A 56665-nucleotide genomic window follows, 5' to 3' on the forward strand; every position below is an offset into this window, starting at 1 on the left:
CCCGTCGCCCGGCCCGGGTCCCGCTGGGTCGTCGCTCCCGACACGTCGCGGCCATGGCTTCCGGGGCCCGAGGTTCTGCTCTGGGCGGCCGTGCGGGCGGCCCGCGCGAGGGCCTCCGCGACCGTGCGGATATCGATTTTTCCTCCCGCCGATCAGGGTGCTAAGGTCTACGACGTCAGCAGGCGCCGCTAGCTCAGTTGGTTAGAGCAGCTGACTCTTAATCAGCGGGTCCGGGGTTCGAGTCCCTGGCGGCGCACGACACGAAGAAGCCCCTCGCGAAAGCGAGGGGCTTCTCTCGTTGCCGCCCGGCCCACCCGGCTCACCCCCATCCGCCGGGCCTTCCCCCTCCCCCCGCCTACCTACCGGTCGTCGTGATCTTCACCGTCCACTCCCCCGACGGCGTACGACCCTCCACCTCGACGCGCACGTCCTCCCCCGGCACCGTGAAGCTCTCCCCCACCCGCATCGGCGCGTCCGCGAGGGGCGGGTAGACCGACTCGTCCCAGCACGCCCCGGTGAGCGGATGGGCGTCGAGCACCTCGATGGGGCCGCTGCCGGACTCGGCGCTGCTGCGGACGCGGTAGACGAGGACACCCTCCGCGCAGACGGAGGAGTCGTTGCCGACCGCTCCCCGCACCTCGATGCCGAGGGCACTGTCCGGGCCCGTGGGGACGACCGCCAGCTTCGTCCCCCGGCCGGCCCCGAACGCCGCCTGAGCACCGGCCGACACGACATCCCCGGAGCCCCCGCCGCCCCCGGTGACTCCACCGTCGCCGGTGGTCCCGTCACCGCCGGAGACCTCCCGCCCTCCCGCGTTCCCGGCCTGCACCGTCCCCTCCGCCGTCCGCGCCGGTCCCGCTCCCACCGCCTCCAGCGTCAGTCGGGTGACACCGGCACCGCGCACGCACGCCACCTGGTGCTGTTCGAGCCAGCCCAGCTTCCACTTGTGCCAGGCGAAGAAGTCGGGCGCGAGGGCGAACTGGCTCCCCATGAGGTCCCAGTCGCCGACATGGGTGTCCCAGTCACCCTTGCCGTCGACGGGCCGGTGGTAGAGGTCGGGCAGGTCGAAGACATGACCGGTCTCATGGGCGAGGACGAGACGGTCCGGCGGATGCTTCTCGAACACGGTGACGACGCGGCGCAGACCCGTCCCGTCGATCTTCAGGGGCGACTGCAGGTTCACCACCTTCGTCGCGTCCGAGTCGACGCCGGGCGCGTGCGGGTCGGCGATGAAGTACACGATGTCGTAGCGGGAGAAGTCGATGTGCGGGTCGGCGGTCGCGAGGGCGTCCTTCAGATAGGCGGCCCGGTGCGGCGCGTTCCAGTCCCGCCGTATGGCGTACGACGTCGAACGGCGCGGCATCTGCAGCCATTGGCGGTGCGGATGCGGACGGAGGGCGAACTTGCCGTAGGAGGCGCGTTCGAAGAACTGGCTGGTGTCCGGAAAGTGATCGGCGGTCAGCTGTTCCGGGGAGGTGACGGGGGTGGAGTCCGGGAATGAGAGGAACACCAGTACGGCGTCGAGGTCGCGTGTGGGGCGCGGGTAGGCGGCGTTCCATGTGTCGAGACCCTCCGAGTGGTGCGCCTCGGTCCTGCGCAGCGCGCACGCCTCGGACAGGGGGACGGCGACCGACGGGGCCGCGATCAGGGAGGTCGCGGCGAGGGCGGTCAGCGAGGTCAGCATGGCCGCCGTACTGCGCAACGTGGGCACACGGTCGTCGAGGAGTCCCTGCCGGAGAGGCCCCCTCCAGGGGTGCGGACGCTGCACGGAAACCTCCGAACGCGAGTCTTGGGACGCCGCGTCCAGATTTTCCGAATTAGTAGTACTTTGCCCTGTTTGTCTGCACCAGACGGGTGAGGGACGGTCGCACAGTCCCCCCGGGGCGACACCCCGTGCACTCACGGAACGTCACAAGCGGTCCATGATTCCGGGAAGCCGTTCAGCTCGGGGCAGAAACGATCTGTCAGATCTGGTCGTTGTTCAGGGAGACTGGAGAGTGGCTAGAAGGCCCCGGGGGCAACCTCTATGATCGGCACACTTTCCTGCACGGACACGGCCAGAGCGCCCTTCGTACTTAGTTCGGCCGCTCCGACGACACAATCGAGATCCGTACGAAAAACGAGTGCACTGCGGGAGCGAACGGTGAGCGGAACGTCCCAAGGGCCGGCGCCCGCGGCAGACCTCGTCCGGTCAGCGACTACAGAGCGTCACGCCGAAGCGTCAGATGTGTCAGCGGCGCCGGACGCGTCGGCCCGGGCGGTGGTCGAGAGCACTCCCTCCGCCTTCTCCGCGGCGCCGCTGGCCATGGCCGTCGTCGACCGTGAAGGGCGGGTCGTCACCGCGAACGCGGCGATGGAGACACTGCTGGGGAACGGGGTGGCCGGACCGCTCGCGGGGCGCGTCGCGGCCGAGTTGGTCGACCTCGCCGCGGACACCCGCACCTGGCACGCCTATCGCGAGGTGCTGCGCGGCCGGCAGGCCCGGCTGCGCTGCACACGCCGACTCAAACGGCCCGACGGGACCTCCCTGTGGGTCCAGGTGTCCGTGGCGCCGCTGCCCGAGGAGGAGGGCGCGGTCCTGCTCTCGGTGACCGACATCAGCGCCAACCGTCAACTTCAGGCCAGACTCCAGCACTTGCAGCTGCACGACCCGGTGACCCGGCTGCCCAACCGCACCCTCTTCTTCGAACGCCTGGCCGCCGCCCTGGAGCGGGACGCCTACGAGGAGGCCGGCACCGGCCGGATCGGCCTGGTGTATCTGGACCTCGACGGGTTCAAGGCGGTCAACGACACCCTCGGCCACCGGGTCGGCGACCGGCTGCTCTCGGCCGTCGCCGAGCGGCTCACCCGGTGCGCGGAGGCGGCGGCGTACGGCCGTTCGGCGGGCGCGCCGGCCACGGCCCCACTGGTGGCCCGGCTCGGCGGCGACGAGTTCGCCGTCCTCGTCGAGGACTCCACCGGCACCGAACAACTCGCCGACCTGGCCGAGTCCGTGCTCAGGACCCTCCAGGCGCCCTTCGACCTCGCCGGACAGCGGCTGTCCGTGTCGGCGTCGATCGGCGTGGTGGAACGGCAGTCGGCGAGCACCACGGCCACCGGGCTGATGCAGGCCGCCGACACGACGCTGTACTGGGCGAAGGCCGACGGCAAGTCCCGCTGGACACTGTTCGATCCGGAGCGCAACGCCCACCGGATGACCCGTCAGGCACTGTCGTCCACGCTGCGGGCGGCCATCGGGCGGGGCGAGTTCGTCCTGGAGTACCAGCCGCTGGTGGGCATGGCGCAGGGCGAGGTGCGCGGGGTGGAGGCCCTGGTGCGCTGGCACCACCCGCAGTTCGGCCTGTTGACGCCGAATCGGTTCATCTCACTGGCGGAGGAGGACGGTTCGATCGTCCAGCTCGGCCGCTGGATCCTCGCGACCGCCTGCCGGCAGGCCCGCCGCTGGCAGCTCGACCACCCCGGCCGGGCTCCGATCTTCGTCAGCGTCAACGTCGCCGTGCGCCAGGTCTGGGACTCCGACCTCGTCGCCGATGTCGCCGAGATCCTCTCCGAGACGGGCCTCGCCCCGCATCTGCTCCAGCTGGAACTCACCGAGTCCGCGCTGATGGGCTCCGCCGGCCGCCCGTTGCAGGCGCTCAAGGCCCTCAGCGACATGGGGGTCCGCATCGCCATCGACGACTTCGGCACGGGCTACTCCAACCTCGCGTACCTGAGCCGGCTGCCGGTGTCGGTGCTGAAGCTGGACGGGGCGTTCGTCCGGGGCTTCCAGTACGAGACGCCGCAGGAGGGCGGGACCGGGGACGACGGGGTGCCCAACCCCGCCGACGAGATCATCGTCGAGGCCCTCGTCCAGCTGGCCCACCGGCTCGGGCTGACCGTCACCGCGGAGGGCGTGGAGACCGACGCCCAGGCCTCCCGGCTGCGCAGACTCGGCTGCGACACCGGACAGGGATGGCTGTACTCCCGCGCGGTGTCGCCCGAACGGATCGGCGAACTGCTGGGCGCCGCGGCCTGCCGCCGGTCCTGAGGCCGCCTACCGAGTGCCCTCGGTACGGGCCCCAGGTCCGAGGCCGCTCACCGATCGCCGTCGTTACGGAGGACGCGCGGCAGCTCGTAGGCGTCCGCGATCAGTTCGTAGGAGCGCAGGCGCAGGTCGGGGCTGTGGGCGTGGGTGGTGAGCATCAGTTCGTCGGCGCCGGTGCGCTTGTGGAGGTCGTCGAGACGGGTGCGGACCTCGTCGACGGTGCCGTGGATGACATCGGCGTTCCAGGAGTCGATGAAGTCCTGTTCGACCGCGCTGAACCGGTACGCCTCCGCCTCCTCCGGGGTCGGGACGAGACCGGGGCGGCCGGTGCGCAGGCGGACCATGTTCAGGGCGGCCGCCCTGACCTGGCGGCGGGCCTCCTTCTCCTCGTCGGCGGCGAGGGCCGAGACACCGATCAGCGCGTACGGGGCGTCGAGGACCGCGGAGGGGCGGAACGTCTCGCGGTACAGGTCGAGGGCCGGGATCGTGTTCCGCGCGGAGAAGTGGTGCGCGAAGGCGAACGGCAGGCCGAGTTCACCGGCCAGACGGGCGCTGAAACCGGAGGAGCCCAGCAGCCAGATCGGGGGGCGGTGCGGGGACTGCACACCGCCGGGCGACGTGCCCTGGATCGGGCCCGGTACCGCGTGAATACGGCGGTAGGGGTGGCCGTCGGGGAAGTCGTCGTCCAGGAACCGGGTCAGCTCCGCGAGCTGCTCGGGGAAGTCGTCGGCGCCCTCGTGCAGCCGGGCGGAGCGGCGCAGGGCGGCGGCGGTGGCACCGTCCGTGCCGGGGGCGCGACCGAGGCCGAGGTCGACACGGCCGGGGGCCATGGCCTCCAGCGTGCCGAACTGCTCCGCGATGACCAGGGGGGCGTGGTTGGGGAGCATCACGCCGCCGGAGCCGAGGCGGACGCGGGTGGTGTGGGCCGCGAGGTGGGCGAGGATCACGGCCGGGGAGGAGGAGGCCACGCCCGGCATGGAGTGGTGCTCCGCGACCCAGTAGCGGTGGTAGCCGCGGTCCTCCGCCCGGCGGGCGAGGGCGACGCTCGTGCGCAGGGCGTCGGTGGCGGTGCGGCCGGCGCCGACGGTGACGAGGTCGAGGACGGAGAGCGGGGCCGGGGCGGTGCCGTGTGTCTTGCCTCGGATCTCGTCTGCGGTCACGGCGGGGCCTCCTGCTGTTCACGGCGGTTCTGGGGTACGCCGGGGGTTAACAGGAGGGGGTCTCCGGTTATTCCGGGGTCCGGGTGAGGGGCCTGCGCGGGAGAGCTCGGGGGTGCGCGGGAGAAGGGGAGGGCGGGCCGCAGGCCCGTCCCTCCAGGGGCGCGGGGAACTGCGCGAGAAACCACGAACCACCCCCCACCCGCCCACGAACACGCGCCCCCGAGCTCCTAGGCGCCCGGCACATACCCCCTCCCCTTGTCCACCACATGCGGCAGCCTCCGCCCCGCAGCCCACAGGTCGTACGACTCCACGAACTGCTCGGACAGGGCGTCCCGCCAGCCCACCGTGTCGCCGCTCATGTGGGGGGAGACGATCAGACCGGGTACGTCCCACAGCGGGTCGTCGCCATCCAGTGGCTCCCGGTCGAAGACGTCCAGCGCCGCCCCCGCGATCCACCGTCGGCGCAGGGCGTCCACCAGCGCGTCCTCGACCACGAGCGGCCCGCGGCCCACGTTCACGAAGCGCGCGGAGGGCTGCATGACGCCGAAGCGGCGGGCGTCGAACATGCCGCGGGTCTCGTCCGTCAGCGGGGCCGCCGCGATCACCCAGTCGGCGCGGGCGAGCAGCCGGTCGAGGTCCTCGGGCCCGTGGACGCCGACGCGCGCCACCCGCCCGACGAGGGCGCTGTGCACGCCGATCGCCTTCAGCGACCGTACGATCGCCCTCCCGATGGGCCCCGACCCCACCACGCAGGCGCGGCTTCCGGCGACGCGCTGCGTCTCGCGGTGCCGCCACTCCCGGCGCCCCTGGAGCTCCCAGCTGCGCGGCAGGTCCTTCGCCATGCTCAGGACGAGCGCGGCGACGTACTCGGCGATGGGCTCGTCGAAGATGCCGCGGGCGTTCGTCACCACCGTGTCGGAGGCGACGAGTTCGGGGCACAGGAGGTGGTCGACGCCGGCGCTCGCCGTGTGCACCCAGCGGGGGCGGGGGCCGTCGCCGGGCCAGGCGTCCCGTACCGCGTGGGAGGTGAAGTCCCACACGAGCAGCACATCGGCGTGCGGCAGCCGCTCGGGCAGCGTCGACGCGTCGGTGTACTCGATCGTCGCCCGTCCGGTGAGGCGTCCGAGACGGGGGCGGGGCTCGGCGTCGAGGACGAGGAGCGTCGGTCTGCGCGTCGCGGTCATATCGCTGGGAAACCGTCCGTAGTGCGGTCTGGACCGAGCCCGGATCGTGGCGGGATGCGACTCGATCGGCCCCGTGGGATGCGTGCGACATGCACTGATGGACCACGCTCGCACCCGAACCACCCGCCGTCAACATGGACTTGCGCACGTTCCGTCGCCGATGTCTCTCTCTGCGTGAGGCCGGTGAGGTCGTCCCCGGCCCGGCGCGGGGCGTGGATCCGCGTTCTCTCGGCCAACCAGGTGACGATGAGGGGCGGCGGTGCGTCACCTGGGTACCCGGGTGGTGGGTCCGTACCAGGCTCTGCTCGACGAGTCGGCACGAGTCGGCCAGGCAGGCGTCCGGTGCGGGGCCGTCACACCGCCGCCGGCGTCGCCGGAAGAACAGGAAGGTTGGGCATGACCGCTCTCGGACTCCTCCACCCGGGCCACTCCGCCGAGGACGACTATCCACGCATAGAGCAGCTCCTGGGCAGCGACGTCCGCGTCGACCTCGCGCGGATCGACGTCGGTGAGGACCCGCACCGGGTGGACGCGCTGCGGGAGATGGGCGCGCCCGAGCGGCTGGCCGCGGGCTGCGAGGCCCTGCGGCTGTCCGGCGCCGAGGCGGTCGTCTGGGCGTGCGCGGGCGGCAGCTTCGTCCTCGGCTACGAGGGCGCCCACGCACAGATCCGCGCCCTGGCCCGTACGGCGGGCCTGCCCGCTTCCTCCACCGCCTTCGCGTTCGTCCACGCGGCGCGGGAGGTGAAGGCGGCCCGTGTGGCCGTCGCCTCGACGTACCCGGACGACGTGACCCGCCTCTTCGTCGACTTCCTGACGGCGGGCGGGCTGGAGGTCGTCTCCGCGCGCGGGGCCGGCGTCGCCACGGCGGCGGAGGTGGGCGCCTGGACCGTCGACGACATCCTCGCCCTCGCCCGGGACGCCGACCGTCCCGACGCCGAGGCGCTCCTGCTGCCCGACACGGCCCTGCGCACCGCCTCCCACATCCCCGCCCTGGAGAAGGAGCTGGGCAAGCCGGTCCTCACCGCCACCCAGGTCAGCGTCTGGGAGGCCCTGCGCCTGGCCGACCGCAGGGTGAACGCCCCGGAGCTGGGCGCCCTGTTCACCAGGGAACCGATCGTGCAGGCGTGAACCGGCGGAACGATCCGGGGGTGCCGGTGCCGTCCCGGACAGGTCCCGCGCCCGGCTGGTTCAGGGGCGCGGGGAGCCGCGCGGGCGGCCGCCGCGTCCCGCGGTCGAGGGCGGCCGGGCCCGCGCCGGGGTCTGTGCGGGGGTCGTGAAGGGGCCACGGATGGCCCGAATACATCGCATGGGGTCGGGTAGCCGCGCGGCCATGGCTCCAGCAACGAAGACTTCCGGAAGAACCGGCACCCCACGTGACCCCAGCCGCCGGGCGCTGCTCGCCGGCGCGTCCGCGCTCGCGACCGCGGGCGCGCTGGGCGCAGCCGGGTGCAGCCGGGTCGCCTCCGCCTCCGGTGTGAAGGGGGGTGACCTGCTGGACCGGCTGCGCGCGCAGGGTGTGGCGCGGCTCGGTATCGCCGGGGAGATCCCGTTCGGCTACATCGACACGAACGGCGAACTGACCGGCGAGGGACCGGAAGTGGCCAGGATCATCTTCCGGCGGCTGGGCGTGGAGCGCGTCCAGCCCGTGCCGACCGAGTTCGGCTCGCTGATACCCGGCCTGAACTCCCAGCAGTTCGACGTGGTGTCCGCCGGGATGTACATCAACCCCGAGCGCTGCGGGCAGGTCATCTTCTCCGAGCCGGACCACCAGATGCTCGACGCGTTCGTGGTCCGCAAGGGCAACCCCAAGGGCCTGAACGACTACGCGGACGTGATTCGCGCCAAGGCCAGGTTCGCCACCGGCTCCGGGTACGCACAGATCGAGCACGCGGTCGAGGCGGGTTACCCGGAGAGCGACATCGTGATCGTCCCCGACCAGGTCGCGGGCATGAACGCCGTCGAGGCGGGCCGTGTCGACGTGTTCGCGGGGACGTCCCTGACCACCCGTGAGGTCGTCAAGAAGTCCCGCAGGACGGAGGCCACCAGGCCGTTCGCCGCGCGCGTCGACGGCAAGCCGCGGGTGGACGGCGCGGGCTTCGCGTTCCGGCGCACCGAGACGAGGCTGCGGGACGCCTTCAACGCCGAGCTGCGGAAGATGAAGGAGAGCGGCGAGCTGCTCAGGGTCCTGCGGCCGTTCGGGTTCACGAAGGTCGAGATGACCGACCTCACGATGCGGGAGCTCTGTCGCGCATGACGCCGGGCCTGTGGGAACTCGTCCTGCGCGGTGTCTGGGTCACCGTCCAACTGCTGGTGTTCGGCGGGCTGCTGGCCACGGCCGTCTCCTTCGCCGTGGGGATCGCGCGTGTCAACCGCCGGTGGATCGTCCGCTTCCTCGCGGGTGTCTACACCGAGGTGTTCCGCGGTACCTCCGCGCTGATCATGATCTTCTGGGTGTACTTCGTGCTGCCGCTGGCCTTCGGCTGGCAGCTCGTGCCGATGTGGGCGGCCGTCCTCGCCCTCGGGCTGACCTACGGGGCGTACGGGGCCGAGATCGTGCGCGGCGCCCTGAACTCCGTGGACCCGGCGCAGCGCGAGGGCGGCATCGCGCTGAGCTTCTCCCCGTGGCAGCGGATGCGGCTGATCCTGCTGCCCCAGGCGGTCCCGGAGATGATCCCGCCCTTCGCCAACCTGCTGGTCGAACTACTCAAGGGCACGGCACTGGTGTCGATCATGGGCATGGGCGACCTCGCCTTCAGCGGCAGCCTGGTGCGGCTGGCGCTCCAGGAGAGCGTGGAGATCTACACGTACATCCTGCTCATCTACTTCGTCATCGCCTTCCTGCTCACCCGGGCCATGCGGGCCCTGGAGCGGCGGCTGAAGGCCGGGGTCGGCAGGGCCCCGGCGAAGGCGGGCGGGGCGCGGGCGCGCGTACCCGAGACGGCGGGCGCCGGAGGTGGTGCGTGATGAACTGGGACTGGAACGCGGTCGTCGACTTCCTCCCGCATTTCCGGGACGGCCTGATCGTCACTCTTCAGGCGCTGGCGCTGGGCTCGGTGGTCTCGTTCGCGCTCGGGCTGGTGTGGGCGCTGCTGGTGCGGACGCCGACCCGCTGGGTGAGCTGGCCGGTGGGGGTCTTCACGGAGTTCGTCCGGAACACCCCGCTGCTGGTGCAGCTGTTCTTCCTCTTCTACGTGCTGCCCGAGTGGGGCCTGACGTTCTCGGCGCTGACCACGGGTGTCGTCGCGATCGGGCTGCACTACTCGACGTACACGATGCAGGTCTACCGCGCCGGTATCGAGGCGGTGCCCGCGGGCCAGTGGGAGGCGGCCACCGCGCTGAACCTGCCGCCGGGGCGCACCTGGACGGTGGTGATCCTGCCGCAGGCGGTCCGCCGGGTGGTGCCCGCGCTGGGCAACTACGTGATCTCGATGCTCAAGGACACCCCGATCCTCATGGTGATCACCGTCCCGGAGATGCTCGGCGAGGCACGGCTCTACGCCCAGGAGACCTTCCGCTTCACCGAGCCCCTGACCGTCATCGGAGTGGCGTTCATCGTCATCTCCTATCTCGCCTCCGTCCTCCTGCGAACCCTGGAGCGTCGTCTTGTCCGCTGACACCCCGCTGTTGAAGGAAGCCGGCTCCCGCGCCGACCGTGCCGCGGACCACACCGAGCTGATCCGCTTCGAGAACGTGACCAAACGATTCGGCAGCAATACGGTGCTGGACCGGCTCGACTTCTCCGTCGACGCCGGCAAGCACGTGACGCTGATCGGCCCGTCAGGCTCCGGCAAGACGACGATCCTGCGGCTGCTGATGACCCTGACCAAGCCCGACGAGGGCACGATCACCGTCGGCGGGCAGCGGCTGTTCCCGGCGAGCGACAAGCAGTGCCGCGAGGTCCGCAAGAACATCGGGATGGTGTTCCAGCAGTTCAACCTGTTCCCCAACATGAAGGTGCTGCGCAACATCACCGAGGCGCCGGTCACCGTCCTCGGCCTGTCCAAGGACGAGGCCGAGGCGCGCGCCCTGGAGCTGCTGGACATGGTCGGGCTCGCCGACAAGTGCGACTCCTACCCGACGCAGCTCTCCGGCGGGCAGCAGCAGCGGGTGGCCATCGCGCGCGCCCTGGCGATGCGACCGCAGGTGCTGCTGCTCGACGAGGTGACGTCCGCGCTCGACCCCGAACTGGTCGCGGGCGTGCTCGATCTCCTCCGGGACATCGCCCGCACCACCGACATCACGATGCTCTGCGTGACCCACGAGATGAACTTCGCCCGTGACATCTCGGATCAGGTTCTGATGTTCGATTCCGGCCAGGTCATCGAGTCGGGCAGCCCCGAGAAGATCTTCGGCGAACCCGAGCACGCACGCACGCGGGAGTTCCTCGGCGCGGTCCTCTGATTACGTGCCGTGAGTGATCGAACACGGCGGAACGTCCGAGGTGGGACCGCCGGGCCATGACTCAGGCATATGCCAGAGTGCTGATCCACCAGTTGAGAGGCCCGGAGACGCCCGGATTTTCTGCCGAACAACCCCTGCGCGTAAGCCCCTTGGGCCGTATCGTGGGACACGGCAAGCTGTCCGAAAAACGGCCCGAGAAGCGCAGGGGGAAACCGTGGCGCTCAAGCACGAGCCGACCGCGCCGAACCACTCGGCCCAGGACGCGCTGCGCGTCCTGGAGACAGTGTCGCGGCACGCAGGTGGCGTCACCGACGCCGAGATCGCCCGCCGGACCGGCGTCGGCAGCGAGCGGTTGACCGCGCTCCTGCTGATGCTGCGCCGAGAGGGATACGTGGAGCAGACCACCGACGGCGCCTATGTCACCGGAGTCGCACTCGCCAGGCTGGGCTCCGCCCAGGGCCATGACCAGGCCCTGAGCGAGCAGCTTCAGCGCACCCTGGACCGACTGCGCGACTCGGTGGGCGCCGCCGTCTACATCAGCCGCTACGAGGACGGGGAGATCAAGGTCACCGGCTGCGCCGAGGGGCCGGGCACACCCGCCGTGCACCAGTGGGTCGACTTCCGCTCCGCGGCCCACGCCACCGCCATAGGCAAGAGCCTGCTGGGCCAGCTCGACCTCAACGCCCGGCGGGACCACCTGTCCCGGCACCGGCCGGCCCGGCTCACATCCCGCACGATCACCAACGAGAGGGTGCTGCTGAGCAAACTCGACGCCCAGTCGCCGACGGTCCCGGTCCTCGACCTCCAGGAGTACGCGCCGGGCACGGTCTGCGCGGCCGTTCCCATCACCGCGGGCTCCTCCGTCGGCTGCCTGGCCCTGTCACTGCCCCTGGAACACGCGCACCGGCTCCGCCGGGCGGCGCACACCCTGAACCGGGGGGCGGCACCGGTCCTGCTGTCGCTGGTGATCTAGCGGCCGGCCCGCGCTGCTGGAGATCCACGTCACGTTTACGTGGTCGAAGGCACCCCCAAGGACCAGGTAGTATTTTCTCTGTCGCCGGCCGCGAAAGCGAAAAGCGACAGAGTCTGCGCCGCTAGCTCAGTTGGTTAGAGCAGCTGACTCTTAATCAGCGGGTCCGGGGTTCGAGTCCCTGGCGGCGCACCATGACGATGGCGAGGCACGTTCGCAGAAAGCGCGAACGTGCCTCGCCATCGTCGTTCTTGCGCGGCTTCGCCGCGCGCAGTGGGCGGGCTTCGCCACCCACACCCCCGTGCCGCCCTGCGGGACTCAGCCCCGTAGGTAAGCCAGCACGGCCAGCACCCGGCGGTGGGTGTCCTCGGCCGGGGGGAGGGCGAGCTTGGCGAGGATGTTGCCGATGTGTTTGCCGACAGCGGCCTCCGTGACGACCAGGTCGCGGGCGACGGCGGCGTTGGACTTGCCCTCCGCGACCAGGGCGAGGACCTCCCGCTCGCGCGGGGTCAGCGCGGCCAGCGGATCACTCCGCCGGCGCAGCAGCAGGCGTACGACCTCGGGGTCGACGACCGTGCCGCCGGCCGCGACCCGGTCGACCGCCTCCGCGAACTGCTCGACCTGCCCGATGCGGTCCTTCAGGAGATAGCCGACGCCGGTGCCGTCCCCCGTGTCCAGCAGGTCGGCGGCGTAGGCGCGCTGCACGTACTGGCTGAGGACGAGGACGGGCAGGGACGGGTTCGCGGCGCGCAGGTCGAGGGCGGCGCGCAGGCCCTCGTCGCTCTGCCCGGGCGGCATCCGGACGTCGGTGACGACGAGATCGGGGCCGTGCGACACCACCGCCCGCTTGAGGGCCTCCGCGTCGCCGACCGCCGCGACGACCTCGTGGCCGAAGCGGGCCAGCACCCCGACGAGCCCCTCACGGAGCAGGACGCTGTCCTCCGCGAGCACGATCTTCAGCGCGTCGGGCACGGGATCTCCAGGGACAGGACGGTCGGGCCGCCGGCCGGGCTGTGGACGGTCAGTGTCCCATCGAGGACGGCGAGCCGGTCGACGAGCCCCGTGAGGCCGGTGCCGCCGGCCGGGTCGGCGCCGCCGTGCCCGTCGTCCCGCACCTCCACGCACAGCCGCCCGCCCGCGTACCGGCCGGTGACCCAGGCGTGTCCGGCGCCGCTGTGCCTGCCGACGTTGGCGAGCGCCTCGCGGACCGCGAAGTACGCGGCGGACTCCACCGACTCGGCGAACCTCGGCAGGTCGGCGTCGACCGTGACGGGCACGGCGGACCGGTCGGCCGCGTCGGCGAGGGCGTCCGGCAGACCGTAGTCGGCGAGGACCTGGGGATGGATGCCGTGGATCAACTCCCGTAGCTCCCCGAGGACCCGGTCGGCCTCCCGGTGCGCGGCGGCGAGCCGGTCGGCCAGCTCCGGAGGGGCGTCCAGCCGGACCAGGCCCAGTGTCATGCTCAGGGACACCAGTCGCTGCTGGGCGCCGTCGTGCAGATCGCGTTCGATGCGGCGCCGCTCCGCCTCGAAGGCGGCGACCAGCCGGGCCCGCGAGCGGGTCACCTCCGCCAGCCGCCGCTCCCCCTCGGCCTCACTGGGCGCGAGCAGCATCCGCGCCACCCCGGCACGGGCCCGTGCGTACAGGGTGAGCGGCCACAGCAGGGCGACGACGAGGGCGAGTCCGGCGGCCGCGCACAGCAGGGCCTGGCCCTGGGTGTCGATCAACCAGAGCTTGACGATGCGGGTGTCGCCGCCCGAGAGGGCCAGCTGGACGGGCGCCCCGATCAGCGCGCCGGGCACGGCCACCGCCGCGCACAGCGCCAGCGCGTCCAGCGGCCACAGGACGAACCCGAGGAGCAGGGTGTACGCCAGCTCCCGCCAGGTCGCCCGCTCGGTGAACCGCAGCCGCGCCCAGGCGGCGAGCCCGGGTTCGGCGGGGGTGGCGTGCGGGCCGGGCGGCGGGGGTGTGCGGATGACGAGCAGCCGTCGGCGCTCCAGGGCCCCGACGGGGACACCGGACAGGGCGAGCAGGGCCAGCAGCGGCAGGCCCACGAGGAGGGGGGCCAGGGCGAGGCCGAGGGTGCCCAGGACGAGGAGCAACAGGAGCAGGGGCACGCTCACCAGGACCCCGCTCAGCAGGTACGCCACCGCGCCCGGTGTGTCCCGTACGACCGTTCGGATCATGGGCTCACGGTAGGCGGCGACGCCGGGCAACGGCCATACGGGCAGGGGGAGTTCCGGGGTGGGCCCAGCCCTACCTCCGGGTGGGCCGGCCGGTGGCCGGCGGGTGGCGGTCCGCGTCTTCGTCCACCCGCCCGGCTATCGGGTCAGCAACTCCTCCCGGCCCCGTGCCCGGTACTCGGTGACCAGGGCCGCGAGGTCCACCGCGGTGAGCCTGCGGTACGCCCACTTGCCCGGGGGCCGCCACCAGACGGGGTCGGGGCAGCGGAAGCCCTCACGGCGCAGGGCGGCCCGCTGGATCTTGTTGGTGGCGGTGACGGGCATGCGGGGGACGACGCGGACGAAGCGGGGGGTCATCTTGGTGCCGAGGTCGGGCTGGGCGAAGAGGAACTCGGTGAAGCCGTACGGATCGAAGGTACCCGCGATGGTGGCCATGACCTGGTCCCCGGCGACCGGGTCGGGGACGGCGTAGACGGCGACGGCGTCGGCGCCCTCGTACCGGGCGAGGATGTTCTCGATGGTGGCGGCGGCGAGGTTCTCGCTGTCGACGCGGAGGCGGTCGTCGGTGCGGCCGGCGAAGTAGAGGAAGCCGTCCGTGTCGCGGTAGAAGAGGTCGCCGGTCCAGTACCAGCCGTCGCGGCGGCGGGCCGCGTCCGCCTCGGGGTTGCGCCAGTAGCCCTCGAACGGGTTGGGGCCCCGGTTCACCAACTCCCCTATCGCGTCGGTGCCGTTGAGGAGGCGGCCGTCCTCGGCGAAGACGGCCGGCGGGCACTCCTTCCGGGTCTCGGGGTCGACCACGGCGAGGTCGTCGCCGGGTGCCGCCCGCCCGATCGCGCCCGGCGGGGTCCCCGGTGTCCGCTGGATCGCGGCCCCGCCCTCGGAGGAGCCGTACCCCTCGACGAGCCGCACCCCGAAGCGCCGCTCGAAGGCCGCCGCGTCCACGGCCCCCGCCTCCGTGCCGAAGCCGGTGCGCAGCGGGTTGTCGTGGTCGTCGGGCCGGGGCTCGGTGGCGAGGACGTAGCTCACGGCCCGGCCGACGTAGGTGAAGTACGTGGCGCCGTACGCCCGTACGTCCTCCAGGAAGCCGGATGCGGAGAACCGGCGGCGCAGGGCGACGCCCGCCCCGGCGACGAGGGCGGGTGCCCAGTCGGCGATGACGGCGTTGCCGTGGAACATCGGCATGCAGACGTAGTGCACGTCGTCCCGCGCCACGCCGAAGCGGTCGACGAGGGCCCGGCCTGCCGCCGCGAGCCGGCCCTGCGAGCAGATCGCGGCCTTGGGGGCGCCGGTGGAGCCGGAGGTGAAGTAGAGCAGGAGCCGGTGGGACGGGGTGGCCCGGCGGGGGTCGGGTTCGGCGCCCGCGTAGGGGGCGACGAGGGCGGTGTACTCCTCGGTGTCCGTGACGAGGATCCGCACACCGGGCAGGTGCAGGCCGTCGAGGAGCGGCAGGTGGGCGCGTTCCGTGACGAGGATCCGGCACTCGGTGTGGAGGATGTCGCGGGCCAGTTCGGGGCCCCGGCGGGTGGGGTTGATCCCGGCGACGGCGGCGCCCGCGAGGGCGGCGGCGCTCAGCCACAGGGCGTACTCGGGGGTGTTGTCGAGGAGGACGCCGAGGTGTGGCTCGGCGCCGGGTGGCAGCAGGTCGGCGAGGAGTGCCGCGCGGGCGGCGGCACCGGCGGCGACCTCGTGATGGGTGAGCACCTCGCCTTCGAACCACAGCCCCGGCCGGTGGTCTCCCCACCGGTCGGCGACGAGCTGCGCGACCGTACGCCTCGTGGACTCCATACGCGCGCACGCTAGTTGACGTACCGTCAGTTGGGGAGGCGCATGTCGGTCACGGGCTCGGGAAGGTGGTGTCGGCGGACATCCGGTGGAAGATGACCATGAAGCCGACACAGAAGACGAAGATCACACCGAGGAAGGCGAGGATGCCGAAGCTGGCCGCCGCCCGCTTCACCCGGCCCGGCTGGTGGGCCGTGGCCACCACGGACGGGCCCTCGGTGTAGTAGACCGTGACGAAGTCGCCCTCGACCGTGGTCAACGGGCCGTCCTCCTCCTCGAAGCGGATGGGGCGGCCGTCCCGGGTGGTGAACTCGTACACATGGTGGATCGTCGTGTGCACGGCACTGCTCTGCCCCATGGCCTTGCTGACCGTGGTGAACGCCTTCAGGCAGCGACCCTCCGCCGTCAGCCCGCTGTTCCAGGCCCGCTGGATCAGTACCCAGCGGCGCAGTACGCGGTAGCCCGCGAAGGCGACGACGGCCATGATCAGACCGGGAACGATGTACAGAAACACATCCATGGTGATCCCCCGCGTTCGGTGACCGCCCTGGTCGGCGGTGCGTGGGGAAACTACCCGTGCGGGGGCCCCGCGCAGCTCAAGCGATGCTCAGAACTCGCGGGGCCGGTGCGCTGTCGGTCAGAACGTGACGTCCGAGCAGGCGTAGAACGCGTTGCCGGTGTCGGCGATCGTCCACACCGCGAGGATCACGTGGTGGCCGCTCAGACCGGACGGCAGGCGTCCGGTGTGGGAGAGCGTGGACGGGGGTCGCTGACCGTTGTAGGGGACGGTGAAGAACGGGGTGAGGTTGAGGTCGGAGCGGGCCAGCGCGTGGTTCTGGTTCCAGCCCGGCTTGGTGACGTAGTACTTGAAGTCGGTGGTGGCGTGCATGGCGGTGAACTGCCAGCGGAACGTGTAGTTCTGGCCGCCCGTCACCCTGGTCGTGGGCCAGGCGCCGCCGCCCGGCCTGGTGGGCGAGTTGAGCTGCCCGAACCGGCTGTGCCCGGCGGAACAGATCTGGCCGTCAGCCGGCCCTGAGCCCGGGAAGCCCTTCGGGCCCTCCACGCTCTGCGGCTCCCACTGGATGTCGCCGCAGTTCGTGACGGTGCCGTTCTGACAGAGCTTCTGCCGGCTGACGGGGAGATCGGTGTAGCCGTGGCCGGAGGCGCCGCCGCTGGAGAGGACGAGGGCTCCCATGGTGGCGAGACCGACGCCGGCGGCGTACCACTTGGCGCGTTTTCGGGTGAAGGTCCTTGGACGCATGCTGCCGCTCCCTGGAGTACGTGGGGATGTTCCAGGTCTAGACCAAGCATCAGAGTAGGAGCGGCGGTTGGCTGTGTCCATATCAACGACGGGGCCCCGCCGGGGGCGTGTTCACGGGGACACTTCGCGCCGCCCCGTGTAGAACGCCACCGTCAGGTCCTTCACCAGCGCCTTGCGCTCGTAGTCGTCGAGTTCCACCAGGCCGCGCATCGTCAGCCGGGTCACCGTGTCCTCGACGGAGTCGACGACCGAGGTGAGCACGGTGTCGCGGTGCTGGGCGTCGAGCGCCGCGATCCGCCGGCGCTGCATCACCGCGGCGACCTCGGGCGCGTACTCGATCCGGATGGGCTGCACGGAGAACACCTCAAGGCCGACCGGTGCCGTGTCCGCGACGAGCAGCCGGGTCAGCGCCTCGCCGACCGCCTCCGTGTTGCGCAGGGTGGAGTCCCGGACGAGGGCGTTCGGCGGTACCTCGGCGGGGAGTTGGGAGAGCACCCGGGAGAGCGCCGCCTCGACGCACTCGCGCAGGTAGCGCTCGTGGTCCTCGATCCCCAGCACGGCCCGCGCGGTGTCCTTCATCCGCCAGGCGACCAGGACGACGGCCCGCAGCGCGACCCCGTTCGCGTCGACGGCCGGCATCGGCTCGCTGCGCCAGTGCCGCAGCCGTACGTCGACCCGGCGGCGCAGCACGAGCGGGTTCACCCACAGCAGCCCGGCGCGGCGGACGGTCCCCCGGTACCGGCCGAACAGGTTCAGCACCCAGGCCCGCCCGGTCCGCCCCCGCGCGAGCCCGCCGAACCCGAACAGCGTCAAGGCACCGGCACCGGCGTACGCGGCCCACTGCGCCGGGCCGAGTCCCCCCGCGTACCCGGTCGGCAGCCCCAACCCCCTGACGACCAGCTCCGGCAGCACACCGGCCCACCACGACGTCAGGACGCATCCGGCCACGCCGCAGGTCCCGCCCAGCACGCCCACCACCCCGGGCAGCACCCGCGCGGGGCGTTCGACCAGGTCGGGGTCGACCTCGACGGCGGGCCGCGGCTTCACCGAGGCGGGGCCCCGCCGCACCCTCGGCTGCTCCCCGGTCCCGCGCCGGCGGCCCACGACGGCGGGGGTGACCGGCACGGACACGGGGGCCGGGTCGTCCCGGAACAGCAGATGGACGGGGATCTCGGTGGTCGTCTCGTTCTGGATGAGCCGCGCGGGCCGCGCGACCCCTTCCGGCTCCGGTGTGGGTGAGGTGGTCGTACTCATACGTGCCTCCATGCCTCCGCGCAGGAAGAACCGTGGTGCGAGCTGGTGAGGGTGAAGAGGGGCGAGCGGGGGTCTCCGGGGCCGGGGTCAGAAGAAGAGGCGGCGCCAGGTCTCCGGGCCCGGGTAGCCGTCGGCGGCGCCGCCGCGCCAGCCCTGGGACCGCTGGAACGCCTCCACGTTCCGCCGGTCCTCCTCGCCCCAGCGGGGTCCCGGGCCGGAGGTGTAGTACTTGCCGAACCCCAGCTCGACCAGCCGCTTGCCCAGCAGCGTGACGTGCGCGTTGTACGCGCCGGGCCGGAACGCGCCCCGTCCCGGATACCCGGGCACGCCGTGCGAGGCGGGCGTCCCGAAGCGGCCCGGCGGCCCTGGCGTGAGCGGCGGCTTGGTCGTGACCGGCGACCGGGACGTGACCGGCGGCCTGCCGCGCGGGCTCGGGCCGTCCGCCGGCGGAATGTCCCGGCCCTTCCCGGTCACCAGGTACGACCAGGTCGACGGGCCCGGCAGCCCGTCCGCGTCCGACCCGGTCCAGCCCTGCGCCCGCTGGAACGCCTGGGTGGCCCTGCGGTCCGCGTCCGACCAGCGCGGCCCCGGCCCGGCGGTGTAGAAGCGGGCCCCGCCGCGCTCCACCAGCATCTGCCCCAGCCGGGTGACGTACCGGTTGTCGGCGCCCGGCCCGAAGTAGGCGGCACCCGGGTACCGGCTGCCGCCCGACGGACTCGCCGACCCCTTCGTACCGCCGCTCCCGGAGGAGTCGGGGTCGTCGGTGGAGCCGTCCGTCTCCTCGTCCGGCGCCGCCGTGCCGTCGTCGACCACGCCCTTGTACCGGTACGGCACATAGCGCCTCGGGTTGGACCAGTAGCCGTACGGGGTGACCTCGCGGCGGGCGTGGGGGCGGGTCGACTCGTAGGCGATGTACGAGCTGTGCGTGGAGTCCGTCCACCCACCGAAGATCACCACGTGCGAGCCCTTCTGCGGGTCGCTCGGATTGTGGAAGAGAAGCATGTCGCCGGGTTGCAGCAGTTCCTTGGAAATACGCTCGGCGAACTTGTGCAGGCTGCCCGTCCACTCGTTTCCGGGCAGATGCCAGGCCATGGAGACGAATCCGGAACAGTCCTGCCGATAACCGTCCGACCAGTACTCCGTCATGCTGTACGGCACCTCGGCGGTGATCCAGGTCCTGGCCCGCCGGATGATCTCCGCCCGGCTGATCGGCGGCGTCCTCACCTCCTCGGGCGGCTTCTCCTCGTCGGCCGGCCGCCCCGCCGGGCCGTGCAGCGGGGTCTTCTTCCCCTGCGGGGTGTCGGGCCCGTCACCTGCGGGAACGCCTCCGGGGAGGGTGGGAGCGTGGGCCGCCGCGACCGCCGGCGCGCCATGCCCCGCACCGAGGGCGGCGCCGGCCGCCGTGGCCACGACGAGAGCGCGCCTGGCCGTTCTGGCGGCGGGGTGACCCGGGTGGTCGTACAGGGTCGAGTACGGCATCACGCGCCGCCAGTGAACACAGCCGGGGCATTCACAGGCGGCCCCCGGATCGATTTCCTCGAATGCCGGAGCGTCCATGCGATTCCCCTCGCGGGCGGGGCGGAGAATTCCACGATTCTGCACGACGTCAAGTTTTCCAAGTGTCGCGTGCTGTCGCATGCTGACGGTCCAAATGATGTACGCGCGGCGCGGAGCGCACCGGCGGGCCGACGGCCGCGGGCAGGGCGAGGGCAGGGGCACGGGGGCAGGGCGGGGGAAGTCCTGCCCTCCCGGAAAACAGGGGGCGCTCGATGCGCCGCGGGGCGCACAGAACCGCGCGCGCAACCACACCTGCCCCAGAAAACACGGCCGCCGGCGACCCGGCCCAGGCGGCCGGACGGTGGTCGGAAGCACCCCCGTCCCTCCGGTAAACTTTCACCGCACGCGCCGCTAGCTCAGTTGGTTAGAGCAGCTGACTCTTAATCAGCGGGTCCGGGGTTCGAGTCCCTGGCGGCGCACCACCGAAGAGGCCCCTCGCAGCAGCGGGGGGCCTCTTCGCATACCCCCGCACCCACGCAAAGCGCCCCAGGTTTCACAGATCCTCCACTGACGCCTCAAACACCGCGTATGACCGGTAAACACCGCGTTTCCGTCTTGCGATCAAGAAGAGCGTCGTAGAACCCTGGGCCACAAGGGACTGCGGATACATGGCAGTTGGGGAGCCATGGGGCGATTTGCGCTCGGAGGCGGGTGGGGATCATAGCCTCCCGGCGACGCCGCGACGCGCACGTTCTCGAACGAATGCCTGGGGGGCATCGAAGGAACCGGAAGGTTCCCCGTCCCGTGTCTCCATGGTGTAGATCACATGGTGGCGGCGACGATCCGCCACCGATGCGTCCGTAACGGTCGAGGGGGACCGAAGCGGGCGGAAGACCGACTAACACACACGAACGTGTGTGCGGGGGGAATGACTCATGACGCCGACGGGCGCCCGGCATAACTCCGACCCGTCCGACACGACACGACTGAAGGTCCCGTCACACCGGACCGGCACTTTCCGAAAGCTGAGGAAGACACTTCCGAGATACGACTACGAGCACTACAGCCGACTCGCGGGGCCCCTGACCCAGCCCGATCCGGGCAAGCCCTACACAGTGCAGTACCGCTCCCTGATCTCCCAGGAGCCGCACCGCCTGAGGGTCGCCCTGATGCTGGCCGCCGCCCCGCTGCTCTCCCTGGTCCTGCTCACCTGGCTGCTCCAGCCGGAGCACTGGACCAGGCGCGACTACGTCGAGTACGAGTTCCTGCCCGCCCTCGACATGGTCATGCTGGTCTCGATCGGCCTGATCGAGTTCTTCCGCTGCATGAACGTGCTGTCCAACGCGCACGCCACGCTGGTCGCCCGGGACCCGATCCCCGTGGTCCCCGAGGTCGGCACCAGAGTCGCCTTCCTCACCTCCTTCGTGCTCGGCAAGGAGCCGCTGGAGATGGTGACGAAGACCCTGGAGGCCGCCGTCAGGCTCCGCCACCGCGGGCTGCTGCACGTGTGGCTCCTCGACGAGGGAGACGACCCGGAGGTGAAGGCGGTCTGCGCGCGCCTCGGCGTGCACCACTTCTCCCGCAAGGGCATCGCCAAGTGGAACCAGCCCAAGGGCCCGCACCGCGCCAAGACCAAGCACGGCAACTACAACGCCTGGCTCGACGCGCACGGTGACGACTACGACTTCTTCGCCTCCGTCGACACCGACCACATCCCGCTGCCCAACTACCTGGAGCGGATGCTCGGCTTCTTCCGGGACCCGGACATCGGCTTCGTCATCGGCCCCCAGGTGTACGGCAACTACGACAATTTCGTCACCAAGGCCGCCGAGTCGCAGCAGTTCCTGTTCCACGCGCTGATCCAGCGCGCCGGCAACCGCTACGGCGCCCCGATGTTCGTGGGGACGTCGAACGCCGTACGCATCAAGGCCCTCAAGCAGATCGGCGGGCTCTACGACTCGATCACCGAGGACATGGCGACCGGCTTCGAGATCCACCGCCACAAGAACCCGGTGACGGGCCGCAAGTGGCGCTCGGTGTACACGCCGGACGTGCTCGCGGTGGGCGAGGGGCCGAGCGCCTGGACGGACTTCTTCACCCAGCAGATGCGCTGGTCGCGCGGGACGTACGAGACGATCCTCAAGCAGTACTGGAAGGGCTGGTACTCGCTGCCGCCGACCAAGCTCTTCAACTACACCATGATGATCATCTTCTACCCGATGTCCGCCCTCAACTGGATCCTCGCCGCGCTGAGTTGCGCCCTCTTCCTGGGCCTCGGCGCGTCGGGCGTGAACATCGACCCGACGGTGTGGCTGATGCTCTACGGGAACGCCTCGGCGCTCCAGATAGGCCTGTACGTCTGGAACCGCAGGCACAACGTCTCCCCGCACGAGCCCGAGGGCTCCGGCGGTGTGGCCGGCATGGTGATGTCCGCGCTGTCCGCGCCGCTGTACGCGAAGGCGCTGATCGACTCGGCGCTGCGCCGCAAGAGCAAGTTCGTGGTCACGCCCAAGGGCGACTCGGCCAGCCCCGACCGGTGGTTCGGCACCTTCCGGTACCACTGGTACTTCATCGCGATCTTCGGTGGCTCGATCGCTGCCGGCCTCGTCTACGGGCACGCGCACCCGGCGATGATCACCTGGGCCACGTTCGCCCTGCTGATCACGGCGCTGCCGATCTTCGTCTGGCGCCACATGCTGCGCCAGGACCGGAGGAAGGCCGCCGCCGCGGCCGAACTGCAAGGGTCGATGGTGGCACCGCCCGAGGCGGCTCCCACGCCGCACGCGCCGCCCCACGGACCGCACGCCCCACCCGCGCCACATGCTCCCCAGCACAAGCCGAGCTGGGCCGCGTCCGGATCGGGCGGCGGGGGTGGCGACCAGACCATGCAGATCGCCCTGGGCGGACTTGGGGGGCGTAAGGAATGAAGGACCGTGCAGGCCACCGCCGCGCCCGTCGCCTCGCGATCGGCGGGGCGGTGGTCCTCGCGCTGGCCGGGATGAACGGGCCGTGGCTGTACCGCTTCGGCACCGAGCAGTACCACCAGTACAAGATCAACCGACCTGAGTACAAGGCCGCCAACGGGCACTGGCAGATCGTGGAGTTCCCGAAGAAGTACCGGCAGAACACGATCCACGCCGCGCTCCTGCACACCGGCAAGGTCCTGTTGATCGCGGGGTCGGGCAACGACCAGGACAACTTCGACGCCAAGAAGTTCGACACCCGTGTCTGGGACCCGGTCAAGCAGACGATCAAGCGGGTGCCGACCCCGGCCGACCTGTTCTGCACCGGGCACACCCAACTGTCCAACGGCCGGCTGCTGATCGCGGGCGGCACCAAGCGCTACGAGAAGCTCAAGGGCGATGTCACCAAGGCCGGCGGCCTGATGATCATCCACAACGAGAACCCCGACAAGAAGGTGGAGCTGAGGCCGGGGACACGGTTCGTCGGCAAGGAGAACGGCAAGACGTTCGTCCTGAAGGACGAGGTCGAGATCAAGAAGGCCACCAAGACCTTCGACCCCGACACCGGGAAGTTCACCGGCAACAAGCCGGGGATCGCGCGCGCCTACGTCGAGGCCGAACGCAGCGGCAAGCGGTACGAGACCGGCACCGAGGACAACTACCGGATCGTGGGCCTGAAGGGCGCCGACGCCCGCAACACCTACGGCATCGCGCAGAAGCTCGCCCTCGACAAGAAGGACTTCCAGGGCATCAGGGACGCCTACGAGTTCGACCCGGTCGCCGAGCGGTACATCAGGGTCGACCCGATGAACGAGGCCCGCTGGTACCCGACGCTGACGACGCTCGCCGACGGCACGGTCCTCAGCCTCTCCGGGCTGGACGAGATCGGCCAGCTGGTCCCCGGCAAGAACGAGGTCTACGACCCCGCGACCCGCAAGTGGACGTACGCCAAGGGCGTCCGGCAGTTCCCGACGTATCCGGCGATCTCCCTGATGCAGAACGGCAAGCTGTTCTACTCGGGCGCGAACGCCGGGTACGGCCCGGACGACGTGGGCCGGCAGCCGGGCGTGTGGGACCTGAGGACGAACACGTTCACCAAGATCCCCGGCATGAGCGACGGCAAGCTGCTGGAGACCGCGGGGACGGTGCTGCTGCCGCCGGCGCAGAAGGAGAAGTACATGGTGATCGGCGGCGGCGGGGTCGGTGAGTCGGAGCGGTCCAGCCGGCGGACCCGGATCGTCGACCTGCTGGACGACAGCCCGCGCTTCGTGGACGGACCGCGCCTCGACAAGGGCACCCGGTATCCGCAGTCCTCGATCCTGCCCGACGACACGGTCCTCATCTCGGGCGGTTCACAGGACTACCGGGGCCGCGGCGACTCCAACATCCTCCAGTCACGCATCTACGACGCGCGCACCGGCACGATGCGCCGGGTCGCCGATCCACTGGTCGGCCGCAACTACCACTCCGGGTCGATCCTGCTGCCCGACGGACGGGTCGTCTTCTTCGGGTCTGACTCCCTGTACGCCGACAAGGCCAACACCAAGCCGGGGGAGTTCGAGCAGCGCGTCGAGATCTACACGCCGCCGTATCTGTACCGGAACGGGCGGCCGACGCTGTCGGGCGGACCGAAGACGGTCGAGCGCGGCGGGAAGGCGACGTTCGGGACGCGGCACGCGTCGTCCATCAAGGCGGCGCGGCTGATCCGGCCGAGTGCGTCGACGCATGTCACCGATGTCGACCAGAAGTCCATCGCGGTGGACTACACGACGTCCGGCGACAGCGTCACGGTGACGGTGCCGAAGAACCGGAATCTCGTGCAGTCCGGCTGGTACATGCTGTTCGTGACGGACGCGGCGGGGACCCCGAGCAAGGCGCGGTGGGTGAAGGTGCCGTAGGGCTCCGCCGGGTTGTGTGATTCGGGTGCGGGTGTGTGGGGGCTGGTCGCGCAGTTCCCCGCGCCCCTGAAAAGCGACCGGGGCTGCGCCCCGTGCTTTTCAGGATGAAGGCCGGGCCGCAGGCCCAAGCCTTCAGGGGCGCGGGGAACTGCGCGAGAAACCACAACGAACCCGCACCCGCCAACGAACCGCGCACCCCCGAGCCATAAGGCGCCCCGCGTTCAGTCAGACGCCTTGGCCAATGCCAGTGCGTACTCCGGCCACCACTCCCCCGCCTTCGGCCCCCCCTTGCACTCCCCGTCCGACTCCCCCGGCCGCTTGACCCACAGATACGCGTCCACCAGCGGATCCCCCGTCTTCGTCGTCGGCGTCTCCCCCAGCGCCCGCCCCGGCGGGTTGCACCACTGTTCGTCCTTGTCGCCCCCGGTGTAGGGGCCGTTGCCGTTGCGGCTGGTGTCGATGACGAACGGCTTGCCGCCGACCTTCGCGGACAGCTGCTTGCCGTACCGGACGGAGTCCTCGGTCGTATAGAAGTTCGAGACGTTGACGGCGAACCCGTCGGCCTTGCCGATGCCGGCCCACTTCAGCGGCTCGGCGATCTTGTCGGCCTCGCTCCACCCCGCGTTCCCGGCGTCCAGGTACACCTTCGTGTTCTTCAGCGCGCCGAGCCTCTCGATCGCGCCCTTGAGCAGGTCGTACCGCTCCCCGTGGAACTCGCCCGGCGTGCAGCCGTCCACCACGTGGAGGACCGCGTCGGGTTCGAGGACGACCGTGGCCGGGCGGTCCCCGATGCCCCGGGCGACGCCGTCGATCCACGCCCGGTACGCGTCGCCGTCGGCCGCGCCGCCGCCGGAGTACTGGCCGCAGTCGCGGTGCGGGATGTTGTAGAGGACGAGGAGGGCGTCCCGGTCGGCCTTCTTCGCCGCCTCGGTGAAGCCCTTGGCCTCCCGCTCCGGGTTCTCGGGGCCGATCCACTCGCCCGTGGGCTGTTCGGCGATCCTGCGGATCAGCTCGGCGTTCTCGTCCTTGCCCGCCTTTTCGTAGGCGGCGACCTGAGCCGCCGCGTTCCCTTCCGGGTTGACCCAGAACGGGTCCGTCCCGCTCGGCTGCTGGGTGATCCCGGAGCCCGTGGTCTTGTCGTCCTCGCCCTCGCCGTCTCCCCCGAAACAGCCTGCGAGCAGCAGCGTGGCCCCCGCCACCGCCACGGACGCCCGGACTCCGGCCCCCCTACTGGCGTACATCCAACTCCCCCTTGGGTGCACCGTGTCGTAAGGGCCAATCCTGGCATATTTCCCGCCTCGCCCACGAGGATGCCGCCGCCTGACCGAGACCTGCTGTCTCCTGACCACCTCGGACGGAAACCGCCTGCGCACGGGGGCGCGGGTTGCCCGAACGACCATGTTCCGCATCGTGTGTCATGGGTTCAGGGGCGGGTGCCGCTGAGATAGGCGGAGACGACGACGTTCGCCGTGTAGGTGCGGCTCTTCTTGTCGAAGGTGCCTCCGCAGGTGACCAGGCGGAGTTCGGCGCGGCCCGACTGCCGTACGCCGTAGGCCTGTCCGGCGTCGAAGTCGTCGCGGCGGAGGACCCGTACGTCGTCCACGGTGAACTCGGCGACGGTGCCGTCGTCGCGGGCCACGCGGATCAGCTCGCCGAGCCGGAGGGCGCTGAGCTTATAGAAGACGGCGGGGCGGGTCTCGGTGTCGACGTGTCCGACGAACAGGGCGGTCCCGGTGGCGCCGGGCCGGGTTCCGGCGGCGTACCAGCCGACGACGCCCGGCTGGTCCAAGGAGGGCGGGTCGATCGCCCCGTCGGCGTCGAGGCCGCGTGCCACGACCGGGGCCTGCACCCCCATGGCGGGGATGTCGAGGCGTTGGGGGCGCGCCCCCTTCAACGGTTCGACGGCGGGCGGTAGTTCGGCCTGCGCCGGCCTGCCGACGGCGGCCACGTCACCGGTGGTCGGTGCCGCTATGCCATGCCGTACGTCGGTGACCTCGCGGCCCCAGAGCCACAGGCCGAGCAGCAGTACGGCCCAGGCGACACCGGTGGTGAACCGGCCGGCGCTCGTACCGCCGCCGCTCTCGCCGATGTCGGAGTAGTCCTGACCGGACACGGCGACCCCTTACTTCGCGCCCCGGCGCCGGCGGGCGCCGCGCACCACGACGACCGCGGCCGCGACACCGGCGAGGACCAGGCCGATCACCGCGTGCCGGGCGCCGGGCCCGGTGTTGCGGGCGTCCATGGAGTTGACGCCGTCCGCCGAGGCGGCGGCGTCCGCGGAGGGGTGCGCCGCGAGCAGCGCGGCCGCTCCGCCGCCGCCCGCACGGACGGGGGCGACCGGGGAGGCGGGCACCGAGGGCCGCCCGGTGGGCCGGGCGGAGGCTGGGGGCCGGGTCGAGGCCGAGGGCCGGGCGGGGGGCTGCTTGCCGTCGCCCACCTCGATCATGCCCTTGACCTTGTCCTCCGTGCCGTCGCAGGAGACCCGTACGCCGTAGGTGCCGGGTTTCAGCGAGGAGCGGATACGGGTCTCGCCGGACAGGGTGCCGGCCCGTTTGCCGCCGACCACGGTCAACTGCGCGTCCGCGACGAACGCCGCCGAGGCGGCGGTGCCCGACTTGCCCCCGCAGCCCTTGGCCCGCACCTGGATGTCGGTGCCGGGCGCCGGCGCGGCGGGCACCACCGAGACGTTCCCCGCGTCGGCCGCGTGGACCGTGGGTGCCGGCGCGGTCAGCGCGGCAGCGGCCACCGCCCCCGAACAGAGAGTGAGTCGCAGTAAGCCCATGGTGAACCTCCAGACTCCTGAGACTCCCCCGCCGGGACCGGGGCCGCATCCGGGGAGGGCCCGTGACTGCTCCGTACGGGTGCCCGTGGGTTTACCTCCCGGGGCGCCGCCCGCGTGGGGGCATGGAGGGAGGCGTGGGTCAGATGCGGTCGACGAGGTCCGCGATGGAGTCCACGATCTTCGAGGGCCGGTAGGGGAACTTCTCCACCTGGTCGGGGGTGGTCAGACCGGTGAGCACCAGGAAGGTCTGCATCCCGGCCTCCATGCCGGCGAGGACGTCGGTGTCCATGCGGTCGCCGATCATGGCGCTGGTCTCGGAGTGGGCGCCGATCGCGTTGAGGCCGGTGCGCATCATCAGCGGGTTCGGCTTGCCGGCGAAGTACGGCTTCTGCCCGGTCGCCTTGGTGATCAGCGCGGCCACGGCGCCGGTCGCGGGCAGCGGGCCCTCGGTGGAGGGGCCGGTCTCGTCCGGGTTGGTGGCGATGAAGCGGGCCCCGGCGTTGATCAGCCGTACCGCCTTGGTCATGGCCTCGAAGGAGTAGGTGCGGGTCTCCCCGAGGACCACGTAGTCGGGGTCGTGGTCGGTGAGGACGTACCCGATGTCGTGCAGGGCGGTGGTCAGTCCGGCCTCGCCGATGACGTACGCCGTGCCGCCGGGCCGCTGGTCGTCCAGGAACTGGGCCGTGGCGAGGGCCGAGGTCCAGATGTGGTCGACGGGGACGTCCAGGCCCATGCGGGCGAGCCGGGCGTGCAGATCGCGCGGGGTGTAGATCGAGTTGTTGGTGAGCACGAGGAAGGGCCGGCCGGACTCCCGCAGCTTCTTGATGAAGGCGTCGGCGCCGGGGATCGGCACACCCTCGTGGATGAGCACCCCGTCCATGTCGGTGAGCCACGACTCGATGGGCTTGCGCTCTGCCATGTGCGATCTCCTGCCGTACGTGCGGACCGGCTCCCAACCCTAGGGTGGCGTGGCTGAAATGAGGAGGGCGATCCTGGCCGCTGAGACCGTCCCGCCCGTTCACCGCCGACGTCTGCGCACCCCTGCCGCCAGTACCCCTCCGACGGCGAGTGCCAACACCCCGACGGCGTACGGCAGCAGGACGTGTCCGGCGCCGCTCGCGGCCAGTTCCCCGGGGTACGGTCCCGCGTCCGGCGCCGGGTCGGGTTCCGCGCTCACCCGGTCGCCGGGGGGCCGCTCGCTCTTCCCCGCCGACGGTGACGGGCCCCCGTCGCGCCGCCCGTCCGCGTCCTGGTCCCGCTCCTCGCTCTTCCTTTCGTGCTTGCGCTCGTCCTCGTCCTCGTCCTCGTCGGTGATCCGGAAGCGGTAGTCGTTGGACTCCCCCACCCATTCGCTGTCGTCGCCGCGCCGCTGGACGACGGCCGCGTTGGCCACGACGTCGTTGGGCACGGCCGCGTCGGAGGTGACGGAGAGACGGACCTTGACGGTGAGGGTGCCGCCGGCGGGCACGGTGAAACCGTCGCCGTCCTCGTCGAGCACGCCGACCAGTTCGTCCGAGTCGGTCTCCTCGAAGACGACCGGCCGGGAGGTGGTGCCCTTCGCGTCCTCGAAGTACTCCAGCTGCGGCTGCGAGCGCTTCAGTGTCCGCCCGTCGTCGACCAGCACGATCACCGGGTGGACGTCCGCGCAGGTCCGGTCGGTGGTGTTGGTCAGCTCCACCGCCCAGGTCCGGAAACCACCGCCGGCGACATAGGTGGCCGGTCCCCCGTCGATACGGGTCAGGATCGGGAACTCCTCGCTGTCGGCCTCCGCGCAGCCGACGGCCTCGCCCACCGCCGCGACCGCCACTCCCGGACCACCGCCGAGGCCGGCTCCGACGGCGAACACCAAGGTCAGACAAGTACACAGTCGCATGAACACATGACCATGCCAGCGCCGCCGGGACGGGCGGGGAGCCACGCCCGGGACCGCCGGGGAGACGCCGGAAGTCCGCTCGATCAGCGGAGGGAGGGGCGCCGGAGGGCGCCGCCCAGCGGACCGCTCGGGGGCGCGGGGCGGTGACACATGCGGCTCCGCCGCGCGGGCGGTCCGAGCGACGCCCGGCGGACCTACCCGTCGGCCCGACCGAACAGCGGTGCCAACAGCAGCTGGGCCGCCCCTTCCGCGACGCCCAGCGACCCGCCGGAGGCGACCCGTACCGGCACGTACGGCTCCTCCCCCTGGAGCCGGGCCCACTCGTCGAGCATGGCCCCCACCCCCCGGACGAACACGTCGGGCCGCTCCTCGACCGTGCGGCCCCCGAGCAGCACCAGCTCGATGTCGAGCAGCCCGACGAGGTTCGCGGCCCCGGCCCCCAGGACGCGTGCGGCCTCTTCCACGTCCCCCCGCGCGACGGCCGCGAGGCACAGCACCTCGATGCACCCGCGGTTGCCGCAGCTGCACAGGGGCCCGTCCAGCTGGACGACCTGGTGCCCGAACTCCCCGGCACGGGTCCGCGCGCCCCGGTGGACGGCCCCGCCGATCACCAGCCCGGCGCCGAGGCCCGTACCGAGGTGGATGTACGCGAAGGAGCCGTGCGTCCCGAGGGCCACGGCCAGCCGCAGCGCCGCCGCGTTGGTGTCCTTGTCGACGACCACGGGGGTCCGCAGCCGCCGGGCGAGGGCGGCCCGCAGCGGGAACCCCTCCCACTCCGGGAACCCGGTGACCCGGTGGAGCACGCCGTGCAGATGGTCCAGGGGGCCGGGCAGGGCGACACCGACGCCGAGGAGGGGGGCGTCCTCCTCGGCGAGCAGCCCCTCCACCTCGCGTGCCGCGTTCTCGACCACGGCTTCCGCCCCGGCGCCCAGGTGCAGCGGAGCGCGCCGCTCGCCGACCACGGTGCCGGTGAGGTCGCAGACCACGGCGGTCAGCGCGTCGCGGTCCAGATGGAGCCCGACCGCGTGCCCGGCGTCGGGGACGAGCCGCAGGACGGTGCGCGGCTTGCCGCCCGTGGAGGCGCGGTAGCCCGCCTCCGTCACGAGCCCGTCGGTGCGGAGCCGGGCGATGATCTTGCTGACGGCCTGCGGGGTGAGCCCCGTCCGGTCGGCCAGTTCGAGGCGACTTATCCCGGCCGCCCCCGCGGTCCGCAACAGGTCCAGCACCAGCGCGCCGTTGTGGCTGCGCAGCGCCAGGAGGTTCACTCCCGACGCCCCCGCGGCGCGCCCGTTCCGGTTGCCGGTGCCGTTCCCATTGCCGTTCACACACCCATTGTCCCCCCTGCTTGCACTTTGGCAACAGCGTTGCTTAAGTGGACGTATGACTGGCACCACGAACGGCACGGACTCCACCGGTTCGGCCCCCTCCGCACCGGACGCGCCCGGTGCGGCCCCCGCCGCTCCCCTGCGCGTGGCCCTGGTCGGCTACGGCCTCGCCGGCTCCGTCTTCCACGCCCCGCTGATCGCCGCGACGCAGGGCCTCACCCTCGACACGGTCGTCACCTCGAACCCGGAGCGGCAGGCACAGGCCCGCGCCGAGTTCCCGGAGGTACGACTCGCGGCCACCGCGGACGAGTTGTGGGACCGGGCGGACGAACTGGACCTGGTCGTCGTCGCCTCCCCCAACAAGACCCACGTCCCGCTGGCGACCGCCGCGCTGGAGGCGGGTCTCGCGGTCGTCGTCGACAAGCCGATCGCGGGCACGGCGGCCGAGGCGCGTGAACTGGCCGCCCTGGCCGACGCCCGCGGCCTGCTCCTGTCGGTTTTCCAGAACCGCCGCTGGGACAACGACTTCCTGACCCTCCGCAAGCTCCTCGCCGACGGCGAGCTGGGCGAGGTCCGCCGCTTCGAGTCCCGCTTCGAACGCTGGCGGCCCCAGCTCAAGGGCGGCTGGCGCGAGTCCGGCGACCCCGCAGAGATCGGAGGTCTCCTCTACGACCTGGGCAGCCACGTCGTCGACCAGGCCCTCACCCTCTTCGGCCCCGCCACCCTCGTCTACGCCGAGTCCGATCTGCGCCGCCCCGGCGCCGAGGCGGACGACGACACGTTCATCGCGGTCACCCACGCGAGCGGCGTCCGCTCCCACTTCTACGCCTCCGCCGTCACCCCCCAGCTCGGCCCCCGCTTCCGGGTGCTGGGCTCCGAGGCCGGCTATGTGAAGTACGGCCTGGACCCGCAGGAGGCCGACCTCCGCGACGGCGCGCGTCCCACGCCGGGCGCCCCCTGGGGTGTGGAGCCCGAGGACCTGTGGGGCCGTGTCGGCGCCGGCGAGTCCCCCGCCACCGGCGGCGGCAGCCCCGTCCCCACGGTCCCCGGCGACTACCCCGCGTACTACGCGGCCGTGGCCGCCGCCCTGCACGGCACCGGCGAGAACCCGGTCACGGCGCACGAGGCGGCCGCCGCGCTGGACGTCCTGGAGGCGGCGCGGAAGTCGGCGGCCGAGGGAGTGGCGGTGAGGCTCGCATGACACACACGCCGATCAGTGGGACGCCGAGCACCGGAACGCCGAGCACCGGAACGCCGAGCACCGCAACGCCGAGCACCGCAACGCCGAGCACCGGAACGCCGAGCACCGCAACGCCGAGCACCGGAACGCCGGGCATCGAGGAACTGGAGGCGCAGGAACGCCGCCTGGTCCTGCCCCGCTTCGGCTTCGAGGACGCGTGGGCGCTGGGCTCCCTGCTGGTGGAGATGGCCCGTGAGCGCGAGGCTCCCGTCGCCATCGACATCCGCCGCGGCCGGCAGCAGCTGTTCCACGCCGCGCTCCCCGGCTCCACCCCGGACAACGACGCCTGGATCGACCGCAAACGCCGCGTGGTGGAACGCTACGGCGCCTCCTCCTACCTCGTCGGCGCCCGCTTCCGCGCCAAGGGCACGACGTTCGAGGAGTCGTCCCGCCTGGACCCCGACCACTACGCGGCCCACGGCGGCTCTTTCCCCCTGGCGGTCGAGGGCACGGGCGTCATCGGCACGGTGACGGTGTCGGGCCTGCCCCAACTGGAGGACCACGCGATGGTGGTGGAGGCACTGGAACAGCACCTGAAGCGCCAGTCCGGCGACGGCTGAGCCGAAGGGGCGCGGGGAACTGCGCGACCGGCCACGACGAACCCGCGGCCGCCGACGAACCACAGCCCCCCGCCCCTCAGGCGCCCGGCGGCCGGCGCCCGGCGGCCGGCGTCCCGCGCCTACGCCTGCCCGAACTCCTGCCTCTGCCGCCCGAGCCCCTCGATCTCCAGCTCCACCACATCCCCGGCCTTGAGGAACGGCTTGGGATCGGGTTCCCCCAGGGCCACCCCCGCGGGCGTCCCCGTGTTGATGACGTCCCCGGGGTAGAGCGTCATGAACTGGCTGACGTACCGCACGACCTCACTCACCGAGAAGATCTGCTCGGCGGTCGTGCCGTCCTGCTTCAGCTCCCCGTTGACCCACAGCCGGAGCCCCAGCTTCTGCGGATCGGGCACCTCGTCCGCCGTGACCAGCCACGGCCCCAGCGGATTGAACGTCTCGCAGTTCTTGCCCTTGTCCCAGGTCCCGCCGCGCTCCAGCTGGAACTCCCGCTCGGACACGTCGTGGGAGACGGCGTACCCGGCGACATGCGTGAGCGCGTCCTCGCGGGACTCGACGTAGCGCGCCGTACGGCCGATGACGACCGCGAGCTCGACCTCCCAGTCCGTCTTGTTCGAGCCGCGTGGGACGAGCACCGTGTCGTACGGGCCGACGACGGTGTCCGCGGCCTTGAAGAAGATCACCGGCTCGGCGGGCGGCTCGGCCCCCGTCTCGCGGGCGTGGTCGTGGTAGTTGAGCCCGATGCAGACGATCTTGCCGATCCGGGCGAGCGGCGGCCCGACCCGCAGTCCGGTCGCGTCCAGCTCCGGCAGGTCTCCCGCCTCGGCGGCCTGCCGGATCCGGCCGAGTGCCGCCTCGTCCGCGAGCAGCTCGCCGTCGATGTCCGGCACGATCGCCGAGAGGTCCCGCAGGACACCCTCGGCGTCGAGCAGCGCGGGCCGCTCCGCGCCCGCCGTACCGACTCGCAGCAGCTTCATGGTCACTCTCTCCCTCGAACGCCGACCGCCCGACCGATGGGTGCAGCCATCGGAGGACTGGTTGATCGTCCAAGGTCACCATTCACTCCGCAAGACCCGGTTCACGGACTGGACCACTACTCACCGGTAGCCCGATTCCCGGGGACGGCCCCGCTACGAGGCGGCGGGCGTCGGGGCGGCCGCCGGGGTCACAGGGGTCACGGGGTAGAGCGCCGCCCGCTCGATCGCACTCCACGTCGTGCTGGTCACCACGTACAGCGCGGCCGCCAGCGGGACCACCGCCACGGTGAGGAGGGTGAAGAACGACATGAACGGCATGATCTTGCTGACGGCGCCCATGCTCGTCGCCAGCCCGGGCACCTGGTCGTCCCCGGCGGTCGGCATCCCGGCCGTCCCCGCCGCCATCATCCGCTTCGTGCGGCGGAAGTTGAAGACCGCGACCGCGGTGACGATCAGGAACAGCCCCACGTAGACGAGACCCTGCGCCCCGAGGAGGCCGCCCGCGCCCAGCGCGTCGGCGAAGCGGTCGCCGAGCGGTGCCGCGAACAGTCGATGGGTGAGAAGTTCGTTGGCCTCGCCGCCGATCTCCTTGTTGGAGAACAGGTGGTAGAGCAGGAAGAACGCGGGGAGCTGGCAGAGGCTGGGCAGGCACCCGGACAGCGGGGACACCTTCTCCGCGGCGTGCAGTTCCAGCACCGCCTTCTGCAGCTTCTCCGGGTTCTTCGCGTGCTTCTTCCGCAGCTCCGCGATCTTCGGCTGCAACGCGACCCGGGCCCGCTGCCCGCGTGCCGCCGCCCGGGACAGAGGGTGCACGAGCAGCCGTACGAGCGCGGTGAACAGGACGATCGCGGCGGCCGTGGCGGAGGCGTGGAACAGCGGGTCGAGCAGATCGGCGAGACGCGCGACAAGGTCGGCGAAAACGGACATGGGTGGGAGCCCTCCAGGGGTCTCGTCGTGCCAGGAGTGGTCCGGACAGCCCGGTGACCGGGGCGTCCGATGACGGGGAACTCGGCGCGACGGCCCGCGTGAGGGGCACGGGGGTGGTGCGAGGAGGTGGTGGTGTGCCCTACGCGGTGGCCGTCAGGAGGGCACGTCCGGGCGCCCGGGGTCGCCTACGACCGCGGGCGTCGGGATCGCGTTGGGCGAGGAACGCCGTACGGCGCTCCCGGTCCCTGATCGCCGTCCGTACGCGCGTACGCGGGACGACGGGGGCGCAGCGCGAGGCGATGACCGCGCAGGCGGCGAAGGCCGACCCGGCCGCGGCGGTGGCCGCGAAGGCCACGGCGGCGGAGAGGGTGCCGGCGTCCAGCACGGACAGCTCGAAGAGCACGAGGAGCACGACGGCGAGGGGACGCAGCGAGGCGAAGGCTCGGAACACGGCTGCCTCCCCCTTTCGACGCGACACGGACTCCCTCCCGTTTATACAGGACGCCCCGGACACCGCTGCCGGGTCCGGGGCGTGGAATCCGCCGCACCGGGCCTCGCCGGACCGCACCCCGGCGCCACCGGGCCTCGCCGGACCGCACCCCGGCGCCACCGGGCCTCGCCGGACCGCACCCCGGCGCCGCCGGGCGGCGCCGCGGCCTCACCGCAGGCTCACTGGACCGGGGAGTCGGGCGGGGGCAGCTGGACGGTGCGTTCGCGGTCGAGGGCCTCGACGCCGTCGACGGCCTGCAGGGACGCGATCCGGTTCTCCGGGACGGTTCCGGAGAGCGTGCCGACGACGGGCTGTTCGCCCGTGACGGTCAGCCCGGCGCGCCGCAGGGCGTCGACGATCTCCGCGAACCGGTCGGGGTCGACCGCGAGGACGACCCCGACCGGCGCGGCGGCGGACTCGCTCACGGGGCCTGCAGCAGACCGTGGCCGACGTCCCGGACGGGCTGCGCCAGCGGGAACGCGCCGGCCTTGAGGCGGGCCACGAGGTCGGCCGCGGACACCTGGGGGTGCGCCTCACTGAGCAGGGCGAGGACGCCCGCGACATGCGGCGTGGCCATGCTCGTACCGCTCAGGTTCTGGTAGCCGCCACCGGGCGCCGCCGAGCGTACGTCCCTGCCGGGCGCGGCGATGTTGATCTCGCCACCCTGGCCGTTGATGCCGCCGTTGGAGAAGAACGACGGAGTGAGCGCCCGGTCGAGGGAGGCCACGGCGAGGATGGAGGGGCAGTTGGCGGGCCGGCCGACGGGTTCGATGACCGGGGGCCGGTTGCTCTCGTTGCCGGCCGCGGCGACGATCACCGTCCCGCGCTCCAGCGCGCGCCGGGCGAGGATCTCGTACGTCTGCGGGAACAGCTCGCCCGGCCGGACCGGGGCGCCGAGCGACATGGAGATCACCCGGGCGCCGCGGGAGATGGCCCAGGCGATGCCCGCGAGGATCTGTCCGTCCGCGCCGCTGCCCCGGTTGCTGAGCACCTTGCCGGCGAGGATCCGGGCGTCGCAGGCGACGCCGTAGCGGGGGCCCTGCTGGGGCTTGGCCGGGCCGGCGACGGTGCCGATGCAGTGGGTGCCGTGGCCGTTGCCGTCCTCGACCGACTCGCCGAGCACGAACGACATGGTCTCCTCGACGCAGCCGGCCAGGTCCGGGTGGTCGGTGTCCACACCGGTGTCGAGGACGGCGACCTTCACCCCGCGACCGGTCAGGTGGGACAGGTTGGCCCGGATGGCCTGGAGGCCCCAGGTGAAGGTCTGCTCGTCCACGGCCGGGCCCTGCGCGGCGGCGATCTCGGCCCGCGTGTGGCGGTCGACGACCTCCTCGTCGCTGCGGTAGGCCGGGAAGAACTCCGTCGGCGCCTGCGTCGGGGCGGTGATCGGCATGGCGTAGACCATGCGCTCCGGCTCCGCCGCGATGACCGCCGGGTCGGCCTCGGCCGCGGTGACCAGCGCGTGGCGCTGCTCGGGCCGCACCTCGACGACGGCGGCCGCGAGCTCCTCGAAGTGGACGGAGACGTCGGGGCGCTCCAGCAGTTCGGAGACGTTGCCCACGTCGCCTCCGCGGACGCGTTCGACGGAGGCGATCTCGGCGGAGGAACGCAGCGCGTTCAGTCCGCTCTCCTGGTTGCCCGGGTCGAGCAGGACGACGTACCTGCCGGTGTACTCCGCGCCCCGGGGGGCGCCGGAACCGTTCATGCGCTGGGGCTGCCCGTCGTGACCACGTCTGTCCATGGGGCCGTTCGCCATTGGATTTCCCGCTTTCTGTGCACTGCCCCCGAGGGATCGTGGACGCGCGTCGGTTCACGGAGCGCTGGCATGCCGAGACGGCGCAGAGTCGTGTGGGCGCGGCCGGGCCGCACGTCGACGCGCGGCGCCCTCGCCTGGGGCAGAGCGGTCCCGTGACGGACCGGTGCCTCCGCGTGGCGCCTCGAACACCGTCGCACCGGGTGCGGAGGTCGGCAACACAGCACGGCCGGGCGGGGCAGCGACCGCGGCCGCTCCGGCTCTCACCTGAGTCGCACGGACCGGAGCTTTCCCCAGACCACGAGCCGGTACGTGGAGGTGTACGCCGGGGTGCAGGTGGTGAGCGTGAGGTAGTGCCCGGGCCTGTCGTACCCGTACGCCGGCAGCACCCCGCTGCGCGGCACGGGGCGCAGGACGCCGCCGTCGCCGGGCGTGGTGCGGGGGAGCGTCCGGTCGACGACGTAGGTGTGGACGGCGTCCCGGGTCTCGATCCGTATCTCGTCGCCGCGGCCCAGACGGTCCAGGTGCCGGAAGGGCTCGCCATGGGTGTTGCGATGCCCGGCGAGCGCGACGTTCCCGGGCCGCCCGGGCTGCGCGGTCCGCGGGTAGTGGCCGACGTACCCGCGGTCGAGGACGTCGGCCCGCCCGATCCCCTCGGCGACGGGGACGCGCAGCCCGAGGCGGGGGATGGCGAGGACGGCGTAGACCTGGGCGGGGTGGGGCCTGGCGTAGTCCGGGCCGCCCGTGGGGGCGGAGGAGGTTGAGGGCGCGGAGGGGCGTACGGGTGACGTGTCGAGCCCCGGCGCCGTGGTGCCGGCGAGCGGCGCCGACCCGTCGGCGGGCCCGGCGGCCCACTCCCGCTCCAACGCCTCGACCTGGCGCCGCGCGCCGTCCTGGGCCTGCCGGTTGGTCCACCACAGCTGGTGGACGACGAAGAGGAGGAGGACCAGGCCGAGGGTGACGGCGACTTCGGCGGCGGTCCAGAGCGCGCGGGCGTACGCGGCCCGTCGGCGCCGGCCGCGGTGGTGGACGACCCGGGGTGTCCTCACGGCCGGAACGATAGGACGGCTCCCGCGAAGTCACCAGGGGCGCCGCCGCGGGGCGGGCCGGAACCGGGCCACGGGCCGCCGCGCGCAACAGAACCGGCCCGAGCCGGGCCGCCACCACCCGGACCGACCCGCGCCCTCCCCCTCCAGCCAGGCGGACTCTCTCCCCCCGCAACCGGATGATCACGGACGGCAAGCCTTTCCCGCGCCCTTCTATCTGCCCTTCTCACAACCGTTGAAGAAATCACAGAAAGCGCTGTCGGACCTCTCGACAACCTCATGGTTCACCCCTGACTCTTCCGATGGCCCACCTGCGTCTCTCCACCTCCCCCGGGGTCTCCCCACCCCGCACCCAACCCGGAGTTGACATGACCGCTTCCACACCCCCACCGCAGAACCCCAGGAACGCCCACCGCCCCGAACCACGCGCCTCCGCCTCCCCGGTGCTCGGCCGCAGAGCCCTGCTGGCCGCGGCCGGCGGCGCGGTCGCGGGCACCGCCCTCGCCACCGGCACCGCCCACGCGGACGCGACCATCGCGATCAACCCGGCGACGAAGTACGGCACCTGGGAGGGCTGGGGCACCTCGCTCGCCTGGTGGGCGAACGTGTTCGGCGCGCGGGACGACTTCGCCGACCTGTGGTTCACGACGAGGACGACGACGTACAACGGCACGGCGCTGCCGGGCCTCGGCATGAACATCGCCCGCTACAACCTGGGCGCGTGCAGCACGAACTCGGTGAACGGCGAGTCGATGGTCGTGTCGCCGAACATCCCCGCGTTCAAGCAGATCGAGGGCTACTGGCAGGACTGGAACAACGAGGACCCGGCGTCCTCGGCGTGGGACTGGACGGCGGACGCCAACCAGCGGGCCGCGCTCACCAAGGCGGTCGCCCGCGGCGCGACCACCGAACTCTTCGCGAACTCGCCCATGTGGTGGATGTGCAACAACCACAACCCGTCGGGCGCCTCGGGCGGCGGCAACAACCTCCAGACCTGGAACTACCGCCAGCACGCCTCCCACCTGGCGGCGGTGGCCCTGCGCGCGAAGAACAACTGGGGCGTGAACTTCGCGACCGTCGACCCCTTCAACGAGCCGGCGTCGACCTGGTGGACGGCCACCGGCACCCAGGAGGGCTGCCACATGGACCCGGCCGTCCAGGCCGCCGTACTCCCCCACATGCGCAGCGAGCTGGACAAGCGGGGCCTGCAGTCGGTCCGTATCTCCGCGTCCGACGAGACGAACTACGACACGGCCCGCTCGACCTGGAACTCCTTCAACGCCACGACGAAGGGCCTGGTCAGCCAGGTGAACGTGCACGGCTACCAGGGCGCGAACGGCCGCCGCGACCTCCTCTACACGGACGTCGTGACGACCGCGGGCAAAAAGCTCTGGAACTCGGAGACGGGCGACAGCGACGGCACGGGCTGGACCCTCGCCCGCAACCTCTGTTACGACTTCCGCTGGCTGCACCCGACGGCCTGGGTCTACTGGCAGGTGATGGACCCGACGGCGGGCTGGGGCATGATCAAGTACGACGCGAACACGCTCCAGCCGGGCGCGATCGAGACGAAGTACTACGTGATGGCGCAGTTCAGCCGTCACATCCGCCCGGGGATGACGATCCTGGACGCGGGCTCCAGCTACACGGCGGCGGCGTACGACGCGACGGCCCGCCGCCTGGTGATCGTCGCGATCAACACCGCCTCGTCCGCCCAGACCCTGACGTTCGACCTCTCCCGCTTCACGACGGTGACGGGCGGCACGAACGGCCTGGTCCCCCGCTGGAACACCCACACCTCGGGCGGCACGGACCGCTACCGCGCCTACTCCGACACCCGCCTGAACGGCAAGTCGGTGGCGGTCCCGTTCGCGGCGGGCGCGGTCCAGACGCTGCAGATCGACGGGGTGACGATCTAGAGGAGCGGGGTGGTGCGGCCCGGAGCGCGGGGTGGGTGCGGGCCGGAGCGCGGCCGGTGCCCGTCGCGCCCTGGCCCGCACCCACCCACAACCGGCCGGAAGCCCGCGCACCACGCCCCCGTGGGCCTTCCCCGGGCAGTACGGTGTCGTCCATGCGCCCCGACACGCCTGCCGAGAACGTCGACCACCCCGCCGAGGCGGCCCGCCTGGAGCGGACCGCGGACCTCTACCCGGAGGACGCGGAACACCTCCTCATCCAGGCCGCCGCCCACCGCGAACTCGCCGGCGACCGCCCCACGGCGACCGCCCTCTACGACCGCCTGCTCGCCTCCACCACCCCCCTGGAGAACCCCCACCTCGTACGGGCCCTGAAGGCGTCGAACCTCTGGGAGTACGGCCACGAGGCCGAGGCGAGGGCGATCATCGACGGCATCCGGGCGGCCGCTCCCCGGGACCCGGCGCCCTGGGTGATCGTGGCGGAGGCGCTGGAGGCCCACGACGAGCTGGAGGCGGCCCAGGACACGTTCACGGCGGCCGCGCTCCTCCTGCTGACGGACGTGGCGGAGCCCCCGTACGCGACCCGCCCCCTCCTGTTCGGCCGCCACCGGGTGCGCCGCATGCTGGGCGCCCCGCACGACGACTGGGACGCCCTGGCGGACACCCTCCACTCATCGTCGGTCTCCCTGGACGAGCTGCACGACCCGAAACGGGTCTGGTCCCTCGGCTCGGACAACCCGGCGGAACTCCAGGCGGAGATCTCCCGCCTGCGCGCGGAGTTGGGCACGTACCGGGAGGCCCTGTCCCGCCCGTTCCCGGTGGCGGTGCTGCACTGGCCGACCACGGAACTCGCGGAACTGGTGACGGCGTACCCGGGCCTCCTGGCGGAGTACCCGTCGCACGAGGACCACCTGGCGACCATAGAGTCCTCCCTGCGGGAACTGGCCTCGTCGGGCACCCCGAACCTGGGCATCGTGACCGGCACGGTCCCCTCCTACGAGGCCTTCGCAGCCTCAGAGGGCACGACCCCGGACGACCCGACCCTCCTCCCCCAGTACGCGACGACCCTGGCGGCGCGGGGCTTGGCGGTGGAGTGGCCGCCGCAGAGGGGGAGCGCGTGCTGGTGCGGGTCGGGGCAGGCGTACGAGTCGTGCCACGGCGCCCCGAACTGACCCGACGGGCACCCTGACACGCCACCCCGCCGACTTCCCCCTGAGCCCCGACCGGGCCACCCAACCTCCCGAGCCGCCCGCTCGCTTCTCCTCCGCGCCGGAGCGGCCCGCGTCAAGGGTGGCCCGCTGGCGGATCAGCGATCGGCTAACGCCGCTTCTCCACCGATTGTCCGTGGCAGCTGTTACAACAGTGCCGTTGCTGAACGAGCGATCGAGGGAGTCAGCGTGGCTCAGCCGGGGGATCTGTCACAGCCCGTCGCGGGTGTGTACGAGGAGCTCGTCACGCGGCGCATGCAGGCGCAGATGGAGCAGTTGGGGTCCGCCGGTTGGAAGGCCATCGACGCTGACGTCAGTGAAGAATCGTCCCCGCATGTGCTTGCCCGGCACATCGGCCAGGCCATAGGGCGCAAGCTCAGCCAGCTACCACACGGCAAGCGGGTCGCACTGGCCAACCAAATCATCGGGGCGCTCGCATCCGACGCACCTGAGCAAGACGCCGGTGACGCTGTCGAGCTCATCGCCGACGGCCCTCGCCAGCTCTTGGCCCTGGCCGAGCAAGAGGCTCCCGGCGTCTACGCGATCCGCCCCCTCACCCCACTCTCCGAGACCGCACTCATCACCAACTCCCCTGAGGACCCCAGCCTCGGCAGTGAGTTGCGCGCCGAACTGGCCACAGCAGACCGGATCGATCTGCTGTGCGCCTTCGTGAAGTGGTACGGCCTGCGCGTACTCGAAGATTCGCTCCGCGCGGCAAAGGAACGTGGCGTCCCGATCCGTGTCATCACGACCACCTATATCGGCGCCACCGACCGCCACGCACTCGACCGTCTCGTCCGTGACTTCGGCGCGGAGGTGAAGGTCAACTACGAGATTCGTTCCACGCGGTTGCACGCGAAGGCATGGCTGTTCCGACGCAACAGCGGTTTCGACACGGCGTACGTCGGTAGCTCCAACCTCTCGAAGGCGGCCCTACTCGACGGGCTGGAGTGGAACGTACGCCTGTCATCGGTTGCCACTCCCGCAGTGCTCAACAAGTTCGAGGCGACCTTCGACGCGTACTGGAACGACAGCGCCTTCGAACTGTATGACCCGGACGCTGACGGTGAGCGCCTCGACCGGGCACTGTCTCAGGCCAGCGGGTCAGGAGCCACGACCGATCTCAAGATCAGCCTGTCAGGGCTTGAGGTCCGCCCCTTCCCGCATCAGCAGGACATGCTCGAACGCCTCCGTGTCGAGCGGGAAATCCGCGGTCGGCACCACAATCTCCTGGTTGCAGCAACCGGGACCGGCAAGACAGTCATGGCGGCCCTGGACTACCGAAACCTGAGAAAGACTCTGGGAAACGGGAATCCCAGGTTGCTGTTCGTAGCCCACCGCAAGGAGATCCTCAAGCAGTCCTTGCGTACGTACCGCGAGGTGCTCGACGACGCCTCATTCGGCGAGCTCCTCTACAGCGGCCAGGACCCGCGCGAGTGGAATCACGTCTTCGCCAGCGTCCAATCCCTCAATCTCCAACGGCTTGAGCAACTCGCCGCCGATCACTTCGACGTCATTGTGATCGACGAGTTCCATCACGCTACGGCAAGCACCTACCGCCGAGTCATTGAGCACTTCAAGCCGAAGCAGCTCCTGGGCCTCACCGCGACGCCTGAGCGGATGGACGGGCTCAACGTCCAAGACGAGTTCTTCGACGGCCGTATCGCAGCCGAGATGCGGCTATGGGAGGCCCTGGAGAATGATCTCCTGTGCCCCTTCCACTACTTCGGGATCCCCGATGGGACCGACCTGACCAACATCAGCTGGCAGAAGGGCTCATACGCCGATCGCGACCTCGAAAACATCTATACAGGTAATCATGCCTGCGCCCGCATCGTCATCAAGCAGATCCGCGACAAGGTGTCCAATCCGGGAGCCATGCGGGCTCTCGGCTTCTGTGTGACCAAGCTGCATGCGCACTTCATGGCGGACTTCTTCCGGCAGGCCGGCTTCCAAGCCGTAGCGCTCGACAGCGATTCAAGCACCGTCGATCGGGCGCAGGCTCTGGCCGACCTACGGGACGGCAAGCTTCAGGTGATCTTCTCGGTCGACTTGTTCAACGAGGGCCTCGACATCCCCGATGTCGACACCTTGCTGCTCCTCCGCCCCACCAGCAGCGCGACGGTCTTCCTCCAGCAGTTGGGGCGAGGCCTGCGGCGCACTGAGACGAAACCCGTCCTCACCGTCCTCGACTTCATCGGCCAGCACCGGGCGGAGTTCCGCTTCGAAGAGCAGTTCCGAGCCCTGACGAACCTGTCCCGGAACCGGCTCGTCGACCACATCGAGCACGACTTCCCACAGCTTCCCTCGGGCTGCCAAATCATTTTGGAAGGTAAGTCCAAGGATCTGGTGCTCGACAACATCCGCACCCAGATCGGCGCAACCGTCAAGACGTTGGTGAAGGAGGTCAAGGACTATCGCACTCCGCGCCTCGCCGACTATCTCCGTGAGAGTCGCCGAGAAATCAAGGAGCTCTACAAGAGTGACAACTCCTGGACCACCGTTCTCCGGAAGACCGGCGAGATCACTGAACCGGCGCCATCTGGGGAAGCGGCACTCCTCAAACGCGTCCACGCCTTCCTACACGTAGACGACCACGACCGCGCGCAGGCCTACCTTCGCCTCCTTGCCGATGACGCCCCCACGTACGAGAAGCTGCCGCCGACTGATCAGGCGTATGCCCGCATGCTGTTCTTCAATCTCTGGGACAACGCAGGCGGCTTCACCAGTTTCCAGCAGGGGCTTGAATCCCTGCGTTCCCAGCCGGTGTTCCGCGACGAACTACGCCAAGTGCTGTCGTACGTCATGGAACAGTACGACCATTTCCCGATTCCCCTCTCAGGCCCGCACAGCGACATCCCGCTGAAGGTACACAGCGCCTACAACCGTTCCGAGATACTGGCTGCGCTTGGGGTGGCTCGCTTCGGCGGCCAGATGCCCAGATCCTTCGCGCAAGGCGTGCAGTGGGTGGAGGACATCAAGACCGACGCCTTGCTGATCACCATGGAGAAGAACGAAAAGGACTTCTCTCCCACGGTCCGCTACAAGGACTATGCCTTGAGTCCCACGCTCTTCCACTGGGAATCCCAGAACGCCACCGCCGAGAACTCCCCCACAGGCCTGCGGTATCAGCGACATGCGCAGGAAGGTAGTCACGTCCTGCTGTTCATGCGTCGATACAAGGACACCGACATCGGCAAGGCGCACCCCTGGATGCTCCTCGGTCCCGCGACGTACGTGGAGCACACCGGCAGCAAGCCGATGGCGATCACCTGGCGCCTGAGGCACAGGCTTCCGGCCGATGTCTGGACGTATTCGGCGATCACCAGCTGATAGCGGCCCCACTGCCCACAGGTGATCACCTACAAGCCCCGCCCAAACGGTCAGCCCGCTCAGCAGCATCACCGCCGAAGGCGGAGCATCCTACGTGGACGCCTCCGCCTCGAAGCGGCTCCGGGCCCGATCGAGGATGCCGTCGGCGGCACGTCCGTGGGCTCTCACCCAGTGCAGGCCGAGGTGATGAGGAACGTCGAGAATGCTCACCCCCATGTCGGCCAGGCCCGCCTCGTCCGTCGACAGCGCCGACAGCAGGTTGTCGAACATGTCGCTGCGCTTGGGCACCGCGATCTGAGCACCGGCGGGACTCTCCAGAAACTCCTCGGCCGTCACTCCGCCCCAGCGCCCGTCGCGGGCTGCGAGGAGATAGAAGTTGCGGCCACCCATCGAGTAGCCGACCCGCCCCACTGTCACCACCCGGTCGCTGATCTCCTGGTCCGATTCGAGCAGACGGAGCGACCGCTGCTCGTTGTACACCGCGACGTCGAGCAGGCGAGTGGACACGTCCCGTACAAGGTTGTCCGACCACGGGAGTTGGACCGGCAGCACTCGATGGTTGCGCTGGGCCACCGCCTTCTCAAACCCGCAGCCCAACAGCACCGCCTTCACCACGATCAGGGTCGAGTCAGCGAGACGAGTCGTTTTAGGTGAAGGCGCCTGTCGGACCGGCCATACCGTCCGTCGTACCGTCAGCGGACGTCGCCGGGGCTTCTGCCCCGCAGCGAGGACACGACCAAGCGGCCGTAGCGGGTGGTAAGGGCCAGGGCAGTGGTCGCCAGGGCGGCGACGAGCGCCACGACAAGGGCGGTGAAGCCCTTCATGTCGAGTACTTGGAGAATGCTCAGCGCAGTGCCCAAGGGAAGACCCAGGATGGTCAGAACGCCCAGAGCTCCCGCGATCTGCTGGCTCTCCTGCGTCTGCACCAGACGGGCGTACTCGGCCGCCTCGGCGAGGATCTCGCCGAATCGGGCCGGCAGACGGTACTGCGCCTGAAACGACAGCAACAGGTCGTTGGCCGGGCCGTGAGCCGTGAGGTGCTGACGCCAGTACGTACTGCGGAAGCCCGCAATGTGCCGTTCCAGAGCGGAGACCCGGCGAGCGAGTTTCGGGCCGTCGAAGATGCCGGACAGACTGTCCGTCAGCTCGTCGATGTGGTCACGCTGGATGGTGCCGAGCAGCAGGGCGTCGAGGTACACGGTACGGCAGTGCAGTTCTGCGAAGGCGTAGAAGTCGCCGTCCCCCGAATCGGCGCGATGGCCGAGGAAGGCGGCCCCGTGGCGCAGTACCAGGGCGCTCCAGTCGGCGGAGAGTCGAAGCGTCTGAGCGGTCCGGTCCGGCCATGCCTCCAGCGGTACGGGGAAATCGGTCTCTGTGGAGCGGGATGCGAGGGACCACAGCCACCGGTCGGCGGTCTCGGGGAGCCGGTCGGCACTGCGAAGCGCGGGCGTGTGGTGCGCGTCGGGGGTGAGGAAGGCGACCGTGTAGGGGTGGGCAAGGGCGAACGGGGCCGTGACAACGCGCGTCTCCGCGACGCCGTCGAGGAGCAATGCCGGGGACAGCGGGCCTTCGAGAGGGTTCGGATCTGCGGGCCGACGGTTGGTGATGGCGCGCAGCGTCTCCAGGAGCGCGGGCCCCTCGATGTCGAAGTGCAGCACGGCGAGTGCCTGGTGCGGGTGTCGCGCGGTGGCGGTAAGCAGTAGCTCGATCCCTCGCAGCCACAGCGCCTCGTGCCGTATGTCCATGAACCGGTGCCAGCGGCACGGCCGTTCGGTGGTGCCGTACAGGGCGCGGGCGGCAGCCGCGTTGAAGTACGTCTGCCGTGTGGAGACATCGGTACGACGGCTGCCCAGGCCGAAGGGGATCGGTCCGGTCGGCCACGTGGGAGGGACGGTGAGACGCACGGGCAGGATGACTGCGAGGCTCTGACGGACGCCGGTGACGGAACTGAGATCCGTGGTCAACGGGGGACGCCTCCGATGCGGACCGGTCTGCTCTCTGCGGACGCGCTTCAGGATACGAATCTGGCGTGCCCCGGGGCGAAGCAATTGCGGTCCGACCGGAGTCGAAGCGCCCACGACGAGCACGTGGGCGAGCGGCAGGGCGGCCTCCGGAGTGCAGTGGGTCCACCTGCCGGAGAAGTGGCCGACGCCCGGACGACAGTTTCCGCAGGTCAAGGGCATGCTCCCGGACGCCGCGACGGAAATCGCCTCATTCGCGATCTTCCCGTCGGCACGTATCAAGCAGTGCAGGAGCCCCACCGAGAATGTCCCCCGGCGGGGCTCTTTGACCACCTTGCGATCGATTGACAAATCGCTTCCAGCGCCGGGGGCTCCGTCTCTTGATCGCGAGCTTTGAAACCCTCCCGATCATCCCCTGCCAGCGTGATCACGTTTCCACTGAACACTGTGCCTGGTGGGGCCGCCGGGGCGAGGGGCGCCCCGGTCAGTCCCACTGCTCGTCCGCGAGGGACGTGACCGGCTGCGGCTTGCCGATGACGGCCAGGGCGATGAAGAAGTTGATCTGGCCGATCGCGATGGTGAGGGTGGCCAGCGCCTTCTCGTCGTAGTGCTTCGCCACCTCGGCGTACAGCTCGTCGGAGACGCGCTCCGTGCCGTGCGGGGCCGGCTGGAGGGTGGCCTCCACAAGGGCGAGGGCGGCGCGCTCGGCGTCGGTGAAGTACGGGGCGTCCTGCCAGGAGGAGACGGCGGTGATGCGCTCCTCGGACACTCCGGCCTTGCGCAGGAAACCGGTGTTCAGGATGGTCAGGTAGGTGTTGCCGACGATCTGCCCGGCGCGCAGGTGGACGAGGCTCATCGTCGTGCGCGGCACCGAGCGGTTGCCCGTGGCTCGAAAGAGGGCGGCGCTGATGTCGTTCAACTCGGGTACGAACTCGGCCGGGTTGGGCATCCGGGAGATGGAGGTGTTCGTCATGACTGCTCTCCTTCGCATCGGGCTTCGCATCGGCTTGCACCGGCATGGATCCGCCTGATTGGCGTCCTCACAGCCCTGACGGATGGGCGTACGGAGATGTGACAGGAATCCGGGAAAGTTTTTCCTGGGCGCTTCGGGTCGATGGCGAACGTGCTCCGCCGGGCGGGCGCGGCCGGGCATCCCTATCGGTCAGAAGTTGAACGCGAACCTCATTCCCGCGCCAGCTCCACCACGGATAACACCCCGAAACGCACTACGCCACCAGCGCCGCCGCCTCCCCCAACCGCCCCGCCGCCGTCCGCCAAGCCGCCGTCACCGCGCCGTGCGCCTGCTTCGTGCTCGCGGCGTGTTCGCCGGTCAGCCTCAGCGGAGCGCCCACGTGGACGTGGAGGTCCGGGCGGCGGAGTGGGGCCGTGGCCAGGCCCGCCAGTTGCTTCGCCGGGTTGCCTGACGTGACGCGGCGGGCTCCTGCCTGGCCTACCGGGATGACCGGGGCGCCGGTGCGTTGGGCCAGGCGGGAGAGGCCCGTGCGGAACGGGGCCGGGGGCGCTTCGGACGCGTCCTTGCGGGTGGGGATGCCGCCCTCGGCGTAGATGAGGATCAGGCGGCCTTCCCGCAGCGCGGCTGCCGCCAGGTCCAGGGCCCGGGCGGCGCGGGGGTCGTTGCGGTGGACCGGTATGTGGCCCTCGCGGCTGAGGGCGCGGCCCAGCAGCGGGATGCGCCACAGGCCCGCCGCCGCCATCACCACCGGGTGGACGTCCAGGCGGTGCAGCGCGGCCAGGACTATGGCCGGGTCCGCGAGCGACGTGTGGTTCGCGACGATGATGCTGCCCGGTGCCAGCACGGCGTCCGCGTCGGCGGTCACCGTGAGGCGTCCAACGGTCGGTACCAGGACGTCGGCGAGGCGGCTGAGCATGCGGGTCTCCTGGACTTGCACTTCGATGAGTGAGATGAGTGATGTGAAGGGTGATCCCCATCGTCGGTGCGGTTCCCGTCCGCGGGCCTGAGTGCTCCTACTCAGTTGGCGGGGGCGCCGTACCCATCCGGTCGACTGCGGTACGGCCCATCTGAATTCGGTGGCGGGGCACGTCTCCGCTCCGCCAGGCTCACCCGCATGACCTCGGTACTGGAGAACGTGGCGATCGACTGTGCGGACGCCTACGAGTTGGCTCGGTTCTGGAGCGCGGTGACCGGTTGCCCCGTGCATCCCGACGCACGGCCGGGAGACCACGAGACTCAGGTGATGCTGTCCGACGGGCCGGTCCTCTACTTCAACCAGGTGCCGGAGCCCAAGACGAGCGGCTGTTGGGGCTCGGCGCCACGTTCGTCGCCGATCGACGGCAACCCGACGGGGCCGGCTGGGCCGTCCTCGCCGATCCCGAAGGCAATGAGTTCTGCGTCCTTCGTAGTGCGTCCGAGCGCCTCGCGATGAGCGGGCCGGGTTCGGTGACTGCAGTGGGGTCGGCGGAGGAAGGGGAGTCGGTCGTTGGAGGGGGGTCGGTTGGTCGTCCGGATTATGGGGCGCTCGCGGACGTCGGTTCGTTGCCCACCGCCGAGTTCGCCTTTCCCGGTCCGTTGCGGGATCGGCTCGTCGCCGCCATCCTCGACGGGGCCAAGACCTCCACCACCGGGCTCGTCGTCGACTACGAGCACGAGGGGGAGGCTCTGCCGGCCGTCGGGGACCGGTCCGTGGTCGTGGACTCCGACGAGCGGCCCGTCGCCGTCATCGAGGTGACCGGGGTGCGTGTCGTCCCGCTGGCGGACGTGGACCTCGCCCATGTCGTGGACGAAGGGGAGGGGCACACCAGCGTGGCCGAGTGGCGGGAGGGGCACGAGCGGTTCTGGCACAGCGAGGAGATGCGTACCGCGTTGGGGGATCCCGGCTTCACCGTGGACGACACGACACCGGCCGTCCTGGAACGGTTCCGCCTCGTCGCCGACCTTCGTCCCGACCACCTTCGGCCCACCAACCTTCGTCCCGCCGAGCCGCGGCGTACGTGACCAGTCGGCATCCCGCCCGGGCTCCCTGCGAGGAAACGGCCCCTACCAGTCCGTCAGGTCCACCCGACACCAACGGTGCGGGTCCCTCTACCGCCCGCCCCAAGTCGGCAGCGCGCGGGGGCTCTTGGCCGGCGCCGTCTCGGATGTCCCCCACCATCCGGTCGGCGCACAGGGGCGGCGTCGCCTCGGCCAAGAGCCCCCTTCTCACGAGAGCGCCCTTCTCGCTCGGGGAAGCGAAGCGTTACGTCGTCGCCGCCTCGCCCTTCGTCAGCAGCCACTCCTTCTGGAGGGCGCCCAGCGGGATCTTCTTCTGGAAGATCGGGGTGCCGAATATGGAGAGCTGGATGTTCAGCGTGCCGGTGAGGTCCACACCTCCGTAGAGCGCCCAGGAACCCTTCGCCGAGCCGGTGCCGTTCGCGGAGCCCTCGGCCGTGGCGTCGGCCTCGGCGCGCAGGTACGGGGCGAGGTCGGCGGTCACGCCCACCGTGCCGTAGAGGCCGATCGTGGCCTCGGCGCCCAGCGCGGCCTTGACCTTGCCGGTGGCGGTGACGGTCGCCTTCAGCGGCTCGCCGGTCATGTCGGACTCGCTCACGCCTGTCCAGCCCTTGGCCCAGGTGAAGTTGCCGCCGACGCGGAAGTCGCCCTTCACGTCCTGCTCGACGTCGACGGTGACGCGGCCGTCGGCGTTCACCTGGAAGTAGCAGACGAGGTCCAGGTTGACGACGATCGGGACCGGGCCGACCTGGATGACGGGGTCGGCGTGGAGTTCGGCGAACGGGACGCGGACCGGCTTGCCGTCGGTCGTCCCGGCCGCGCGGCCCTTGAGCGACCACTTCGACGCCCAGTCGCCGGTCAGCCCCAGGAACGCTCCGCCGGGCGCGGCCCCCGTACCGGCTCCGGAGCCGTCGTACGAGAAGGCGACCTCGGGGGCGAGCTGGACGAAGCCGTGGACGGACGCGGCGGCCGAGGCGGGGGCACCGGCCGCTGTCTCCACGGCGGCGCCCACGTCGATACGGAGGCTGCCGAGCGGGAGTTTCGCGCCCTGCGGGCCGAAGGTGAGGTCACCGGTCTTCGCCCAGGAGACCTTCACGCCCTCGACGAGCGGGTCGATGTCCATGGTGGAGGGGTCGACGGGGACCGTGCCGTCCGCCTTGCTCTCGCCCAGGACGGAGTTGAGTTCGGCCGGCTCGGTCTGGACGGTCGTACCGCTGCCGTCCTCCGTCGTGCCGACGACGTCCGTCACCTTGGCGAGCAGGCCGTCGGGGGCGCCGGGGGCGGGGGCGCTGGCGATGACATCGCCGACGGCGACGGGGCGCGAGCCCGCCGCCGGGACGGACGCAGGGGCCGAACCCGACGCGGAGCCCCGCTCGGACCCGGAGCCCTCACCGGCAGACCCCGCGTCCCGCTCCGCACCCGCGCCTTGGTCCGCCGCCGCGCCCGACTCGGCACCCGACTCGGCGTCCGATTCCGCCCCCCGCCCCGTGGCGGCCGACTTCGACGGCGACGGGTCCGCCGTCGGCTCCGTGCCCCGCGCGGGCGGCGCCGCGATGACCGCGCGGCCGGTCTTCCTGTCGTACGACGCGACCTTGAGCGTGGACTTCTTCGCCTTGCCCTGGTCGACGGCGTTCCCGTCGGCCACGGCCGTGGGGGTGGCCCCGTCGGTCGGGGCGGAGACGACGGCGAGTTGCTCCCCCGCCGCCGCGGCCTCGGGGGTCTCGACCGCCGCCGCACGCGCCTTGTCGGCGGTGGATGACGAGCCGTTGGAGCAGCCGGTGGCCACGAGGGTGGCGACGGTGATCGCCGAGAGGGCCGAGAGCAGGGCATGTCGTCTGAGCTTGTGCACGCGTGATCCTCGGGATCGGTGTGGTGGGGGGTGCGCTTACACGGGGGCGGCATGACGGCAGGGCCGCGCGCATGACACGGCGGCACCAGATGACCGACGGTTACCGTCCAGTAGCTATGCATGAGCATGCCAGCCCTGGCGAACGCCTCCATCCACTTCCGGCGACTCCATGCAGTGACGTGAGTCACACTCGCCGTGCAGAGCGGCCCGCACCTTGCCGGATGCCTCGAAATCGGCCGCGAAGCGTGAGTGAGCCGACAACCGAGGAGATGGTCCAGCAGCATCTCGCCGTCAGGCGTGCGGTGTTGGGACCCTGGGCGCCGGTACGGCCGGTGGAAAGGCGAGCCGCCGACGTGCCCCACCGACGGCCATGAAACAGCGAGCCGGACATCGCCCGCCGGTGGGCGATGTCCGGCTCGTCAATGGAAGCCGGGGGCACCGGACGTTCGCGCCGTCCGTCGGCGCGGACCGGTGCCCCCACGGCCGGGTCGGGCCGGCCGGTCAGCGGTCGAGCTGGCGCCGTTCGCTGCCGCCGCTGATCTGGATCTTGCGCGGCTTGGCCTTCTCCGCGATGGGGATGCGCAGCGTGAGGACGCCGGCCTCGTAGGAGGCGTCGACGCGCTCGGCGTCGAGGGTGTCGCCGAGGAAGAGCTGACGGGTGAACGTACCCGTCGGGCGCTCGGCGGCGACCAGCTCGGCTCCCTCGGGGGCCGGGGAGCGGCGCTCGGCGCGGACGTTCAGGACGTTGCGCTCGACGTCCAGGTCGATGGTCTCCGGGTCCACGCCCGGCAGGTCGAAGTGGACGATGAAGTCGTCGCCGGCCCGGTAGGCGTCCATCGGCATGACGGCCGGCCGGTTCTCGGTGCCGAACACCTGCTGCGCGAGCCGGTCGAACTCACGGAACGGGTCGGTACGCATGAGCATCACGGGTCACTCCTCTCATCAGGCACTGGATGCGATGCCCGGTGATTTCCTACGCCTTCTTATATAACGCCGAGGAGGAAAGTTGACAAGCCTCGACTCAGCTTCGGCGAGTGGAGTGCTAGAAGGGTTAGCCTCGGGGCGACAGCGCGCGACAGCCGGCGCTGCGACGACCAGGAGGCGGACGATGGCGAAGGTTCCTGCGGCGGCGGTGGCCGCGAGCGGGCTCATCGGCGGGTACGGGGTGGCCCGCTGGACGAAGAAGCGGCAGCTGGGCGGGGCCGTACTGGCCGTCGCCGGCGCCGCGGCGGCCCAGCAGTGGCAGCGGGCGGCCGGAGGCAGGGCCGCGGGCGCCCTGACCGCCGGGTACGTCGCCGCGTTCGCCGGGTCGCATCCCCTGGCGAAGAAGGTGGGCGCCTGGCCCGCGGTGTTCGGCGTGGCCGGAGCGATGGCCCTCGCGTCCTGGGTGGTGGCCGACCGCCGGGCATGACGCGAAGCGTCCGAGCCCCTGCCCGCGCTCGCCCGATACGGCTACTCCCCCAGGACTACTCCCCCCGGAACGCGCGCCGGTACGCGTACGGGCTGGTCCCGACGACCTTCTTGAACCGGTCGCGGAAGGCCGTCGGGGAGCCGAAGCCCGCCTGGCCGGCGATGCGGTCGACCGTGTGGTCGGTGGACTCCAGGAGGTACTGGGCCCGGCGGACCCGCGCCCGGTGCAGCCACTGCAGCGGTGTCGGCCCGTCTGCTCCCGGAAGCGGCGGTTCAGCGTACGGGTGCTGGTGTCGGCATGGGCGGCGATGTCGTCCAGCGTGAGATCCCGCTCCACGTTCGCCTCCAGCCAGCGCAGCAGGGGCTCCAGGGTCGCGCCGGCCGGGGCCGGGGGCTGGTCCTGGACGATGAACTGGGCCTGGCCCCCCTCGCGTTCCAGTGGCATGACGCACATCCGCGCGGTGAACGCGGCGACCGCCGAACCGTAGTCCTTCCTGATCATGTGCAGACACATGTCCAGCGCCGCGGCGGCGCCCGCCGAGGTCAGGAACTGGCCGTTGTCGACGTAGAGGACGTTCGGGTCGACAGTCACCTCCGGGTGCCGTGCGGCCAGGTCAGGGGCCGCGATCCAGTGGGTCGTGGCGCGCAGCCCGTCCAGCAGGCCCGTCGCCGCGAAGAGAAAAGCGCCGACGCACACCGAGGCGATACGCGTCCCGTCGGCCGCCGCCGCGCGCAGCGCCTCCGCCACGCCCGGCGGGAGCGGGGCGGTCGGGTCCGCCGTCCCCGGCAGGATGATCGTGTCGGCCTCCGCCAACGCCTCCAGCCCGTACGGTGCCCGCACGGTGAACGGCCCCGCCGGCACCTCCGTGTCCCCCGTCGGCGAGCACACCCGCACCCGGTACGCCTCCCGGCCGTCCGGCAGCCGGGCCCACCCGAACGTGTCGATCGGGGCGGAGAGATCGAACGGGATGACCTGGTCGAGCGCCAGTACGGCCACGGTGTGCATGGCGGGAGCGTAGGGCTCCGCCGGGTTCTCGCCAAGCAGAGGCCCACTATCCCCGTTCACCCAGCGCACCCCTGGCGAGAATCCGTTGAGTCCTGGCAATCCCGCCACTTCTACCGGCTCGTCGCGCGCCCTAGCGTCCCAGCGTGACCAAGTTGCTGCTCTCCCTCCACGTCCTCGCCGCGATCGTCGCCGTGGGGCCGATCACCGTCGCGGCCAGCATGTTCCCGCCGAGCGCCCGCAAGGCGCTGGCCGAGCCCGGCAGCGAGCGGGCGGTGTCGTCGCTGCGGCTGTTGCACCGGATCTGCCGGGTGTACGGCGGTGTCGGTATCGCGGTGCCCGTGCTCGGTTTCGTCACGGCGATGAGCATGGGGGTGCTCGGCGACGCCTGGCTGATCGCGTCGATGTTGCTGACGGCACTCGCGGCGATGGTGCTGCTGGCGCTGGTGCTGCCTCGGCAGGAGGAGATCCTGGACGGGGTGACGGCGGCCGGGCCCGTGCCCGGGGACAAGGGCGAGGGTGCGGTCACCGTCGGGTCGGCGGTGAGCGTCAGGACCACGGCACGACTGGCCATGTTCACGGGTGTGTTCAACCTGCTGTGGGCCACCGTGACGGTGCTGATGATCGTGCGGCCCGGGTCCACGACCGGGGCTTAGCACAACCTTGGCCTCACCCCGCCTTTCGCGATCCGGCCAGGGCGGGCATGATCCGGCCATGCATCCACAGCAGTCCGCCTCGCAGTCCTACGTCGCCTCCCTGGGGGCCCGTCTCGCCGCCGATGAGTGCCGTACCTGGTGGGAGGACTGGGCCGGAGTGCCCGTACTGGTCGGGCGGCGGGCCGACTTCAAGTGGCGCTGGATGGGGACGAAGCTGCACCTGTTCACCGTGGCGGCGGCGGTCCCGGAGATAACCATCCCGGCCATCGCGACGTTCACGGATCAGGTGCTGGCGTACGCGAAGAAGACGAAGGGTGGGTTGCCGGCCGGGCTGCAGAACGGGGTCGCGGCTTTTCCCGTGCTGGTCAGCGACCGGGTCGATCCGGCGGCCGTGCGGTGGGCGGAGGCCGAGCAGCGCAACAAGTGGGCGTGTATGGCGCGGCCGGTCGTGGTGGACAGTGCGCAGCAGTACGTCGGCACGTATCGGGGGACGCCGGCGATCGGGCTGGTGTACTCGTCGTACTTCGAGCGCAAGGCCGCGCGGTACTTCTACGGGTGAGCGGCGGGCGCCTCATAGCTCGGGGGGCACTGCTTGTTCGGCGGGTGCGGGTGAGTGGGGGTTGTTCGCGCGGTTCCCCGCGCCCCTGAAAAGCGACCGGGGCTGCGCCCCGTGCTTTTCATGAAGGGGCGGGCCGCAGGCCCGCTCCCTTCAGGGGCGCGGGGAACTGCGCGAGAAACCACAACGAACCCGCACCCGCCAACGAACCCGCACCCCCGAGTTACTAGGCGCCCCCGGCCCCCTCACCCCGCCGCGGACAGCGGCCGCGCGACCTCCTCCAACGACCTCCGCTCCGCCCGCACCGCGAGGAACGCCGCCACCAGCCCCGCCGCGCACATCAACCCCGCGCCGATCTGGAACGCCAGCACCGTGTCGCCGACGGCGCCGGACTCCGTCAGGTCCGCGAAGACCAGCGGGCCGCTGATGCCACCGGCAGCCGTGCCGATCGCGTAGAAGAACGCGATGGCCATGGCCCGGGTCTCCATGGGGAAGACCTCGGAGACCGTGAGGTACGCGCTGCTCGCGCCGGCCGACGCGAAGAACAGCACCACGCACCAGCACACCGTGAGCGTGACCGCGTCCAGCGTGCCCCGGTCGAACAGCCAGGCCGTGCCGAAGAGAAGGACACCGGACAGCAGATACGTCGACGAGATCATCACCCGGCGGCCGACCGTGTCGAACAGCTTGCCGAGGAGCAGCGGGCCGAGGAAGTTGCCGGCGGCGATGAACGCGAAGTAGTAGCCGGTGTCGGACGTGGGGACGTCGTAGAACGTGGTGAGGATCGCGCCGAAGCCGAAGGTGATCGCGTTGTAGAGGAACGCCTGCCCGATGAAGAGGGAGAAGCCGAGGACGGCGCGGCGGCGGTAGCGGGAGAAGACGGTACGGGCGATGGTGCCGAAGCCGATGCTCTTGCGCTGGTGGATCGTCATCTCCTCGGCGGGTGCGGGCAGTCGGCGGCCCTTCTCGGCCTCGACCTGCCCCTCGATGTCCGCCACCAGTTGTTCCGCCTCCTGCTCCCTGCCGTGGATCAGCAGCCAGCGGGGGCTCTCCGGGACGTTCCGGCGGACCAGCAGGATCACCAGGCCGAGCACCACACCGAGCGCGAACGTCAGCCGCCAGCCGACGTTCGCCGCGAAGAGGTCCGTGTCCAGGGCGACGATCGACAGCAGTGAGCCCCCGATCGCGCCGAGCCAGAAGCTGCCGTTGATGACGATGTCGACGCGGCCCCGGTACTTGGACGGGATCAGTTCGTCGATCGCGGAGTTGATGGCCGCGTACTCCCCGCCGATGCCGAAGCCGGTGAGGAAGCGGAAGAGGAAGAACCACCAGGAGGAGAAGGAGACGGCCGTCAGCGCGGTGGCGCCGAGATAGACCGCCAGTGTCACCATGAACAGCTTCTTGCGTCCGAAGCGGTCGGTGAGCCGGCCGAAGAAGAGGGCGCCCGCACAGGCGCCCGCCACGTACAGGGCCGCCGCCGTGCCCGTGACCTGCGCGGAGCTGATCGGCAGACCGCTGCCCTGCTCGGAGAGCCGCCCGGCGATGTTGCCGACGACGGTGACCTCCAGGCCGTCGAGGACCCACACCGTGCCGAGTCCGATCACCACCATCCAGTGCCAGCGCGACCAGGGCAGACGGTCCAGGCGCGCGGGTACGGCGGTGGTGACGGTAGCTGTCCCCTGCGATGACTTCCGTTCGGTTACGGCCATCTGTGCGGCCCCCTCCTCCTCGAGCGAACCGCGTCCGAGTGCCCGGAGGAGGGAGGACTACGCCCCCAGCGCCCGCGACACCGTGTAGATCAGCAGCCCGGCAAGGGAACCCACCACCGTGCCGTTGATGCGGATGAACTGCAGGTCACGGCCGATGTTGGCCTCGATCTTCTTCGTCGTGTGCTCGGGGTCCCACGCCGCGACCGTGTCGGTGATGAGGGAGGTGATCTCCTTGCGGTAGGTGGTGACGACGTGGACGGCGGCGCCCTCGACCCACCTGTCGACCTTGGCCTGCGCCGACGGCTCGGTGGCCATCCGCGTGCCCAGGGACAGCAGCGACGCCCGCACCCGCAGCCGCAGTTCGCTGCGCTCGTCCTCGGCCGCGGACACGACCATGGCGCGTACGGCGGTCCAGGCGGAGGCGATGAGGTCCTGCACCTCGCCCCGGTCGAGCACCTCGCCCTTCAGGCGCTCCACCCGCGCGCGGGTGTCGGTGTCGGACTGCAGGTCCCGGGCGAAGTCCGTGAGGAAGCGGTCCAGGGCGCC

General features: G+C 71.1%; 49 protein-coding genes, 3 tRNA genes and 3 pseudogenes (2 of these 55 cut by a window edge). 24 read left to right on the top strand and 31 right to left on the bottom strand.

Annotated features, from left to right (window positions below; all coding sequences use genetic code 11):
* Positions 1–192, top strand: partial view of a hypothetical protein gene (locus ACZ4Z3_RS02765; RefSeq protein ID WP_468499336.1) — the 3' end only. It extends 462 nt beyond the left edge of the window; the window shows 192 of its 654 coding nt (coding positions 463–654); the start codon falls outside the window, past its left edge; its stop codon occupies positions 190–192.
* Positions 183–256 (top strand) — tRNA-Lys (locus ACZ4Z3_RS02770). The genes ACZ4Z3_RS02765 and ACZ4Z3_RS02770 overlap by 10 nt, the downstream gene beginning before the upstream one ends.
* A 99-nt stretch (positions 257–355) precedes the next feature.
* Here the strand turns inward: ACZ4Z3_RS02770 and ACZ4Z3_RS02775 are convergent.
* Entirely contained in the window at positions 356–1768 is a 1413-nt protein-coding gene (locus ACZ4Z3_RS02775) for a M6 family metalloprotease domain-containing protein (protein WP_468499337.1), read from the bottom strand.
* A gap of 375 nt (positions 1769–2143) precedes the next feature.
* Between ACZ4Z3_RS02775 and ACZ4Z3_RS02780 the strand changes: the two genes are divergently transcribed.
* Positions 2144–4027, top strand: a complete 1884-nt coding sequence (locus ACZ4Z3_RS02780) for a putative bifunctional diguanylate cyclase/phosphodiesterase (RefSeq protein WP_468499338.1) — start codon at positions 2144–2146, stop codon at positions 4025–4027.
* 47 nt (positions 4028–4074) lie between these two features.
* Here the strand turns inward: ACZ4Z3_RS02780 and ACZ4Z3_RS02785 are convergent, their stop codons facing one another.
* Positions 4075–5184: an LLM class flavin-dependent oxidoreductase gene (locus ACZ4Z3_RS02785; RefSeq protein ID WP_468499339.1), complete on the bottom strand. Its 1110-nt coding sequence runs from the start codon at positions 5182–5184 to the stop codon at positions 4075–4077.
* Positions 5185–5411: 227 nt separating this feature from the next.
* Positions 5412–6368 carry a D-2-hydroxyacid dehydrogenase gene (locus ACZ4Z3_RS02790; RefSeq protein WP_468499340.1) on the bottom strand — a complete coding sequence of 319 codons (957 nt, stop codon included), beginning with the start codon at positions 6366–6368 and terminating at the stop codon, positions 5412–5414.
* Positions 6369–6584: 216 nt separating this feature from the next.
* On the opposite strand from ACZ4Z3_RS02790, the pseudogene ACZ4Z3_RS02795 reads away from it, so the two are divergent.
* The 8 genes and pseudogenes from ACZ4Z3_RS02795 to ACZ4Z3_RS02830 all read left to right on the top strand — a co-directional run.
* Positions 6585–6768: pseudogene (locus ACZ4Z3_RS02795) on the top strand (maleate cis-trans isomerase family protein); the annotation flags it as partial.
* Positions 6765–7496, top strand: a complete 732-nt coding sequence (locus ACZ4Z3_RS02800; RefSeq protein WP_468499341.1) for a maleate cis-trans isomerase family protein — start codon at positions 6765–6767, stop codon at positions 7494–7496. The pseudogene ACZ4Z3_RS02795 and the gene ACZ4Z3_RS02800, both read left to right, overlap by 4 nt.
* A gap of 202 nt (positions 7497–7698) precedes the next feature.
* Positions 7699–8622: an ectoine/hydroxyectoine ABC transporter substrate-binding protein EhuB gene (gene ehuB, locus ACZ4Z3_RS02805; RefSeq protein ID WP_468499342.1), complete on the top strand. Its 924-nt coding sequence runs from the start codon at positions 7699–7701 to the stop codon at positions 8620–8622.
* A complete protein-coding gene (gene ehuC, locus ACZ4Z3_RS02810; RefSeq protein ID WP_468499343.1) occupies positions 8619–9332 on the top strand; it encodes an ectoine/hydroxyectoine ABC transporter permease subunit EhuC in 714 nt (237 codons plus the stop codon). Before ehuB ends, ehuC begins: the two co-directional genes overlap by 4 nt.
* Positions 9332–9982, top strand: a complete 651-nt coding sequence (gene ehuD, locus ACZ4Z3_RS02815; RefSeq protein WP_468499344.1) for an ectoine/hydroxyectoine ABC transporter permease subunit EhuD — start codon at positions 9332–9334, stop codon at positions 9980–9982. Before ehuC ends, ehuD begins: the two co-directional genes overlap by 1 nt.
* 10 nt (positions 9983–9992) lie before the next feature.
* The gene (ehuA, locus tag ACZ4Z3_RS02820) at positions 9993–10769 is read left to right on the top strand and encodes an ectoine/hydroxyectoine ABC transporter ATP-binding protein EhuA (RefSeq protein WP_468499532.1); all 777 of its coding nucleotides are present in this window, start codon (positions 9993–9995) and stop codon (positions 10767–10769) included.
* A gap of 214 nt (positions 10770–10983) precedes the next feature.
* Positions 10984–11742: an IclR family transcriptional regulator gene (locus tag ACZ4Z3_RS02825; RefSeq protein WP_468499345.1), complete on the top strand. Its 759-nt coding sequence runs from the start codon at positions 10984–10986 to the stop codon at positions 11740–11742.
* A gap of 115 nt (positions 11743–11857) precedes the next feature.
* Positions 11858–11934: transfer RNA gene (locus tag ACZ4Z3_RS02830), tRNA-Lys, on the top strand.
* A gap of 123 nt (positions 11935–12057) precedes the next feature.
* Here ACZ4Z3_RS02830 and ACZ4Z3_RS02835 read toward each other — a convergent pair.
* The 7 genes from ACZ4Z3_RS02835 to ACZ4Z3_RS02865 form a co-directional block, all read right to left on the bottom strand.
* Complete coding sequence (locus ACZ4Z3_RS02835; RefSeq protein WP_468499346.1) at positions 12058–12711, bottom strand: response regulator; 654 nt, start codon at positions 12709–12711, stop codon at positions 12058–12060.
* Positions 12696–13925 (bottom strand): sensor histidine kinase, encoded by a 1230-nt coding sequence (locus ACZ4Z3_RS02840; RefSeq protein WP_468499347.1) that lies wholly within the window; start codon positions 13923–13925, stop codon positions 12696–12698. The genes ACZ4Z3_RS02835 and ACZ4Z3_RS02840 overlap by 16 nt, the downstream gene beginning before the upstream one ends.
* A 135-nt stretch (positions 13926–14060) precedes the next feature.
* Entirely contained in the window at positions 14061–15707 is a 1647-nt protein-coding gene (locus ACZ4Z3_RS02845; protein WP_468499348.1) for a long-chain-fatty-acid--CoA ligase, read from the bottom strand.
* 49 nt (positions 15708–15756) lie between these two features.
* A complete protein-coding gene (locus ACZ4Z3_RS02850; RefSeq protein WP_468499349.1) occupies positions 15757–16224 on the bottom strand; it encodes a DUF3592 domain-containing protein in 468 nt (155 codons plus the stop codon).
* 117 nt (positions 16225–16341) lie between these two features.
* Entirely contained in the window at positions 16342–16965 is a 624-nt protein-coding gene (locus tag ACZ4Z3_RS02855; RefSeq protein WP_099964752.1) for a lytic polysaccharide monooxygenase auxiliary activity family 9 protein, read from the bottom strand.
* Positions 16966–17076: 111 nt separating this feature from the next.
* Positions 17077–18219, bottom strand: coding sequence for an SPFH domain-containing protein (locus ACZ4Z3_RS02860; RefSeq protein WP_468499350.1), 1143 nt, complete (start codon positions 18217–18219; stop codon positions 17077–17079).
* Between the two features lie 87 nt (positions 18220–18306).
* On the bottom strand, positions 18307–19776 hold the full coding sequence (locus ACZ4Z3_RS02865) for a peptidoglycan-binding protein (protein ID WP_468499351.1): 1470 nt from the start codon (positions 19774–19776) through the stop codon (positions 18307–18309).
* 345 nt (positions 19777–20121) lie between these two features.
* Between ACZ4Z3_RS02865 and ACZ4Z3_RS02870 the strand changes: the two genes are divergently transcribed.
* The 3 genes from ACZ4Z3_RS02870 (at position 20122) to glxA (ending at position 24577) form a co-directional block, all read left to right on the top strand.
* Positions 20122–20198: transfer RNA gene (locus tag ACZ4Z3_RS02870), tRNA-Lys, on the top strand.
* Positions 20199–20651: 453 nt separating this feature from the next.
* On the top strand, positions 20652–22643 hold the full coding sequence (locus tag ACZ4Z3_RS02875; RefSeq protein WP_468499352.1) for a glycosyltransferase family 2 protein: 1992 nt from the start codon (positions 20652–20654) through the stop codon (positions 22641–22643).
* Positions 22640–24577 carry a radical copper oxidase GlxA gene (gene glxA / locus ACZ4Z3_RS02880; RefSeq protein ID WP_468499353.1) on the top strand — a complete coding sequence of 646 codons (1938 nt, stop codon included), beginning with the start codon at positions 22640–22642 and terminating at the stop codon, positions 24575–24577. Before ACZ4Z3_RS02875 ends, glxA begins: the two co-directional genes overlap by 4 nt.
* 221 nt (positions 24578–24798) lie before the next feature.
* Here glxA and ACZ4Z3_RS02885 read toward each other — a convergent pair whose 3' ends face one another.
* From ACZ4Z3_RS02885 to ACZ4Z3_RS02910, 6 genes are all read right to left on the bottom strand, one after another.
* Positions 24799–25818, bottom strand: a complete 1020-nt coding sequence (locus ACZ4Z3_RS02885; RefSeq protein ID WP_468499354.1) for a glycoside hydrolase family 6 protein — start codon at positions 25816–25818, stop codon at positions 24799–24801.
* Between the two features lie 182 nt (positions 25819–26000).
* On the bottom strand, positions 26001–26690 hold the full coding sequence (locus ACZ4Z3_RS02890; protein WP_468499355.1) for a class F sortase: 690 nt from the start codon (positions 26688–26690) through the stop codon (positions 26001–26003).
* A 9-nt stretch (positions 26691–26699) separates the two neighbouring features.
* Positions 26700–27359, bottom strand: a complete 660-nt coding sequence (locus tag ACZ4Z3_RS02895) for a hypothetical protein (RefSeq protein WP_468499356.1) — start codon at positions 27357–27359, stop codon at positions 26700–26702.
* Positions 27360–27498: 139 nt separating this feature from the next.
* Positions 27499–28278, bottom strand: a complete 780-nt coding sequence (locus ACZ4Z3_RS02900) for an HAD-IIA family hydrolase (protein WP_468499357.1) — start codon at positions 28276–28278, stop codon at positions 27499–27501.
* Positions 28279–28377: 99 nt separating this feature from the next.
* Positions 28378–29232 (bottom strand): cell wall protein, encoded by an 855-nt coding sequence (locus ACZ4Z3_RS02905; RefSeq protein ID WP_468499358.1) that lies wholly within the window; start codon positions 29230–29232, stop codon positions 28378–28380.
* A gap of 194 nt (positions 29233–29426) precedes the next feature.
* Positions 29427–30557 carry an ROK family transcriptional regulator gene (locus tag ACZ4Z3_RS02910; protein ID WP_468499359.1) on the bottom strand — a complete coding sequence of 377 codons (1131 nt, stop codon included), beginning with the start codon at positions 30555–30557 and terminating at the stop codon, positions 29427–29429.
* Positions 30558–30612: 55 nt separating this feature from the next.
* On the opposite strand from ACZ4Z3_RS02910, the gene ACZ4Z3_RS02915 reads away from it, so the two are divergent.
* Entirely contained in the window at positions 30613–31758 is a 1146-nt protein-coding gene (locus ACZ4Z3_RS02915) for a Gfo/Idh/MocA family oxidoreductase (RefSeq protein WP_468499360.1), read from the top strand.
* Positions 31755–32357, top strand: coding sequence for a heme-degrading domain-containing protein (locus tag ACZ4Z3_RS02920; protein WP_468499361.1), 603 nt, complete (start codon positions 31755–31757; stop codon positions 32355–32357). Before ACZ4Z3_RS02915 ends, ACZ4Z3_RS02920 begins: the two co-directional genes overlap by 4 nt.
* A gap of 119 nt (positions 32358–32476) precedes the next feature.
* On the opposite strand, the gene ACZ4Z3_RS02925 is transcribed toward ACZ4Z3_RS02920, so the two are convergent.
* The 6 genes from ACZ4Z3_RS02925 to ACZ4Z3_RS02950 all read right to left on the bottom strand — a co-directional run bounded on the left by ACZ4Z3_RS02925 (position 32477) and on the right by ACZ4Z3_RS02950 (position 37553).
* Positions 32477–33334 carry a fumarylacetoacetate hydrolase family protein gene (locus tag ACZ4Z3_RS02925; protein WP_468499362.1) on the bottom strand — a complete coding sequence of 286 codons (858 nt, stop codon included), beginning with the start codon at positions 33332–33334 and terminating at the stop codon, positions 32477–32479.
* 153 nt (positions 33335–33487) lie between these two features.
* Positions 33488–34261, bottom strand: coding sequence for a YidC/Oxa1 family membrane protein insertase (locus ACZ4Z3_RS02930; protein WP_468499363.1), 774 nt, complete (start codon positions 34259–34261; stop codon positions 33488–33490).
* 139 nt (positions 34262–34400) lie between these two features.
* Entirely contained in the window at positions 34401–34712 is a 312-nt protein-coding gene (locus ACZ4Z3_RS02935; protein ID WP_468499364.1) for a DUF6412 domain-containing protein, read from the bottom strand.
* 218 nt (positions 34713–34930) lie between these two features.
* Positions 34931–35176 carry a hypothetical protein gene (locus ACZ4Z3_RS02940; protein ID WP_468499365.1) on the bottom strand — a complete coding sequence of 82 codons (246 nt, stop codon included), beginning with the start codon at positions 35174–35176 and terminating at the stop codon, positions 34931–34933.
* The gene (locus ACZ4Z3_RS02945) at positions 35173–36492 is read right to left on the bottom strand and encodes a S8 family peptidase (protein ID WP_468499366.1); all 1320 of its coding nucleotides are present in this window, start codon (positions 36490–36492) and stop codon (positions 35173–35175) included. Before ACZ4Z3_RS02945 ends, ACZ4Z3_RS02940 begins: the two co-directional genes overlap by 4 nt.
* Positions 36493–36767: 275 nt before the next feature.
* Positions 36768–37553, bottom strand: a complete 786-nt coding sequence (locus ACZ4Z3_RS02950; RefSeq protein ID WP_468499367.1) for a class E sortase — start codon at positions 37551–37553, stop codon at positions 36768–36770.
* Between the two features lie 440 nt (positions 37554–37993).
* On the opposite strand from ACZ4Z3_RS02950, the gene ACZ4Z3_RS02955 reads away from it, so the two are divergent.
* From ACZ4Z3_RS02955 to ACZ4Z3_RS02965, 3 genes are all read left to right on the top strand, one after another.
* Entirely contained in the window at positions 37994–39469 is a 1476-nt protein-coding gene (locus tag ACZ4Z3_RS02955; RefSeq protein ID WP_468499533.1) for a glycoside hydrolase, read from the top strand.
* A gap of 152 nt (positions 39470–39621) precedes the next feature.
* Entirely contained in the window at positions 39622–40638 is a 1017-nt protein-coding gene (locus tag ACZ4Z3_RS02960; RefSeq protein WP_468499368.1) for an SEC-C metal-binding domain-containing protein, read from the top strand.
* A gap of 291 nt (positions 40639–40929) precedes the next feature.
* Entirely contained in the window at positions 40930–44007 is a 3078-nt protein-coding gene (locus ACZ4Z3_RS02965) for a DEAD/DEAH box helicase (RefSeq protein ID WP_468499534.1), read from the top strand.
* A 90-nt stretch (positions 44008–44097) separates the two neighbouring features.
* Here the strand turns inward: ACZ4Z3_RS02965 and ACZ4Z3_RS02970 are convergent, their stop codons facing one another.
* From ACZ4Z3_RS02970 to ACZ4Z3_RS02985, 4 genes are all read right to left on the bottom strand, one after another.
* Complete coding sequence (locus ACZ4Z3_RS02970) at positions 44098–44514, bottom strand: hypothetical protein (RefSeq protein WP_468499369.1); 417 nt, start codon at positions 44512–44514, stop codon at positions 44098–44100.
* A 185-nt stretch (positions 44515–44699) separates the two neighbouring features.
* A complete protein-coding gene (locus tag ACZ4Z3_RS02975; protein WP_468499370.1) occupies positions 44700–45971 on the bottom strand; it encodes a hypothetical protein in 1272 nt (423 codons plus the stop codon).
* A 481-nt stretch (positions 45972–46452) separates the two neighbouring features.
* Entirely contained in the window at positions 46453–46941 is a 489-nt protein-coding gene (locus ACZ4Z3_RS02980; RefSeq protein ID WP_468499371.1) for a carboxymuconolactone decarboxylase family protein, read from the bottom strand.
* A gap of 253 nt (positions 46942–47194) precedes the next feature.
* Complete coding sequence (locus ACZ4Z3_RS02985) at positions 47195–47857, bottom strand: lysophospholipid acyltransferase family protein (RefSeq protein WP_468499372.1); 663 nt, start codon at positions 47855–47857, stop codon at positions 47195–47197.
* 198 nt (positions 47858–48055) lie between these two features.
* On the opposite strand from ACZ4Z3_RS02985, the pseudogene ACZ4Z3_RS02990 reads away from it, so the two are divergent.
* Both ACZ4Z3_RS02990 and ACZ4Z3_RS02995 read left to right on the top strand, forming a co-directional pair.
* A pseudogene (locus ACZ4Z3_RS02990) lies at positions 48056–48369 on the top strand (VOC family protein); the annotation flags it as partial.
* A 114-nt stretch (positions 48370–48483) separates the two neighbouring features.
* The gene (locus ACZ4Z3_RS02995; RefSeq protein ID WP_468499535.1) at positions 48484–48942 is read left to right on the top strand and encodes an ASCH domain-containing protein; all 459 of its coding nucleotides are present in this window, start codon (positions 48484–48486) and stop codon (positions 48940–48942) included.
* 241 nt (positions 48943–49183) lie between these two features.
* Here ACZ4Z3_RS02995 and ACZ4Z3_RS03000 read toward each other — a convergent pair whose 3' ends face one another.
* Both ACZ4Z3_RS03000 and ACZ4Z3_RS03005 read right to left on the bottom strand, forming a co-directional pair.
* The gene (locus ACZ4Z3_RS03000) at positions 49184–50785 is read right to left on the bottom strand and encodes a hypothetical protein (protein ID WP_468499373.1); all 1602 of its coding nucleotides are present in this window, start codon (positions 50783–50785) and stop codon (positions 49184–49186) included.
* Positions 50786–51286: 501 nt separating this feature from the next.
* A complete protein-coding gene (locus ACZ4Z3_RS03005; RefSeq protein WP_468499536.1) occupies positions 51287–51709 on the bottom strand; it encodes an Hsp20/alpha crystallin family protein in 423 nt (140 codons plus the stop codon).
* 184 nt (positions 51710–51893) lie between these two features.
* On the opposite strand from ACZ4Z3_RS03005, the gene ACZ4Z3_RS03010 reads away from it, so the two are divergent.
* Positions 51894–52196, top strand: a complete 303-nt coding sequence (locus tag ACZ4Z3_RS03010) for a hypothetical protein (RefSeq protein ID WP_468499374.1) — start codon at positions 51894–51896, stop codon at positions 52194–52196.
* A gap of 55 nt (positions 52197–52251) precedes the next feature.
* Here the strand turns inward: ACZ4Z3_RS03010 and ACZ4Z3_RS03015 are convergent.
* Positions 52252–53201 (bottom strand): annotated as a pseudogene (locus ACZ4Z3_RS03015) (GlxA family transcriptional regulator).
* A 143-nt stretch (positions 53202–53344) separates the two neighbouring features.
* Between ACZ4Z3_RS03015 and ACZ4Z3_RS03020 the strand changes: the two are divergent.
* Positions 53345–53854 (top strand): protease, encoded by a 510-nt coding sequence (locus ACZ4Z3_RS03020; protein ID WP_468499375.1) that lies wholly within the window; start codon positions 53345–53347, stop codon positions 53852–53854.
* Between the two features lie 58 nt (positions 53855–53912).
* Complete coding sequence (locus ACZ4Z3_RS03025) at positions 53913–54413, top strand: levansucrase (RefSeq protein ID WP_468499376.1); 501 nt, start codon at positions 53913–53915, stop codon at positions 54411–54413.
* Between the two features lie 242 nt (positions 54414–54655).
* Here the strand turns inward: ACZ4Z3_RS03025 and ACZ4Z3_RS03030 are convergent, their stop codons facing one another.
* On the bottom strand, positions 54656–56119 hold the full coding sequence (locus ACZ4Z3_RS03030) for an MFS transporter (RefSeq protein WP_468499377.1): 1464 nt from the start codon (positions 56117–56119) through the stop codon (positions 54656–54658).
* Between the two features lie 57 nt (positions 56120–56176).
* Positions 56177–56665: the final stretch of a DUF445 domain-containing protein gene (locus tag ACZ4Z3_RS03035; protein ID WP_468499378.1), read on the bottom strand. It continues 927 nt past the right edge of the window; the window shows 489 of its 1416 coding nt (coding positions 928–1416); its start codon lies off the right edge, out of view; the stop codon is at positions 56177–56179.

This window comes from Streptomyces sp. NPDC030296, assembly GCF_055572815.1.

Bases quoted from the DNA above. Each gene is read 5' to 3' on its own strand.
- ACZ4Z3_RS02790 (WP_468499340.1), bottom strand. From the start codon at position 6,368: ATGACCGCGACGCGCAGACCGACGCTCCTCGTCCTCGACGCCGAGCCC.
- ACZ4Z3_RS02800 (WP_468499341.1), top strand. From the start codon at position 6,765: ATGACCGCTCTCGGACTCCTCCACCCGGGCCACTCCGCCGAGGACGAC.
- ehuB (WP_468499342.1), top strand. From the start codon at position 7,699: ATGGCTCCAGCAACGAAGACTTCCGGAAGAACCGGCACCCCACGTGAC.
- ehuC (WP_468499343.1), top strand. From the start codon at position 8,619: ATGACGCCGGGCCTGTGGGAACTCGTCCTGCGCGGTGTCTGGGTCACC.
- ehuD (WP_468499344.1), top strand. From the start codon at position 9,332: ATGAACTGGGACTGGAACGCGGTCGTCGACTTCCTCCCGCATTTCCGG.
- ACZ4Z3_RS02840 (WP_468499347.1), bottom strand. From the start codon at position 13,925: ATGATCCGAACGGTCGTACGGGACACACCGGGCGCGGTGGCGTACCTG.
- ACZ4Z3_RS02845 (WP_468499348.1), bottom strand. From the start codon at position 15,707: ATGGAGTCCACGAGGCGTACGGTCGCGCAGCTCGTCGCCGACCGGTGG.
- ACZ4Z3_RS02850 (WP_468499349.1), bottom strand. From the start codon at position 16,224: ATGGATGTGTTTCTGTACATCGTTCCCGGTCTGATCATGGCCGTCGTC.
- ACZ4Z3_RS02855 (WP_099964752.1), bottom strand. From the start codon at position 16,965: ATGCGTCCAAGGACCTTCACCCGAAAACGCGCCAAGTGGTACGCCGCC.
- ACZ4Z3_RS02860 (WP_468499350.1), bottom strand. From the start codon at position 18,219: ATGAGTACGACCACCTCACCCACACCGGAGCCGGAAGGGGTCGCGCGG.
- ACZ4Z3_RS02865 (WP_468499351.1), bottom strand. From the start codon at position 19,776: ATGGACGCTCCGGCATTCGAGGAAATCGATCCGGGGGCCGCCTGTGAA.
- ACZ4Z3_RS02875 (WP_468499352.1), top strand. From the start codon at position 20,652: ATGACGCCGACGGGCGCCCGGCATAACTCCGACCCGTCCGACACGACA.
- glxA (WP_468499353.1), top strand. From the start codon at position 22,640: ATGAAGGACCGTGCAGGCCACCGCCGCGCCCGTCGCCTCGCGATCGGC.
- ACZ4Z3_RS02885 (WP_468499354.1), bottom strand. From the start codon at position 25,818: ATGTACGCCAGTAGGGGGGCCGGAGTCCGGGCGTCCGTGGCGGTGGCG.
- ACZ4Z3_RS02895 (WP_468499356.1), bottom strand. From the start codon at position 27,359: ATGGGCTTACTGCGACTCACTCTCTGTTCGGGGGCGGTGGCCGCTGCC.
- ACZ4Z3_RS02900 (WP_468499357.1), bottom strand. From the start codon at position 28,278: ATGGCAGAGCGCAAGCCCATCGAGTCGTGGCTCACCGACATGGACGGG.
- ACZ4Z3_RS02905 (WP_468499358.1), bottom strand. From the start codon at position 29,232: ATGCGACTGTGTACTTGTCTGACCTTGGTGTTCGCCGTCGGAGCCGGC.
- ACZ4Z3_RS02915 (WP_468499360.1), top strand. From the start codon at position 30,613: ATGACTGGCACCACGAACGGCACGGACTCCACCGGTTCGGCCCCCTCC.
- ACZ4Z3_RS02920 (WP_468499361.1), top strand. From the start codon at position 31,755: ATGACACACACGCCGATCAGTGGGACGCCGAGCACCGGAACGCCGAGC.
- ACZ4Z3_RS02925 (WP_468499362.1), bottom strand. From the start codon at position 33,334: ATGAAGCTGCTGCGAGTCGGTACGGCGGGCGCGGAGCGGCCCGCGCTG.
- ACZ4Z3_RS02930 (WP_468499363.1), bottom strand. From the start codon at position 34,261: ATGTCCGTTTTCGCCGACCTTGTCGCGCGTCTCGCCGATCTGCTCGAC.
- ACZ4Z3_RS02945 (WP_468499366.1), bottom strand. From the start codon at position 36,492: ATGGACAGACGTGGTCACGACGGGCAGCCCCAGCGCATGAACGGTTCC.
- ACZ4Z3_RS02960 (WP_468499368.1), top strand. From the start codon at position 39,622: ATGCGCCCCGACACGCCTGCCGAGAACGTCGACCACCCCGCCGAGGCG.
- ACZ4Z3_RS02965 (WP_468499534.1), top strand. From the start codon at position 40,930: ATGCAGGCGCAGATGGAGCAGTTGGGGTCCGCCGGTTGGAAGGCCATC.
- ACZ4Z3_RS02980 (WP_468499371.1), bottom strand. From the start codon at position 46,941: ATGACGAACACCTCCATCTCCCGGATGCCCAACCCGGCCGAGTTCGTA.
- ACZ4Z3_RS02985 (WP_468499372.1), bottom strand. From the start codon at position 47,857: ATGCTCAGCCGCCTCGCCGACGTCCTGGTACCGACCGTTGGACGCCTC.
- ACZ4Z3_RS03005 (WP_468499536.1), bottom strand. From the start codon at position 51,709: ATGCTCATGCGTACCGACCCGTTCCGTGAGTTCGACCGGCTCGCGCAG.
- ACZ4Z3_RS03010 (WP_468499374.1), top strand. From the start codon at position 51,894: ATGGCGAAGGTTCCTGCGGCGGCGGTGGCCGCGAGCGGGCTCATCGGC.
- ACZ4Z3_RS03025 (WP_468499376.1), top strand. From the start codon at position 53,913: ATGCATCCACAGCAGTCCGCCTCGCAGTCCTACGTCGCCTCCCTGGGG.
- ACZ4Z3_RS03030 (WP_468499377.1), bottom strand. From the start codon at position 56,119: ATGGCCGTAACCGAACGGAAGTCATCGCAGGGGACAGCTACCGTCACC.